The organism is Streptomyces sp. AP-93 (assembly GCF_022808175.1).
Taxonomy (GTDB): Bacteria; Actinomycetota; Actinomycetes; order Streptomycetales; family Streptomycetaceae; genus Streptomyces.
In genome coordinates, this window is sequence record NZ_JALGBX010000041.1 from 1 (window position 1) to 49,991 (window position 49,991).

Annotated in this window: 34 protein-coding genes and 2 pseudogenes; 25 read left to right on the forward strand and 11 right to left on the reverse strand. The window is 66.6% G+C overall.

Annotated features, from left to right (window positions below):
• Positions 1-540: 540 nt before the first annotated feature.
• The 12 genes and pseudogenes from MTF69_RS39890 to tyrS all read left to right on the forward strand — a co-directional run bounded on the left by MTF69_RS39890 (position 541) and on the right by tyrS (position 11,027).
• Positions 541-1,212, forward strand: a complete 672-nt coding sequence (locus MTF69_RS39890) for a hypothetical protein (RefSeq protein WP_243341700.1) — start codon at positions 541-543, stop codon at positions 1,210-1,212.
• A complete protein-coding gene (locus MTF69_RS39895; protein ID WP_243341701.1) occupies positions 1,212-1,883 on the forward strand; it encodes a thymidylate kinase in 672 nt (223 codons plus the stop codon). The genes MTF69_RS39890 and MTF69_RS39895 overlap by 1 nt, the downstream gene beginning before the upstream one ends.
• A 28-nt stretch (positions 1,884-1,911) precedes the next feature.
• Positions 1,912-2,742, forward strand: coding sequence for an isocitrate lyase/phosphoenolpyruvate mutase family protein (locus MTF69_RS39900; RefSeq protein WP_243341702.1), 831 nt, complete (start codon positions 1,912-1,914; stop codon positions 2,740-2,742).
• A complete protein-coding gene (locus MTF69_RS39905) occupies positions 2,733-3,203 on the forward strand; it encodes an NUDIX domain-containing protein (RefSeq protein WP_243341703.1) in 471 nt (156 codons plus the stop codon). Before MTF69_RS39900 ends, MTF69_RS39905 begins: the two co-directional genes overlap by 10 nt.
• A complete protein-coding gene (locus MTF69_RS39910) occupies positions 3,197-3,868 on the forward strand; it encodes a TylF/MycF/NovP-related O-methyltransferase (RefSeq protein ID WP_243341704.1) in 672 nt (223 codons plus the stop codon). Before MTF69_RS39905 ends, MTF69_RS39910 begins: the two co-directional genes overlap by 7 nt.
• Positions 3,865-4,797, forward strand: a complete 933-nt coding sequence (locus MTF69_RS39915; RefSeq protein WP_243341705.1) for a D-isomer specific 2-hydroxyacid dehydrogenase family protein — start codon at positions 3,865-3,867, stop codon at positions 4,795-4,797. The genes MTF69_RS39910 and MTF69_RS39915 overlap by 4 nt, the downstream gene beginning before the upstream one ends.
• Positions 4,794-5,669, forward strand: coding sequence for a hypothetical protein (locus MTF69_RS39920; protein WP_243341706.1), 876 nt, complete (start codon positions 4,794-4,796; stop codon positions 5,667-5,669). The genes MTF69_RS39915 and MTF69_RS39920 overlap by 4 nt, the downstream gene beginning before the upstream one ends.
• 37 nt (positions 5,670-5,706) lie before the next feature.
• Positions 5,707-7,575, forward strand: a complete 1,869-nt coding sequence (locus MTF69_RS39925; RefSeq protein WP_243341707.1) for a radical SAM/SPASM domain-containing protein — start codon at positions 5,707-5,709, stop codon at positions 7,573-7,575.
• A gap of 59 nt (positions 7,576-7,634) precedes the next feature.
• Entirely contained in the window at positions 7,635-8,288 is a 654-nt protein-coding gene (locus tag MTF69_RS39930; RefSeq protein WP_243341708.1) for a 2OG-Fe(II) oxygenase, read from the forward strand.
• A gap of 84 nt (positions 8,289-8,372) precedes the next feature.
• On the forward strand, positions 8,373-8,522 hold the full coding sequence (locus MTF69_RS39935) for a hypothetical protein (RefSeq protein ID WP_243341709.1): 150 nt from the start codon (positions 8,373-8,375) through the stop codon (positions 8,520-8,522).
• A gap of 60 nt (positions 8,523-8,582) precedes the next feature.
• A complete protein-coding gene (locus tag MTF69_RS39940; RefSeq protein WP_243341710.1) occupies positions 8,583-9,506 on the forward strand; it encodes an HEXXH motif-containing putative peptide modification protein in 924 nt (307 codons plus the stop codon).
• 119 nt (positions 9,507-9,625) lie between these two features.
• A pseudogene (gene tyrS, locus MTF69_RS39945) lies at positions 9,626-11,027 on the forward strand (tyrosine--tRNA ligase).
• A gap of 164 nt (positions 11,028-11,191) precedes the next feature.
• On the opposite strand, the gene MTF69_RS39950 reads toward tyrS, so the two are convergent.
• The 7 genes from MTF69_RS39950 to MTF69_RS39980 all read right to left on the reverse strand — a co-directional run bounded on the left by MTF69_RS39950 (position 11,192) and on the right by MTF69_RS39980 (position 29,596).
• Positions 11,192-11,761 carry a hypothetical protein gene (locus MTF69_RS39950; RefSeq protein WP_243341711.1) on the reverse strand — a complete coding sequence of 190 codons (570 nt, stop codon included), beginning with the start codon at positions 11,759-11,761 and terminating at the stop codon, positions 11,192-11,194.
• 120 nt (positions 11,762-11,881) lie between these two features.
• Entirely contained in the window at positions 11,882-17,632 is a 5,751-nt protein-coding gene (locus MTF69_RS39955) for a hypothetical protein (protein ID WP_243341712.1), read from the reverse strand.
• The gene (locus MTF69_RS39960; RefSeq protein WP_243341713.1) at positions 17,629-19,287 is read right to left on the reverse strand and encodes a hypothetical protein; all 1,659 of its coding nucleotides are present in this window, start codon (positions 19,285-19,287) and stop codon (positions 17,629-17,631) included. Before MTF69_RS39960 ends, MTF69_RS39955 begins: the two co-directional genes overlap by 4 nt.
• On the reverse strand, positions 19,278-23,630 hold the full coding sequence (locus tag MTF69_RS39965; protein ID WP_243341714.1) for a serine/threonine protein kinase: 4,353 nt from the start codon (positions 23,628-23,630) through the stop codon (positions 19,278-19,280). Before MTF69_RS39965 ends, MTF69_RS39960 begins: the two co-directional genes overlap by 10 nt.
• Positions 23,630-25,054, reverse strand: coding sequence for a restriction endonuclease subunit S (locus MTF69_RS39970; protein WP_243341715.1), 1,425 nt, complete (start codon positions 25,052-25,054; stop codon positions 23,630-23,632). Before MTF69_RS39970 ends, MTF69_RS39965 begins: the two co-directional genes overlap by 1 nt.
• Positions 25,051-27,192 (reverse strand): N-6 DNA methylase, encoded by a 2,142-nt coding sequence (locus MTF69_RS39975; RefSeq protein WP_243341716.1) that lies wholly within the window; start codon positions 27,190-27,192, stop codon positions 25,051-25,053. The genes MTF69_RS39970 and MTF69_RS39975 overlap by 4 nt, the downstream gene beginning before the upstream one ends.
• 283 nt (positions 27,193-27,475) lie before the next feature.
• Positions 27,476-29,596 (reverse strand): AIPR family protein, encoded by a 2,121-nt coding sequence (locus MTF69_RS39980; RefSeq protein ID WP_243341717.1) that lies wholly within the window; start codon positions 29,594-29,596, stop codon positions 27,476-27,478.
• A gap of 248 nt (positions 29,597-29,844) precedes the next feature.
• Here MTF69_RS39980 and MTF69_RS39985 point away from each other — a divergent pair, with 248 nt between their 5' ends.
• Complete coding sequence (locus MTF69_RS39985; protein ID WP_243341718.1) at positions 29,845-30,150, forward strand: transposase; 306 nt, start codon at positions 29,845-29,847, stop codon at positions 30,148-30,150.
• Between the two features lie 170 nt (positions 30,151-30,320).
• On the forward strand, positions 30,321-30,566 hold the full coding sequence (locus MTF69_RS39990; RefSeq protein WP_279346836.1) for an IS3 family transposase: 246 nt from the start codon (positions 30,321-30,323) through the stop codon (positions 30,564-30,566).
• 156 nt (positions 30,567-30,722) lie between these two features.
• Here MTF69_RS39990 and MTF69_RS39995 read toward each other — a convergent pair whose 3' ends face one another.
• From MTF69_RS39995 to MTF69_RS40010, 4 genes are all read right to left on the reverse strand, one after another.
• Complete coding sequence (locus tag MTF69_RS39995) at positions 30,723-31,856, reverse strand: acetyl-CoA carboxylase biotin carboxylase subunit family protein (protein ID WP_243341720.1); 1,134 nt, start codon at positions 31,854-31,856, stop codon at positions 30,723-30,725.
• Between the two features lie 422 nt (positions 31,857-32,278).
• The gene (locus MTF69_RS40000; RefSeq protein ID WP_243341721.1) at positions 32,279-33,532 is read right to left on the reverse strand and encodes an ATP-grasp domain-containing protein; all 1,254 of its coding nucleotides are present in this window, start codon (positions 33,530-33,532) and stop codon (positions 32,279-32,281) included.
• Between the two features lie 507 nt (positions 33,533-34,039).
• Positions 34,040-35,506, reverse strand: a complete 1,467-nt coding sequence (locus MTF69_RS40005; RefSeq protein ID WP_243341722.1) for an NAD(P)/FAD-dependent oxidoreductase — start codon at positions 35,504-35,506, stop codon at positions 34,040-34,042.
• Positions 35,507-36,081: 575 nt separating this feature from the next.
• Positions 36,082-37,377, reverse strand: coding sequence for a cation:proton antiporter (locus MTF69_RS40010; RefSeq protein WP_243341723.1), 1,296 nt, complete (start codon positions 37,375-37,377; stop codon positions 36,082-36,084).
• 1,401 nt (positions 37,378-38,778) lie between these two features.
• Here MTF69_RS40010 and MTF69_RS40015 point away from each other — a divergent pair.
• The 11 genes and pseudogenes from MTF69_RS40015 to MTF69_RS43990 form a co-directional block, all read left to right on the forward strand.
• The gene (locus tag MTF69_RS40015) at positions 38,779-39,960 is read left to right on the forward strand and encodes a pyridoxal phosphate-dependent aminotransferase (RefSeq protein ID WP_243341724.1); all 1,182 of its coding nucleotides are present in this window, start codon (positions 38,779-38,781) and stop codon (positions 39,958-39,960) included.
• A 69-nt stretch (positions 39,961-40,029) separates the two neighbouring features.
• A complete protein-coding gene (locus MTF69_RS40020) occupies positions 40,030-41,205 on the forward strand; it encodes a LeuA family protein (RefSeq protein ID WP_243341725.1) in 1,176 nt (391 codons plus the stop codon).
• Between the two features lie 13 nt (positions 41,206-41,218).
• Positions 41,219-41,491: a prephenate dehydratase domain-containing protein gene (locus MTF69_RS43985; protein WP_374325501.1), complete on the forward strand. Its 273-nt coding sequence runs from the start codon at positions 41,219-41,221 to the stop codon at positions 41,489-41,491.
• Positions 41,400-41,693 carry a prephenate dehydratase domain-containing protein gene (locus tag MTF69_RS40025; protein ID WP_308401515.1) on the forward strand — a complete coding sequence of 98 codons (294 nt, stop codon included), beginning with the start codon at positions 41,400-41,402 and terminating at the stop codon, positions 41,691-41,693. Before MTF69_RS43985 ends, MTF69_RS40025 begins: the two co-directional genes overlap by 92 nt.
• Before the next feature lie 120 nt (positions 41,694-41,813).
• Positions 41,814-43,742: an FAD/NAD(P)-binding protein gene (locus tag MTF69_RS40030; protein WP_243341726.1), complete on the forward strand. Its 1,929-nt coding sequence runs from the start codon at positions 41,814-41,816 to the stop codon at positions 43,740-43,742.
• Positions 43,743-43,784: 42 nt separating this feature from the next.
• Positions 43,785-44,999 carry a cytochrome P450 gene (locus tag MTF69_RS40035; protein WP_243341727.1) on the forward strand — a complete coding sequence of 405 codons (1,215 nt, stop codon included), beginning with the start codon at positions 43,785-43,787 and terminating at the stop codon, positions 44,997-44,999.
• A gap of 46 nt (positions 45,000-45,045) precedes the next feature.
• Complete coding sequence (locus tag MTF69_RS40040; protein ID WP_243341728.1) at positions 45,046-46,107, forward strand: iron-containing alcohol dehydrogenase family protein; 1,062 nt, start codon at positions 45,046-45,048, stop codon at positions 46,105-46,107.
• Positions 46,108-46,165: 58 nt separating this feature from the next.
• Positions 46,166-47,173: a taurine catabolism dioxygenase TauD gene (locus MTF69_RS40045; protein WP_243341729.1), complete on the forward strand. Its 1,008-nt coding sequence runs from the start codon at positions 46,166-46,168 to the stop codon at positions 47,171-47,173.
• A gap of 94 nt (positions 47,174-47,267) precedes the next feature.
• A complete protein-coding gene (gene leuC, locus MTF69_RS40050) occupies positions 47,268-48,668 on the forward strand; it encodes a 3-isopropylmalate dehydratase large subunit (RefSeq protein ID WP_243341730.1) in 1,401 nt (466 codons plus the stop codon).
• A 14-nt stretch (positions 48,669-48,682) separates the two neighbouring features.
• Positions 48,683-49,285 carry a 3-isopropylmalate dehydratase small subunit gene (gene leuD, locus MTF69_RS40055; protein WP_243341731.1) on the forward strand — a complete coding sequence of 201 codons (603 nt, stop codon included), beginning with the start codon at positions 48,683-48,685 and terminating at the stop codon, positions 49,283-49,285.
• A 241-nt stretch (positions 49,286-49,526) separates the two neighbouring features.
• Positions 49,527-49,858: pseudogene (locus MTF69_RS43990) on the forward strand (transposase family protein); the annotation flags it as partial.
• Positions 49,859-49,991: the final 133 nt, after the last annotated feature.

Genomic DNA, 49,991 nt, shown 5'->3' on the forward strand with positions numbered 1-49,991 from the left:
ACCGACACCCAAACCCGTGAATTGGTGCGGAAAACGACTCACGTGGTGCCGGAACAACTCACAACCAGATCACTAGGCGGGCGACGGCTGCCTGGGACAACCCCGTGTGCTTCCGGAAGAGGCGTACCACGACACCGAAGTCCCACTCGGCTGCCGCAGTTCGTACCACGGGATCGGCCCAGAAGGCAGGGTCCAGACGTCGGATCGGGTCGCGCTGGCAGGGGGCGCAGTGCGTACCAGCGTTGGACCGGCTCAGGACCGTGCCGCACTGCGGGCATCGTCGTCTGTCGGGGCTCCCCATGACCGGCATTCTCCCGCTCAACACGACGTCATGTGACGAGACTTCCGCGATCACGCATAAACGCTCATCACCCGGCGCCGATGTCCCTGGGATCGTGAACCGTACCCAGTCGTGAGGCCCTGCTGTCGGCCTCTCGTACGACGAAGGAGACGCCCCCAGTGACACCACAGGCTGTTTCACCACCCCTAGCGGGAACACCCCCGCTATCCCTGGCCTGGCAGACCCTGGCCGACGGACTGATGACCCAGCGGCTGTACCTGCACCTCGACGAGTGGCGCTCGGGCGTCGCCGCGGGTGGCCGGCTCGCCGACATCGAGGACATCGGTCCCGCGCACCTGGCCGGCCGTCCCGGTCTGCAGCCCTCCACCGAGGCACGGGAGCTGCTGAGCTCCAGTGGCCTGGGCTACTGGTACGACCTTCCACGGCAGCACGGCGCCGAGTGCACCGGGCCCGGGAGCCCCCTTCAGGCGGAGGCGCACCGCACGGCCTGGCGTATCTCCGCTGAGGGCTCTGCCGCACCGTGGCGCGAGGCCGTGGCCGTAGCCTGCGAAGCAGCCGCCTGGTGGGTCGGCTTCTTCGCCGTCATCCGCCACCGCGGGGTCCATCACCTCACCCTTGAGCCGCACCCGAGCCCCCTGCATGCACAGGCCCTGGTGCCGGCTGTGCGCGCCGTCGCGGTGGGCATGGCCACCAGGGTCCTCGAGGCCGCGCTGCGGACGGCGGAGCCCTCTGATCTCCGGTCCGCCTATTGCCGTGCGATCGAGTTCGGAATCGAGGCTGAGCTGGAGCTTCCCGAGCTGCTTGACGAGCTTGGCGAGCTCCGGCTCGTGGACCTGGTCTCCACGAGTGCCCGGTGGCGGGGCCGGTTCACGAAGTACACGGGCGGCACCGGAGCGGGGCAGGTGGAGTAATGGGTCACCCCTTCATCGTCATCGAGGGCCTCGACGGCACCGGCAAGACGACCCTCCGCAAGGGCCTGTTCCGCCTCTGGGAGGGCCTGTACGGCATGACGCCGCTGTGCACCCTCACCACCAACTTCCTCGCGCCGGCGGCCGCGCCGGACATCATCGCGGGCAAGTACCAGCCGACCTCGGCGAACAGGGACGCCTATCTCGCCGCCATCGTGGCGGACAAGGGCGCCACCCTGGAGCGGCTCGTACTGCCGCAGCTCGCGGAACGCCCGGTCATCTCGGATCGGTGGCTCCTCAGTGAGCTCGCGTTCTTCCAGGTCAAGCACGGCATGAAGCCGGCCGAGACCTATCGGCTGCTCGCCCCGTCCGTCGCTCACGCTCCGCACCTGACCTTCGTACTCGATCTCAGCCCGATCGATTCCCTGCAACGTGCGCACGCCCGCTCAGGGGACGCTGTCCGTGCCGACTGGGATGTGGAAGACGTCCAGAGCCGGGTCCGCGAGGTCTACACGGCCGTGCTCTCCGACGCCGGCGCCTTCCCGCTGCTCGGGGAAGTGGTGCGCCTCGATGCGGCCCGGCCTCGGGCTGAGGTCCTTCTCAGCGCCTGGGACGCGCTGCGCGAACGGGGTCTCCTGCCGGTTATCAAGAGAGGTGGGGGCGAAGATGCCTGAGCAATCCGCTGATGCCCTTCGGCTGGCCATGCGTACCAGGGAGAGGGGTCGCCCTCTTCTCGCCGTCGGCGCGGTCAACGCGATCGCCGCCCGGCTGGCGGCCGAGGGCGGCTTCGACGCCCTGTGGGTGAGCGGCCTGGAGGTCTCGGCCGCGGCCGGCCTGCCGGACGCGAACGTTCTGGGTCCCCGCGATCTCGCGGATGTGGTCACGTCTGTCTCGCGGGTGACCGCGCTTCCGGTGATCGTGGACGTCGACAACGCGGGCGGCGCCGTCACGACCGCGGAACGCACGTCGGCGGACCTGCTGCGGGCGGGTGCCACGGCGGTATGCGTGGAGGACAGCAGTTATCCGAAGTGCAACAGCTTCTCCGCCCACACCTCCCAGGGTCTCGCCTCGCGCGACCTGCTCTGTCGGCAGCTGCAGACGATCCGGAAGTCGGTCGGCGACGAGCTCGTTCTGATTGCGCGTACCGAGGCACTGATCGCCGGTGCCGGACTCGAAACCGCGAGGGACCGCGCTAAGGCGTACGCGGAGGCCGGGGCCGACGCGGTCCTCATTCACTCCAAGGACACCACCGGCCAGGAGGCGTTGGCTGTCGCCCGCGCCTGGGACATCGACCTTCCGCTCGTGAGCGTGCCGACGGCCTTCCCTGGCGTCACGGCCCAGGAGCTCGGTGCGGCCGGGTACGGCCTGTGCATCTACGCCAACCAGCTCAGCCGTGCCGCGCTGGCGGGGATGCGTGGGGCGATCCGCCGCTTCAGCACCGCCGGGACGTTCACGTCGTCCCTCGGGGCTCCGCTGGCGAGCGTCGGGGATCTGTTGGCCATAGGGGAGCCGGAGGCTGTGTCATGCCTCTGACGGCACCACTGCCCCGGATCAGTGTCTCGGTGAAGGCCGCGGTGATCCGGGAAGGGGCGGTCCTGCTGCTGTCGTACGACGACCACTCGGGGTTCCACTACAACCTTCCCGGCGGCAAGGCGCGAACCGGCGAGCGCTTACGCGAGGCCGTCCGCCGCAAGGTTGCCGAGGAGACCGGGCTGGACGTCGTCGCCCGCCGTCTCCTGGGCGTCGTCGAGTACGTCCCTTCCTCTTGGAACGGGGAGTTCGGGGACGTGCAGAAGGTGCAGTTCAACTTCCTGGCCGAGTCTCTCGACCACGCCGAACCGAGGATGTCAGACCCCCCGGACCCGATCCAGGTCGGTTTCGAGTGGCTTCCGGTGGACCGGCTCCCCGAGGTGTATCTGCTGCCGAGAATCAATCAGCCCTTGCTCAGCGCCCTGCGGGGAGAGCTGGACGACCCCTTCATGGACACATGGTGATCATCGTGGATTCCCGTCTCCAGAAACTGCGCGACTGGCTGCTGCGCCAGCATTCCGGCACGGTCTGCGCGGACCGGCTCCGCGTGATCGCGGCGGAACTGGTCAGGATCACCGAGCAGAAGGTGCCCGGCGCTGTCGTGGAACTTGGCACCTACCGCGGAGCCACGGCTTTGTGGATGAGGGCGGTCCTCGACTCGCTCGGTGGCCATGACCGAACGATCTACGTCTACGACTCCTTCCAGGGGCTGCCGTCACCGGGCGTGGAGGACTCCGAGCACCTTGCGGAAGGCGAGCTTCTCTCCTCACCGGCCGAGGTCCATTCGCTCCACACGTCATGGGGAGCCCGACCCCCGGTGATCCACCCCGGCTCGTTCTACGAGTCCCTCCCGAGATCGCTTCCGGACGAGGTCGCCTTCGCCTACCTGGACGGTGACTTCTACGCCTCTACCCTCACCGGCCTGGAGAACTGCGTCCCCCGGCTCGTAACCGGCGGCGTGCTCATGGTGGACGACTACGCGGACACGGAGGTCAATCCGCGGGCGTGGGACGGCCTTCCTGGCGTGAAGCGGGCCTGCGACGCCTACTTCGGTGTCCCCTCCCCCATGACCGTGATAGTCGGTGAAGGTGATCTCGCCTTCGGCCGGTACGAGAGGAAGACGGCATGACGGCCGGTGTGCTGGTCCTCGGCGGGGCCATGGATGCCGCGAGCCTACGCACAGCCGTCAGCGAAGTCGGCCTGTTGGAGGCCGAGGAGGTGCCTTCCGCCTGTGCCTCGGATTCCGTCTCGATCCTGATCCTGCGCTCCGGAGTACGGCTCGGTGAATCCGAGCTGCGGCGGCTGCCCCGACTGCGGCACGTCGTGCGGTGTGGCTCCGGTACGGACCATATCGATCTCGAGGCACTGGCCCGCCGTGGTATCGGGCTGCACCGCAACGCCTCCGCCAGCGCGCCGGCCGTCGCTGAGTGGGCCCTCGCAGCCGCCTTGGCGCTGACCCGTCGCATGCCGCTGGGGCACAACGCTCTCCTGGCCGGCGTGCACGACAAGCACGCCTGCATGTCCGTACCGCTGGCCGACATGACCATCGGCATCTGGGGTGCCGGGCCCGTCGGGCTCGCCGTCGGCCGCGCCCTGGCGCCCCATGCCAGCAGCGTCTCGTACTCCTGGTGGCCGTCGAACCCGCTCGACGTGACGGAGCTGTCCGCCGAGGCGCTGATGGAACGGGCGGCGATCCACGTGGTCGCCCTCCCCCTGCGCGCCAGCACCAGGGAGTTCATCGGCCTGAAGTTCCTTCGTCGTACGGAGAACATCCGCCCGCACGTGATCTGCGTGGGCCGGGTTGAAACTCTGGATCTCCCGGCCTGCATGGCTGCTCTCGCCGAGGGGCGCCTTTCCGGACTCGCTGTCGACGCGATCGAGCGCGAGCACGTGGACGAGCTCCAGGGCATCACAGAGCCCATGAACCTGCTCGTCTCCCCCCATATCGGAGCACAACGATCTGACGTCCGGGCCGGGCTGGACTCCTGGGCGGTGGAGCTCGTGCGCCGCCTCGTCACCGACGAACAGCCGGCCTTCCCCGAAGGAGGGACGGGATGAGCCTGTCGGTCCATCGACGCCAGAAGATCGCTGAAGACGTCGCGGAGTCCCTCCTGGAGGCCGGGCAGGCCGAGGAGGTGTGGCTGGAGGGCGCTCTGGCATGCGGTCTCGCCCACGCGACCAGCGATGTGGATCTCCGGGTCATCGTGAGCGGCGCGTCCGAGCGCTGGGAGTCGAAGATCGTCGACGGTGTGCGGGTCGACTTCCAGGCTTCGTCTCGCAATGAGGTGGAGCGCCTCAGGGCGCTGCTAACAGCCTTCGACGTACGCCGCGATCACCTCGACACCTTCCGTCGCGTGCGGGGAGCGAGAGGCGAACTGCTGCGTCTGCGCACCGCCTTGGCCTACGACGGTGGCGCGTGGCACCCCGTCCTGACCGAGGATGAGTGCGCCGGCTACCGGCGCTGGGCCCTGGCCGACCAGGCGGAAGTCGCCGCAAGCCTCGCGGAGGACTTGGTCGGTCTGCTGCTCGACCGGCTGACCGCGCCGATCCAGGTGACCGTCCAGAAGTTCGAGCTTTGCCTGCTCGCACTGCACTGCGCCGCGTCCGGCCAGCCGGTGCTCGGTGATAAGTGGCTCCCGCTGGTCGCAACACTCTCCGAGACCTCGCTGCCTTCTCCCGCGCTCGCACCCAGCACCCGGGACTGGGCCTGGTTCCGTCCTGCCCAGCGGATTCTCACCGAGGCGCTCCTCTCCTGCTGGCCCGTCCACTGCGCACCCGGCACGCCGCCGGACCTGGGCGATCCGTTCGCCGGCTGGCTTCCCCAGCGCTACGCCGACGGCTGGTTTCTGCGCCGTGGTGACGTCCACGTGCCCGTGACGGAACCCGCGCTGCTCGGCTGGTGCGCCGCCATCGACGCCGCCGACTCCTGACCGTCCCCATCCCTCATCGTGCCCTTGGAGGCTTGCGATGCACGCCCGCACGATCGAATCGCTGTACGCATCGCTGCCCGAGACCGGGATGGACACCGCCGTGTCCGTGATCCTGAAGCTCCGGGGCGAGACGTGCGACATCGACTGCCTGTACTGCTTCGAAAAGCGCAAGGAAGCACCGGGCGGCGCCCGGATCAGCGCCGACCAGGTGGACCGGCTGGCCAAACTGTTCGGAGCCCGCCCAGTCTGCGTCGAGCTGCACGGCGGCGAACCGCTGACCGTCGGCCGGGAACGCATGGCTGAGATCCTGGACGCGCTGGCCGCCCAGCCCAACGTCAAGCAGGTTTCGCTCCAGACGAACGGCGCCCTGCTGGACGAAGGCTGGCTCGACTTGTTCGAGGCGCACTATCCCGACATCCGGTTCGGTATCTCCCTGGACGGCGATGCTCTGGGGAACTCCTGGCGGGTCGACTACGAGGGCCGTCCCACCTACCCGCAGGTCGCCAAGGCGCTGACCCTGCTCGGCAGGCGGGGCCTACGGGCGGGGGTGATCAGTGCCGTCACCCCGAACGTACTCGGGCGAGCGGACGAGGTCATCGATCACCTGGCCTCGTTCGACGCGGTCACCACGGTCAGTCTGGTGCCCTGCTTCGACGCCGCTGTCACCCGCTCCACCATGGCGGCGGGACGAAGGACGACACCCAGCAGGCAGCTGCAGAACGCTGCCATCGGCCCGGCCGGACCGGCGTGGGCGGTCACGCCACTGCAGTACGCGGACTTCGTCCTCGAAGCCACAGCCCACTGGGCCACTTCGGGAGCCTTCCGCCGGTTCAAGCTCGAACCGGTCGTCTCAACCATTCGCCGGCTCAAGGGAGGCCAGACGGCGTCCTGCCACTTCTCCGACCTGAAATGCGACCACGTCTTCACGGCCTACCCGGACGGCCGGCTCGGCACCTGCGACGAACTGCCCTGGCCTGAGGCGAAGCTGGCCCAGCTCGCGGACATCGGCTCCGAGGCCGAGGTCGCAGCAGCGCAGGCTCGCCTTCCTCTCCTCCAGGAGTCTCGGTCCCTCGTCGCGAAGTGCGTGAGCTGCACGTACCGCACGACGTGTGGGGCCGGCTGTCTCGCGGTCCGTCGGCGCTTCGCTCAGGCTGATGCGGACGACGAGTACTGCGCGCACCGCATGCGCCTGATCGACGGCGTCGCGGCCCTGCTCGCCCAACCCGACCACCCAGAAGGCGTTCTCTGCCGACACTGGCGCTGGCGCCCGCGGCACCCGAACGCGATGCACCACGTGTCTGCCTTCCTCACCCGCTGGGACGACCCGGTCGCCCCGCGTACGCCCGCACGCCTGAGCACCAGCCCGTACGGCAACATCAACACCGTCGGCTTGCCAGGAATCCACGAGGCCGACGACCTCGATCCCAATCACCCCCAGTGGCAGGAAGGCATCGAGCCCCGGGTCCGTCCCATCGTCGAAGCCCTCACCAGCGGCTGGGGCGCAATCACCTACGACAGCTGCGGCGGCCACTCCTACACCGGACTGCCGGACGCCGAGCCCCGCCTCCTGAATGTCGGCCTCCTGCCCCGCGACAGGGAGGAGTACGCGGAACTCGCGTCCAGGCTCTGCCGCATCACGGCGCGAGCGACAGCCGTCCTCCCCGGCTCCTCAGTACTCGAACTCCACCGCGGCCACCTCACCTGCCAGACCACAGGGACCACATACTCCGTCCTCGACCTGCAGCTCGCGCCCGCCCCAGGAAGCAATCACCACCAGTACTACCTGGAACTCGACGAGGCGGCCAGCCGCCTCGGTGACGTGCTGACAGCACCTGGACCCGGCAGCGCCGAGGTCAGGTGCGCGTGCGCTGGAACGAGCATGCCCGAAGGGATGGCCAGACCTTGATCCACATCGCCGAGACGCTTGGAGTCCACAGCTTCGAGGGTTTCCTCACCCCAGCCGCTATGAACGATCTGCTACAGATCATGGACCGAACCCTCGCGGACCGCGGCCGGCAGCACTTCGACGCCGAACGCCGCTCATCTATCCACGAAATCCCCGGTCACACTGCGGCCGAAGCCCAGGCCGTGTACGAACCGGCCGGCCGCGTCGAAGTGACCAGCATCCCGGGCGAAGCCGCCGCCCTGCTGGACCATGGGCTCGCCGCGGTGTTCCCGCGTATCCGCCAGGCGCTGCCCTCGGTCAGCGGGCACCGCCCGTGGATGTATCTCGAGTACGGCCCCGGCCAGCACATCACCCCGCACGCGGACGGCATCGCCCCCGACCCGCACACCCGGCCCCGGCAGATCGCCGCCGCCACGGTCACCCTCGACACGCCGCACGCCGGAGGCGCCTTCTACGTCGAGACCACCGGGAGCACGGCCCTGTGGTCCTCGACCGCGCCGACACCTGCCACGGGATACCAGTCGTCCATGCGCTTCATCCACGACGGCGCCGACAACTCCTCCCCGTGGTTTCGCATTATGCCCCGCACACGCTGGACGGCCAACCCCGCTCCGGGAACCCTCACCGCCTTCGGAAGCCAGCTCATTCACGGCACCGAACCCGTCGAGACCGGCCGCATCCGCAAGTTCCTGACGCTACTGGTCTCGGAGTGAGCCGGTGCTCCCGGCGATCAGGGCGCCACCCCGCTCTGCGCAACCAGCAGCCCCAGCAAACCCATGACGTCGAAGGAGCAGCACGTGACCGAACGGCAGAACTTCGCGGAGTTTCTCGCCTCTGTGGAGGCCGTCCGCGAGGACGACCCGATCCGCATGACCGCCCACACGTCCAACGCGGCCACCGAGGACTGGCCCCCGACCGCGGCCACCGAGCCCGAGCAGCAGTCCTGACCCAGCACCCCGGAGGCCGACAGACTCGTCGGCCTCCGGGGCCCGCCGTAAGGAGCCGACATGTACCCCGTCACCACGGAGAGCTTGTTCACCCTCGACGGACTCTCCGACCACCGCCGCCATCGCATCAACCGCATCACAGCTGTCCTCGGCGCGCCGCTGAGCCCGGACACCCGCGGCTACGCGCTCGCCCATCATCTCCTCGAAGGCGCTGAACAGGCTGCCCGAGCCGAGCACGACGGCCTCCTCACCTGGTACCGCACCGCGAGCCACGACCAGCTCGGCCACCTCGCCGAAGGTGACCACCTGATCCTCACAGCGAACCCGGAGAACCGGCTCCGATCCAGCCTCTCCGACACCGAGTACTACCTGATCACTCCCAACAGCGCGCCGGCACCGCAGGACGTCCGCAACCTCGTACGAGCGGCGCTCGCCTCGGCGACCCAGCACGGTTTCGGTCCGCTCCTCGGCGAGCACGCCCCGATCATCTGTCTTCTCGACCACCGCGGCCTGTACGACACCCTGCACAGCTGGACCCTGTCCCGCCTCCCCGGCACCGTCTACACGGACTACACCGACCACCCCGAGACCCTGGCCCGCGACCTCATCCACGAAGCCGCCCACAACTGGCTCAACGACGCCCTCGCCCTCCACGAGATCAAGCTCCCGGACGACGTCACCTACTACTCCCCCTGGCGCGCCATGCACCGCCCGGTCTACGGCTTCCTCCACGCGTGCTGGGCCTTCTCCCTGGCGTCCCTCTACTCCAAGCAGGCACTCGCCACCGCCCCCCAGCCCGCGGCTTCAGCCCTCGAGGCCTTCTTGGAGCAGCAACTGCACCATCTCGACGCCGCTCATCAGCACGTCGACGCTGCGGCGGCCAGCCTCCCCAGCACCGAACTCCGTGCACGCATCCGGGAAGCGACCGTTCGGGCTCGAGCGCTCCTGAATGGCAGCGCGCGGACGCCGAATCTCGGCGAATAGGGACTGGAAACCGCGGGCCCCATATTTGAATGCGCCAGCAGGACCGATCGCGGTAACTTCGCCCTTTCCATTCCGCGCCGATCAACCCAGCCAAAAGATCATGGGAGTGTCTCGGCATCATGAGCCGCTTGAGCGAGTCCGTCACCCGCGTCATGCAGATCCTCGAGGGATCGGACCTGGGCGCGGACTATACGGTCGCTCAGGTCCTGGACGAGACAACAGCCCGGCGCTCCCTCGACCTTTCCGACCTCTCGCCCCAGGAGCAGGCCGCCCTGGTCGAAGGGCGTGCGATCAACATGATCCCCTCGGCCGCAGCGCTCGCCGAGAAGATCACCGCGGCCCAGGCAGCCCGCCGTCCCTTCGTTGTCAAGTACGGCATCGACCCGACCTCGCCGGACGTGCACCTCGGCCACGCGGTGCCGATCATCATCGCGAGCCGGTTCCAGCGCATGGGCCACCATGTCGTCTTTATCATCGGCGACGTCACGGCGAAGATCGGTGACCCTTCCGGCCGTTCCTCGGAACGGCCCGCCCTCACCGACGGGGACATCGCCCGGAACCTCAGCACCTACCAGCAGCAGGTCACGCCGTTCATCGACTTCGAGCGGGCCGATCTCCGCTTCAACGGCGAGTGGCTGAACAAGGTGAGCCTGCCGCAGCTCGTGGAGATCCTGGCCCGCGTGCCTGTCTCCATGTCCCTACAGCGCGAGGACTTCCGAACCCGGCTCGCCGAGGGGCAGGGCCTGTCCGTCGCCGAGTTCGTCTACTCCGTCGTCATGGCCATGGACTCGGTGGCCATCACCGCAGACGTCGAGCTGGGCGGCGTGGACCAACTCCTCAACCTCCAGATGTGCCGCAAGGTCATGGCGATCTCGGACCAGAAGCCGGAAATCGTCATCACCACCCCGCTCATTGAGGGCACCGACGGCACCGGCGCCAAGATGAGCAAGAGCAAGGGCAACTACGTCGGCCTCACCGCCTCCCCGGACGACGTCTACGGCCGCATGATGTCCATCCCCGACCACCTCACCGATCCTTACCTGAAGCTGCTCACAGAGTGGACGGACGAGGAGATCGAGGTGATCACCAGGCGCCTGGCCGAGGGCACCGCGCACCCCATGGCGGTCAAGCACATCCTCGCCGGCGACGTGGTAGCCGCCCTCCACGGCCTGGGCCGCCCAGGCCGCCCGAGCTGAATTCAGCGCCCGCTTCTCCAAGCGCTCCTTCGGCGACACCCAGAACCTGCCGGTCGTTTCCCTGAAGGAACACGCCGAGACCCCTCTCGGCACCCTGCTGAGCCAGACCCTGGGATTCGCACCCAGCCTCTCGGCGGTCCGCCGCATCGCCCAGCAGAACGGCCTCCGCCTGATCAGTGAATCCAACGGCGAACAGCACACTGTCCAGCTCACAGCGCTCTCCGTGCAACAGACGCTGGCCGTGGTCCTGACTGAGGCCGGCGCAGCCGACGGCGCCGACCTCTACCTCAAGACTGGCCGCAAGATCGCCCGCATCAACGCCTGACAACGACCCCGGGTGCGCCTCACCGGCGCGGTGAGGCGCACCCGTCCAGCACCCAAATACATAGCCTGACTCTGGGGTGCGTATGGATACAGCTCGGGGCCACCGCTTCTGCCGTTTGCGCCCCGCGCTCGCGAGACATTCCCGGCCGACACCACGTCGATCGATCAGTTCTCGAACGCGGGGATCAGCTGTCCGGCGGTGGCCTCTGTCAGGAGGCTCTGCGTGCTGGGGTGCCGCTCGTAGACAGCATTGATCTCCCGGGATGCGGCCGTGTCGTCGTAGGGCAGCGCGAGCTGTCGGGCAACAGCGTCTCTGAGCGCGTCGGCCAGGCCTTCGTCCAAGTCGGCGAAACGTAGTCCCTCGACGATGCCCGTCCCCGAATCGACGAGCACCATGTATACGGGGAAGGGCTCTCCTGCTCGACCCGGCACCCCGAGAATGCGGTCACGCTGTCTGTGCGCCTCCCAGGGAGAGTCTCCCCAGCCGAGAGACTCGGGCCGGAATCCCGGCCTCGTCGGCGCTTCGAAGCGGTAGCACCACATGAGATGCCTGTCGCCGGGGACGAGGGCGAACGCTGCCGCCCCCGTGCCGAACGCGGCCCGCTCACCGGGCGTGAGACCGTCGAACGCATAGATGATCTCTACGTACGCCTCGCTGAGTACGAGATTGGCTGCGGACTTCGGCCAGTTGACCTGCTTCGGGTATGGAGCGCCTACCTCCAGTGAATACCCCATGAGCTGTCCCCTCCCCAGTCTGTAGCCCCAGACCGGCTGATCGATTCTGTTATGGTGCCGAGTCTCCGTACGACGGAGGCCCGTGGTCATCCGTGCTTCGGGCGGCGGTTGACCGGGCTACTACCCGCCGGATGCGGTCTTGGTTCCTCCGCCGTGTTTGGTCACCCGGGGGCGGCACCGGATACGGACGGCGCCGTAGGTGAATGCCGGGTCGGTGGCCTTGCTCGACCAGACGTACGCCTCGCCGGGGCCGAGCTGGGCCAGCTGCTCGGCGGTGAGTCCGGACAGGGCCGCGTTCGCCTTCTGCAAGTGCTTCAGCCATGCCGGGGAGGTGGACTTGTGCAGGATCACGTGGTTGGACAGCTCGATGAGCTGGACGGGCACGGAGGGAGGGTCCTGGCTCGCCACAAGGACGCTCATGCCCTTGTGCCGCATTTCTCGGACTGTCTCGACGAGACCGGCCACGAGGTCGGGACTGTCGATGTACTTGTGTGCCTCGTCGAAAACGACCAGCTTGTTGAAGCGGCGATCGCCGTCCCGGGCGTCGGCGAAGAGCTGCATGAGGACGACGAACAGGCCGAGAGCGTCGTCCTTCTCGATGAGATCGTCGCGGAGGTCGACGATGACGAGCCGGCCGGGACGGATCTGGCTGGTGAGCCGGACGCTGTCGTCGATGTACTCCTCGGCGAGGTCAAGCCGGTCTTCGGCGAGGTCCTTGATGTGGTCGGGCATCCGCGAGTCGGCCAGCTCCTGACGGATCGCGTCGAGACTCAGGTCGCTGCGCCGCTTACGGATGGCCTTGGCGATCTGCTTGATGTAGGTGGACCGGTTCCCGACGGCGCCGAGGAGAAATTTCCAGTGCTCCGCCTTGAGCTCAGCCGAGGAGAAGGCCAGTGGCTGCACCTCAATCCCGGGGTACTCCGCGCGGCGCTCATCCACCTGGGCCTCAGGCGCAAGAAGCAGGACGTCGGTCAGCGCCCGCGGTTCTGCCCCGTAGCGTTCCTTGAGGACGGCGAGTTGGGCGCTGTCGTCGTTGGGATGCACCATAGAAGTGAACTCGGGCGCGTAGTCCTGGGTCTTGCTGTAGTGGAAGACCACAGTGGCCAGCGGGTGCGGGAGGTTGTTGACCGGCGGGGCAGACAGGGAGGCCCCCTCGATGATGCTGCCCAGGGTGTAGCTCTTGCCTCCTCCCTGGACTCCGAAGAGGCTGATCGTATGGGTCTCGTCGAGATCGAGAGCTACCGTGCGGCCGGCTACCTCGCCCAGCACGCCGTGCTGGGGTGAGGGGCGGGTGACTCCGAGGAAGACGTCGGGCTGCGGGGTTCCAGTGACGAGCGGGCGCACGGGTGGTGCGGCGGGGCCCGGGGCGTCGATGGTGGGCGCGTGGTGGAAGCTCCGCGGGTCGAGCACTGTGGCAGAACGGGCGGGCCGATCGGCGGATTCGAGCGTCGGGTCGGCCAGCCTGCCGGGAGAGGGCTCCTCTCGTTCGTTCCTGTCTGCCATCGGGTGTACCGGCTCCGATGCTGCGGCGGCGTCCGGCGCGGAAGCGCTGGGCTGTTCCGGCTCCGACTCCGGCTGGCCCTCCGCCGGCGGTGCGTGACGCGCTCCCGAGAGGCGTGGGGCGTCGGCCTCGGCGGCCTGGGCCGGTCCGTCAGCCGCGCCGCTCGCGGGCTCTGCGGCTGCCCGGCCCTCTTCCCTTCCCTCCTCCTCGTCCGTCACCGCAGGGTCCTCCGCACGGAAGCCCGCGTCGGCGAGACGCGGGACGGACAGCCGCAGCAGGGCCAGGGTGGGTGCGGTGGCCGCTCCGTCCAGATCCGGTGCCGCGTCGTCTTCCTCCGCCGAGGACCCGCCATTACCGCCGGTGCCGCCGGATCCTGCGTCCGGGAAGGCCCGCGCGCCGGGTCGCACCGTGGGGATCGCCCGGACCAGTTCGTCGATCAGATCACTGCCGATCCGGTGAAATTCGACACCGTCGTCGGTCTCCCGGTCGGTTCCGGTCCGGGCGAGGTCGAAGATCAGGCCGCTCCGGGTGAACCGTAGCCGGTAGCCGTCGTCGAGGCTGTCGAGCAGCTGGTGTGCGGCCGTACGGGCGCTCAGGTTCATGCTGCCGTGGCGGGCGGCCCTCTCTAGGTAGAAGCGGAGCATGGAGCCGAGTGCGAGGTTCTTGACCGGGCGGTCGACGCGGTCGGGTGCGCTGTGGGCGGGGTCGAAGGATTCGGCGAGGACGGACCGGCTCCGCTCCAACTGTTGGCCGACTTTGGCCTTGAGGCGCTGGTAGGCGCTGATGTCGTCGAGCGCGGTATAGCACTTCACTTCGACGAGGCGGCAGGTGATGGTCCGTTCCTGTGCATCGAGGTGGAAGAGGGCGAGGTCGCTGCGCTGGAAGGAGAGGGCGTCGCCGAGTTCGCGGGCCTGGCGGCGGGCTTCGGCATACAGCTCAGGGTGGGCGTCGAGGGGAACGACGATCTGGTTGTGCAGGACGTCCTGGTAGTCGAGGTAAAGGCGGGCCAGGGACAGTCCGAGGACCTCGGTGCGCTGGTTGGGTGCGGTGGAGGCCAGCTTGAAGGCGAGATTGCCGGATAGCAGCCGGAGCTGGTCAAAGAAGGAGTGGAGGTGACGTTCCTCGACGTCGAGGCCGTGTTGCCGGGCCGTGGGACCGAGCAGGGTGCGCAGCTCGTCGATCGAGTTGGAGCTCACCATGATCTGGTGCCCGAGTCCGTTGCCCGGAGAGGGCGCGTAGTCGATGACGTACTCGGGCCTGCCGTGCTGTCCGGCGTGGTCGAAGTATTCCAGGCCGAGGGTCCGGTCGATGGTGACGACCCAGTCGCCGGTCTGGTGGGCCTGGTAGAGGAGGGCCCGATCGGCGGTGTCGAGGGAGAGGACGGTGCACGGGACGTTCCGCGGCGCCTGCCCCGCGGTGGCCACGCAGGCGGCCGCGGTGGCGAGCAGCGCGGGCAAGCGGCTCATCAGGGTGGCGAGGTCCTCGACGTCCTCCATGGCCGGGGCCGTGCCGTGCCGGGGGGCGGTGCGCCAGACGATCTGCTGGTCGCTGTCCTCGTAGGTGGAGGCAGTCGTCTGCACCAAGCCGTGTACGGGGGCGTGGGCGATGTCCAGGCGCGGGGTTGAGGAGTGCTGTTCGCCGCCGAAGGCGTCGATGAGGACGGTGAGGTGGGCGTCGAACTCGGCGGGCTGCCGGATGAACTCCTCCACAGCCCTTACCGAGTGGACGAGCTTCGCCGTACGGGCCGCACCGGTCGTGTGCAGGAACGCCTCGGCCTCGGCGGAGGCGATCTGGCTCTGGGCGCTCTGCAGTTCCGTCAAGGCTGCCCCGGTCTCCGGGGCCTCCGGGTCGGTCACGCACAGGCGGATGTCGTACGTGAGGTCGCGGGTCCGAGCGCGGCGCTGCAGTTCGAGGAGGGCGTCGGCGACGATCTCCGCACGGCCCGCGTTGACGACGTTCAGGACGAGGGTACGGACGTACGGGTGCAGACGAACATACCGTTCGATCCGGTCGGCCAGGGCTGTTCCGGACAGCGCGCTGGTGCCGTTGGCGGAGCGTGCACCCCCGGCCGGGAGGCGCAGTGCGGCGGCCAGTCGGCCCAGGAGTCCGCGTGGGTCGGAGGTCTCGCTGGGCAGGTAGGCGCCCCAGTACGGGGTGAGGTTGTCGGCAGCTGCCATCAGGCGGCCGTCCTGGCGCGGGACGGCGAACGGAAAGCCGAGCGGTGCCAGGGATTCCAGGAGTGAGTCCTTGGCGGCGAGGACGGCCCGCTTGTCCCCGGTGTCGAGCCGCCCGGTCCAGTCCATGCCAAGGGCGGACCAGGTCGCCAGCCACAGTGCCCGCAGCGGATGGGTGGGCGAGACGAGCAGGACGGTGTCCCGCCGTCCGAGGCCGTCCGTGACGGTCGCCGCGACGCAGTCGATCTGTTGGATTCGGGCCAGGGCAACCAAGGCTCTGCCCCGACTGATGTCGGTGGTCCGCTCGACGTGGAGCGACTGGGCGTCGATCAGCTCGGCGTATGCCTCGACGTAGGCGGCGAGTTCGTCCCGTACGCGTTCGAAGTCAACGGCCTCACTGACCAAGAGATCCTCTGGGTGGTCCGCCTGGCCGCTCTGCTCCTCGCTGCGGCTGCTGATCACGGTGAAGTAGGCGCGCCGTGCCGCGAGGAAGGCGTCGTAGGCCTCAGCGGCCCGTCCGGTCAGGGCGTGCTTCAGGTCCTCGTCATTGCCGGTGGCCGTCTCGGCGGTGCCGTCGGGATGCAGGAGCAGGCGGCGCAGCGTGGTGTCGCCAGGCCGCACCAGGAGGTCCTGCTGGGCCTGTACGAGCAGGGGGGAAAGCCTGATCTCGGCGCTTCCCGCAGGGCGGATCCTCACGGTGAGGGTCCTGTGCGAGCTGCGCGCCGTGACCGTCCTCCAGCGGATGTCGGTGGTGCCGACCCTTGCCGGGTCCTCGCCGGCGGCCAGCGCGTCGAGTTGCAGGGACCTCAGTGCCTGGGTGACCCCGGCGAAGCGTCCGACGCTGCGCTCCGGGGGGTCCTCGATCTCGCCGTCGGGGATGACGTAGAAGCGTTCACTCTCGCCGCCGGGCAGGTCATGGGCGGCGGGGGCGACGTCGAGGGGCTCGTCCGCCTTGTCGAGCGGGACGACGCGGACGAAGTGCCACCCCTCCTCCCAGTCGATCTTGTTGAGGCGGGGCAGCGACCTCTTGTACTCGGCCTTCGTTACCTTCCCCTTGGGAACGTGTATGACCCGTCCGATCGGGCCGCTGCTCTCGGAGACGATCTCCACGCGGAACCGTTCGAGCTCGTCCACCCTGCGAGGCACCGGGTGTACCACGAAACGGGCGGTGATCTCGCGTACCCCCTTCTCGCCGGCGAGCAGATAGGGCTGGCCCGTGATGGCCGACAGCGCCGGATGGGCACGGGCGTCCTCGGTGTTGTCGCCTGCCGCGGGGAGACCTAGTTCGCGTACCTCGATGGAGACGGTGACGCGCTGCCGCTCGTCGATGCGCCAGTTGCCGAAGGACAGCCCCCAGTTCTCCCGGTCGACGACGATGCGACGGGTCCAGGCCGACGGGTCCTCCAAACCGCAGCGGGTCACGAAGCCAGCGAGGCGGGCGGCGAAGTCACCATCGCTCAGGCCGAGATCCAGGACACGCTGCCGCTCTGACCGGGGCGAGGTGGTCAGCTTCTCCACCATGCCGTGGTTCTTCTCGACGCGCTCGCGGACGGTGGAGGGGTCGGCGAACAGGTCGAAGTCCGGCACGAGCCCGAAGTGGTACACCGCCGCCCCGGCGACCTGGTCGCGGTAGGCGTTGGCCTGGAGAGTGAGGAGGTACTGAGCGACGGCACGGTCGCCTGCCCGGGCTCCCGGGCGGTCCCGGAGGGCGGCGAGCAGTTCGTCGACGCCTGGGCGCAGCCGCTGTGGCACCTGGTCGAGGAGGTGATCGGCGAGGCGCGCGTAGGCGTCGCCGAGCGGTACCTCTTCGAAGGTCGCGATGCCGAAGGAGTCCTCGGCGCTCACCCTGGTGCCGGGCGGGACGAAGACGAGCAGCGGTCCGGGCAGGATGCCCTCGCCCTCGGTGCGGTTGCGAAGTTCGACCAGCTTCGTGCTGCTGACACCCACGTCGTGGAACGGCCGGTCCGGGGCGAGGCCGTCGGCGGTGGCGAGCAGGCAGACGGTGGCATCGGGGCCGAGCGCTCCCCGCAGGCGGCGCACCAGCGACGCCGCCAGTTCTGCCTCCACCTCGGTGATCCGCATGCAATGGCCGACGCTCCGCTCGCCGACGAGCTTGGCGAGCCGGGGCACGAGGACCCCTTCAAGCGCCTCGCGGAGGTCCTTGGGAGTGGCCTCCGTCATTCCGGTGGTGCTCATCGGGGAAGCTCTCCCGTTCGTGCTGCGGTGCCGATGGCGTACCGGGGGGTGATGGTCTGCGTCAGATAGGCGTCGGACATGTCCTGGTAGTAGCCGATCTCGCGGAGCCGGTTCAGGAGTGCGGCGGAGTTGGCGCGCAGCGCCGCCTGGTCGTCGAGGTGGGCGCCGGTGAAGCCGTCGCCGTCGGGGAGGCGGTCGATGTAGAGCCCGTAGCGGTCCCGAAGCAGGGCGAGGAACGCGTCCACCCGCATCGGCGAGGTCGCGAGGTTCCCGGACCCGTCGTCGCCCTCCCGAAGCAGCGACACCTGGAGGAGCACTTCGAGGAGGCGTGCGTCCAGGACGAACCGGCGGACGGAGGCGTCACCGCCGCCGCGGGGCTGGGCGAGCAGGGCGCCGGGCCGGTGCTTCAGCAGCATCGAGTCGAGGCACTTCACGAACTGACCCCGGTTGTAGCGGCCCTTGTAGTACATCAGCATCTCGGTGTACTCATCGAACGGGTCGAGTCCGAGCTGGGTGACCCGTTTGAGCTCGGCAGGAAGTTCGTCTTCTTCGTCCCGTACCTGGTTGACCCGCATCAAGAAGAAGGCGTCGCGGTCCTTGCGGTACGACTTGCCGAGCAGCCGCAGTGCTTCTTCCGGGGTGAAGTAGCTCCTTCCGCTGGGGCGGCTCAGTGTGCCCACCTTGTCAGCCAGGTGTTCCGCGAAGTCGTCGAGCTTCTTCACCTGGTACGTCGCTTGGACGAAGCGCGGGATGCGCCGGTACCAGATGTCCGCGCTGCGTTCGGCCAGGGCGGCAGCCGGGGTGCCCGGAGTCCCCTCCGTGTCGAGGAAGAGCCGCACCCGGTACGGGCAGCGGTCGGCCTCGGCCTTGCCCGGGTGCCCCTTGCGGCAAGATGCCGGCACCGTGCCGGACTCGACGGCCGCGGGCAGTAGCTTCGCCATGCGCAGGTGGTAGAGCGACAGGTGGAAGGCGAACAGCACCTTCAGGTAGTCGACCAGCACGGTGCGCGGCATGTGGTCCTGGTGGTAGAGCAGCCGCATGACGTCCTGGCAGAGCAGCAGTGCCGGTTCGGCGCAGAGCCGCGGGTACGGGGTGCGGGGCTTCCCCGTGTCCGCCCGGTCCTGCATCTGGCCTCCGGCCAGTTCCACCAGGTGCAGCAGCGCCTGTGTCTCGACGTCGGCGCCCGCGCCGGGGGTGATCGAGCCGGTGGCGCGGTCCACGTCGGAGAAGAAAAATTCGCGGAGTCCCTTGAGGGCTCCCTCGTCCGCGGTGAGCATCTCGTACAGCTGCTCGTCGGCTCCGTATGGGCGGGACTTGCGGCTGTTGCGGAACCGGTAGGTGAATCCGTGCAACGGCCGGGGGCCCGCCACGGCCTCGTCGGCCTTGGCGCGGTTGACCAGGTCCAGGAGGTGGGTGGCGGTCCAGCGGGTGGTGGTCTCCCGGTCGAAGCCGTCGAACACCCCGGGGTTCTCCAGGAACAGCTTGACGAACACTTCGACGTCGAGCGTCCTGGACCGGCTGATCTTGCTGGGCATGCCGCGATGCCATAGCCGCGCGAGCAGCGCGGTAAGGACCCGGTCCATGTCGAGGGGCTTGTAGTCGACCCGGCTGACGCCGGGGTGGTGGAAGGTACCGAGCGATCCGGTCAGCGCCATGCCTTCTCCTCCGCCCCGTCGGTGACTGCTTCCGCGTGGTGCTGGTGTTCGGTGTCTGGGACCGGCGGTTCGTCGTCGGCCGGTGCGGCCGTCAGGTCTTCCATGTGCAGGACGGAGTCCTCGGTGCGGTGGATCCGGCGCAGGTCGTATCCGTGGATGGTGAGGAGCACCTCCTGGTACGGAACGGCGGCCAGCCGGTTCTTGAACACGGCGAGGGCCAGCTGTTGCCCTTGAAGGTCGGCGACCGAGGGTCGGTAGCCCTGCTCGAACCGTTGCAGCAGCTCGAAGAGGTCGAGCCGGATGTCCAGTTCGGCCGTGCCTCCCTGGCTGCCGGCGGGGTCCTGGTAGCTGAGGCGCAGCGCGGTGCGGCCGGATTCGATATACGGGGATGCGGGTGCCGCTCCGGGTTCGAGGCGGAACCCTTCGGCGGGGAAGCGGCGGAAGCTGCGGATGGTGCCGCCCGCCACGTCACGGACCTTCAGGGCGAGTGCGTCCCCGATGCGCTCCGGTGCCATTAGCCCTTCGCCCCGGTTGAGGGCGCGCAGGACGGTGTCGCGCTCCTGGGCGACAGAGGCGTCAGTGGTCAGGAGTTCCATAAAGCGCAGCACTGAGGGGTAGGGCAGCATCCGCTGGGCCCGGTCCTCGTCGTGGAGTTCGAAGTAGAGCAGGCGACGGGCGGCGTCCAGGTAACGGCGGTGTTCCGCCGCCTGGGCTCCATGAGCGGCGCCCGCGCGGCCGAGCTCTTCGAACTGCCGACCGAGCAGGATGCGGTCGCGGATTCCGCGCCCATCCACGGTGACCAGGGCGCCATGCTCCAGGAGGCCGGTGTAGTCCAGACGGCGGTCGAGTCGGGGCCGGGGCGCGGTGGCGACGTCGGCTTCGCGGAGCAGCGAGAGCAGCCGGTCGTGCTCCTGCGGAGTCCCGTCGTCGGCCGGAGGAGTGCCCAGGTGTGCAGAGAAGTAGAAGCTGTCGAGGGTCTGCTGGGCGTCCCCTGCCGCATACAGCTGGTGGATCTCGGTGCAGTCGCGGCCCGAGGTGAGGGTGAAGGCAAGTGCCGAGCGCAGGTCGCGCAGGGTGATGTGCAGCTTGCCGCGCAGCTGGGTGAGTTCGTAGATCCGGCGCAGCCGTCGTTTGGCCTGCGGGCCGGCAGACGGGTGCTGGAAGGTCTGTGCATTGTGCCGGGCATAGCAGGTGTCGGCGAGGTCGCAGCCGGCGCAGTCCTCCCAGAACCGTTCGTGCGTCATGCGGTCAACCATCCGCTCAAGGAGCGACTCGCCGTCCTGGGGGGTGCCGTCGGTCCCGACCGGTCGGGAGGTCACATCGCGTGCGTTGAGGTTGACGACGGCGACGGCCTGTCCGGTGTTCCGGCCGGAGAGTCCCAGATTGACGAGCTTGGCGAGGTGGGGGTAGCGGTCGTGGCGATGGCTGAGGAAGTCGATCAAGCGGCCCTCATTGACGGCGATCAGCCAGGTCTCGCCCTGAGTGTGCTGCCATTCCGTTTCGGCGGTGCCGGAGAAGGGTGCGAAGAACTTCTCTAGGACCTCGTCCCCGTCGGTATCCCCTTCGTCCTGACTGCCGTCGTGGTTGGTGCGGAAGCGGTGGCCCTCCAGGGTGAAGTCGCTGCCGTTGGGCCGCCTCGGGCCGAAGTCGGCGCCTAGTTTGCCGGCCTGGCGCTCGAAGCTCTCCAGGAAGGCGGTCTTGCCGTCGCCCGCGTTGCCGGTGACCACGACGAGCGCGTGGCGTCCCTGACGGAGGGCAGGGACGAGCTCACGGTCCAGGGCAGTCTCGACGTACACCGACATGGTGTGCGGGTCGAGGCCGCGGGTGCCGCGGTTGCTGCGGCGGCTCTGGCTGTACAGCGTCTGGAGGTGCGCGACGAACGGGTTGCTGTTCGGCTCAGGGAGCGCGGCTTTGTCACCCGCGCCGCCGGCAGGTGGGGCCGGGGGCAGCTCGGAGTGCTCGGGCAGCAGCGGCGTCAGGGGGGCGGACCGGGCGGAGTCCAGGGCCTCCAGAGCTCGCAGCAGTTCCTCGGCCGTACCGAACCGCTCGCCCCGGTACGGAGAGATGGCCCGCAGCATGATCTCGGCGAAACCCGGCGCGAGGTCTCCGAAACCGCTGTACGCGGTCCGCGGGTCGATCGGCGCGACCCCGGGGAGGGGCCAGTTGGCGTCCCACGGATACTGTCCGCCGGTAAGTGCCTCGAACAGGGTGACGCCGAGCCCGAACAAGTCACGGTCGGTGTACCCGCTGGCGTCGGCCGGCACTTGGTCCAGGTCGGGCGGGGTGTAGCGCGGACTGGTGTACGTATGGCCCTCGGAGGAGTCCGAGGTCTTGGCGATCCCGAAGTCAATGAGCTTGACGCCGTCGTCGGTCCACAGCAGGTTGCTCGGCTTGATGTCGCAGTGCCACACCCCGAGGTCGTGGATGTGCCGCAGTCCGCGGGCGGTGTCGATCGCGAGACGCAGCACGTCCGCCGCACCCATCCGCCCGCCACGGATCACCTCGGCGACGTCCTTGCCGTCGACGAACTCGAAGACAAGGTAAGGGTATTCGTCCGGTGATGGCAGTCGGTCGGCGTCCACCATCGACACCACGTTGGGGTGTGGCGCGCTCTGGAGCCGCTGCAATACGTCGGCCTCGCGGCGCAGCCGCTCCAAGACGGACTCCCGGTCCCGCAGGACCAGCTTCACCGCCCGGTCGACACTCCGTATTGTGTCGTACACCCTGTAGGCCACGCCGAACGCCCCGGGGCGGCCCAGCTTCCGCCGTACCAGATACTTCGTGCCGAGCTGGAAGTCGGCCGGCAGGTCCCGGTAGAACTCCGGTCCGCGCGGCCCGTCCTGACTGTTCGAGCCGTACGCGACGGCGGCGGGCTCCTCCGCCGACCTGGCGGCGGAGGAGCCGATACGCCTGGCCGGGGTCTTCCGGACACCCATGGCCAGGTCGAGCCGCCGCAGCGCCTCGACAGCGGAGGGCCGGGCGGCCGGGTCCGTCACACACAGCGTCTGGAGCCAGTGCGCCAGCTCCACCCGCACTCCGGCGCTCTCCAGGCCGGAGGCGGGCAGCCGCCCGGCCGCTCCGGCCTGCTCGGTGGCCGAGGTGAACGGCAACTCCCCTGTGAGCAACTGGTAGCCGATGACCCCGACCGAGTAGATGTCCGAGGGCATGCCCATGGCAGCGGGGTCGGCGTGGCACTCGGGTGCCAGATAGGCGGGGTCGGCGACCTGACGTGCCTCGTGCATGACGGTGTGGCCGCGGGTTTGCGCAGTCTTGGCGTACTCGAAGCCGGTCAGCATGGCCCGGCCGTTCTGCGCGATCAGAACGGTCGAAGGGTTCAGCTCGCGGTGAGCAATACGGCGGCTGTGAGCGTGGGCGAGCCCCTGCAGGACGTCCCGGACCGTCCGCAGCTTAGAGTCGGCGGTGAGCGGGTCTGCGGCCCCGGTCAGGTGCAGCTTCAGCGCGTGGCCGGGCACGTCGTCGAAGACGGTGACATAGATGTCCCGGTCCTCGTCGGCGAAGAAGTCCCGCACCCCGACGATGTTCGGGTGCGAGGGCAGCTTGCCGAGCGCCTCGTAGGCGATGCCGATCCGCTTCTGCTGCATCAGCCGGTCGGCCTCGGCGGCATACGGGTCTGCCTTGCGGACCTGCAGACGGACCGTCCCCGAACCCTGCACGGCCAGCGCGTTCTTCGCCCGGTACTCGTCGAGCACGTCGACGCCCTCGGCGTGCTGGGACTCACTGAGCCGCTCGATCACCTCCCAGCTGCCGAACCTCAGCGGCCCGGACGGCGCACGCGACGAGCCCCGGACCGTGCGCACGATCGCCTCGTGATGCGCAGAGATGTCGGTGTCGAACCGCCCGGAGGACACCGGTACGCGGCCCACATCGGCCAGCCGCCCGATCAGGTCGGCAAGGGGGACGGTGGCCTTCGCATCGCGCTGCTGGGGCGTGCCGTCCACAAGCACGGCGTCCGCCGCCGAGAGCACCACTAAGGCGTCGGTCCAGAGCCGGGACAGCGGCCGGTGCGCGGTCTCCAGGATCGTCTTGAGCTGTCGGGCGTGGCTCTGGAGCTTGGGCACCGGGCTGCGGAATGGAGCCCGCCGCGACGGATGCCAGCGGCTGCCGTCGGCCTCGATCCGGCCATGAGTGCCTTTCACGTCGATGACGGACACCGCATGCCCGGTGACCACGACGAGATCAACCTCGAACAGCCGGTCCCGTTGCGGGAACTCGACGGAGTGCAGGACCGTCCAATCGTCGGGGGCGTGATCACGCAGGTGCGCGATCACCCTCCGCTCGGCATCGTTGACGGCCTCCCCAACTGCAACGATCCTGGCACCCATCAGCCGGCGGCCTCCTCGATGGCAGCGGTGAGCAGCGCGAGCGCCTTGTCCTCTAGGACGTCGGCACGGTCGCGGCATTGGTAGGCATAGCGGACCGTGGCGGCGATGCGGGCACGGTCGGCGGGGGGTGCAAGCGGGATCGGGATCTCGGAGCGAAGGGTCTCGTGGATATCCTGCTGCTTGCCACCGGCACTCAGGGAACGCAGCAGACGGAAGGCCACCTCGGAGCGGAAGAAGGCGAAGAGGTAGGCGCCGGGGACTTCCGGGTCACCGCTGACGACGCGGAGAAAGTGCTCCGAATACGCGTACCGCAGCCAGGACCCGGTAGCCAGTGTCGGACGACAGTAGACCTCATTCTCTCCGAGAGTGCCCTGCGCCGCGATCAGGATCGTCTCGTCGGCCGCGAACACTTCTGCGGGTGTCGATGATGCCCCAATCCAACGGCCTTCAGGACGGAGCCAGAAGGCCTGCCGCTGCCCGACCAGCTGCACTCCGTGCTCGGGATCGCTGTCGACTCGCTTGAAACGGACACCGCGGCTGAGCTGGCCTCCAGAGCAAATCGAGCCGAGAGTCTCTCCGGGCACGACAGCCAGCTTCTCCATCAGCACCCGCGCGCGGGGGGCGAAGTTCAGCGCACGAAGGGAGGTAGGCCCCACGCTTTCGACCTCGAACCCGAGGTCTCGCTCCTGCTGGTGCCAGCGGACGTCGTTCAGGTCCGAAAGCCCGTTGCTGTCGAAGAAGTCCTTCGTCGCGGCGACCAGATCCGCCTGGCATCGCGCCCGCAATCTCGCACTGTGCTCCACCAGCCGATGGATGCGCTCTTCCCGTGCCGCGCCCAGCCGTGGCACGGGAAGACCCACAAGGTGCTGCGGCTCGATGTGCTTCACGGCCGACCCGTAGACCGACCCTCTAACGAGCGCCTCACCAAACCGGCTGAGCAGGAAGGCATACAGGTACCCCGACTGGATCTTCTCCGTATCCGGTTCGACCTTGAGCGTGTGCTGCGAAGACCAGCAGCCGCCCATGTCGGGGCGGACGTACGCCCTCCTGCCAGCGTAGAACCCCGAACACGAGATCAGGGTCATGCCGGGCTTGATTTGGAGGTAGGACAGGGCCGCCGAGAAGGCATCGGACTTCCGCAGCCGGGGCAGACCAGCGAGGTCGGCCGCCATCATGTCTCTCGAACCGAGGAACGGCACACTGTGCTCGGGGTCGGTGAGGTAGACCCGCCGGAACATGGGCCCGTTGAAGAGCCCGCCGTTGTGTCCGGAGGTCACGCTCGCCAGCGGCACCGTGTCCGGCAGCCGCTCCAGCATCTTCTTCGCTTCCAGCGCACCCGAGATGTACGGCTTCGCGTCGAGCCGGAAGCCCTGCTCCGCGAGCCAGTCCGACATCACTGGGTTGGAAGGGCTTGCGACCTTCATGCGCCTGCCTCCGCACCCTTGCGCGGCTCAACGCCGGGCACCGGATGCTTGGCCCGGAACTCGCGGTACTTCTCCGCGATCACGGGCAGGTCGTTGTCGATGACTGGCCTGCTGCGCGTCAGCGGCCGGGTCACCTCCTTACCCCGGATGCGGAGCCGCTCCATCTCGACCGTGGTCTCCACCACGATGTCCCCGTTGGGCTCGCGTTTGTAGAGGTCGGCTCCCCGTCGGTCGAAGCCGACCTTCTCGGCGACCGCCATGAAGACCGGATACGGGTTCTCCGTCCCCAGTCGGTGGTTGCGCACTTCCTGATCGGTCTTCCGCTTCAGGAAAAGGAGCGTCGTGAGGATGTTGACGTTAGCGTCGACGATGAACGTCTCCACCGGCAGCTCGACGCTGGCAAGGACCCAGCAGTGCTCCAAGATGTACCGCCGGATCGCCTCATCGGTGGGGCCCGGGTTCGAGAGGATACCGTTCGGCAAGACGATGCCCATGCGGCCGCCGGGCTTGACCCACTCGATGGCGCGCTGGATGAACAACTGCTCGGGCGCCATGCTGCCCGGCTGGCTAGTGACGCTCGCCTCGAGCTCGCCAGTCTCCTTGTTTCGCCCCCAAGACCTGGCGATGCCCTCACGGAACGAGCCGAGCACCGACTCATCGCTGACGGGGATGTCCGCGCCAAAAGGGGGGTTGCTCAGGAGCACGTCCACGGCCTTGCCGAGCGGGATCGCCTTCCTCGCCGGCTCGACGCCCGGCAGGTGGCCTCGCGGGAAGGCGAGCGAGTCCATGTGGAAGACGTTTCCGGTGGTCTCCGCGAGCGTCATGATGTTCATGGTGGTGGCTCGGACCAGCGATGGGTCGAAGTCTGAGCCGAAGAGGTGCTTCTCCGCGTAATCCTTCAGTCGGTCCCGGAAGCGCTCGCGCTGCTCGTCGGTGTCCGGGAAGCCGTAAGTGCCCTCTGTCTTCTGCCAGGTGTGGTGCAGGTGGTTGAGGGTTGCTTGGAGGAATCCGCCGGTGCCGCAGGTGGGGTCGAGTACGGTCTCGTCCTCCTGCGGGTCGAGGATCTCCACCATCAGGTTCACCGCGCCGCGCGGCGTGAAGTACTGGCCCCGATCGCCGCGCAGGTTGGTGCCGACCAGCTCCTGGTAGGCGATGCCCTTGGCGTCGATGTCGGTGCCACTGAGGTCGTACGGGGCAAGTTCGCTGACGATGAAGGCGAGCGCCCGGTCGGAGAGGGTGATCTCGTCCGTGGGCTTGAAGACGCCCCCGTACTCGCGCTTGACGTCTTCGAAGAGTTCCTTGACGCGCGCGCTGATGGCGGCCCGCCCGCCCTCCTCGAACATCTCCTTCAAACCCGTGCGGAACCGGCCGCGCCCGGTACCGCGGCTGACCCGCTCGTCGTACGTCTTGGCGAAGAGGAGGTAGAGGAACTGCCAGAAGGCGGCATCCTTCGACATGCCCTCGTTGCCGTGGATGTAGTTGTGGCAACGGCGGAACGAGGTCTTGAGCATCTCCGGCTCGGCCCGGCGCAGCCGCTGGTGCGAGGCGACGGTCCGGCTGCCGACGGTGCCATCGGCAACCTCCCAGTCGCTGCGGTCCTCGAAGGTAGCGCCGAAGCCGCCGATCACCTTCTTGAGGAAGAAGAAGTCGACGCCGTCCGTCCACATGCCGTCCGCGCACGAAGGGCGGTCCTCGTTGCCCAGCAGCTCCTTGAGGTCGTCGAGGTCCTTCTGTGCGTCCTCGGGTTCACGGAGCTTAACGACGTTCTTGCCGCGCTTGGGCTCAGGCTTGCAGACCACTACGCGTCGAAGGTTCACCGTGGTGTGCGGGGCTCCGGACTCGAAGACCGCGATGTCCGCCTTCTTCGTCCGCTTGCGCGGAGCGTCCTCGGCACTGACGGTGACAGGGAAGTCACGCGCCATGTCATGGGGGTCGATCCCATGCTCGTGGACGAGAGCCCGGGCGATGCGCTGGCGGACTTTCTCCTTCGGAGTCTCCTTGATCGCCTTACCGGTGATGTAGTCGACGACCTGGCCCTCTTCCAGGGCAGTGACCTGAGGCTGGGTGTCCTCCGCTGCCGGGCCGACCTCGCCCCCGGGCTGCTGCGGGATGTCCAGGTCCAAGGTCAGTTCCTCCATCAGCGTGCCGCTTCTTCCCTGTGCTCGGTGGTGCAGGGCGGCACTCACCGCCCGGTGCGCGCCGTACCCGCCCCGTCACGGCCGCCACCTGCGATCCTACGGCCACGGCAGCAGGCCGGGCGGCGATTCCCGAGAGGCCGGATCATGACCGGCCGCCATGCGGCGCGAGCCTACCGGCGGGCACTGACAATCCCCCCGGGGTTCCGGCCGAGCCAGGCAGGCTCGGCACGCCTGGCGAGGCCGATGCCAAAAAACTCTCTGGGAACCGCCGCCGGCATCCCCTTCAGCCGCCCGCCGGCCCGTCCTGCACATCAATTCCTTCGCTTTGCCGCACCTCGTACGCGAGGTCGTCGAGGGACCCCTGGCCAGCTACGAACCATCGGACGGTGCCCTGCGCCGCAGTGTCCACCCCAGATGCCTCGCACCGCATCTTCCGGGCCAATCCGCTGGGCGAGTACCACTCCCCGTCCGCCTCCCATCGCAGGGGGTTGCGGCCGTTGTCGTTGTTCCAGGTCGCGCGGGACCGCTCAGGGTTCTCGGCGAGCCAGTCCGTCATCTCGCGCCGTTCCGGCTTAGTGAACGGTCGGAACTCCAGAACCGTGCCGTCCGGGATCCGACGTGCGACGGTCAGGGTAGTTACGGCATTGACCTGTCGGCCGCGCTGCTCGGTCGCTGTGACCTGGTACCCCTCCCCGAGCGCGGGTGCGAGACTCTCGGAGTCCAAGCCTCTCAGTGCAGCCCGCACCACGCGTTCAATACGCTCGGCGTTCCGGACAGCGGCGATGATGTGGCTTTTCTTCCCGTACTCCTCGTCGATAGCCCGCAGCACCCACGCGAGAGTGTCCTGCACCAGCTCGGGCACCTTGGCAAGCTCTGCCGCCCAGGCGAAGTCGGGGTCCTCTATGGCGGTGGTACCCAGGCGGCGGAAGACGATGTGGGTGACGAGGAGGTCTCCGTGGGAGGCGGCCGCGTCCGCGCGCCAGAGCAGGCCTTCGCGGAGCGTCTGCAGCTCGGCGCGGACCGCGCGGAGAAGCTCCACGGAGCGCCAGACCCGGTACACATTCGGTGACGGGCCGAAGATCTCCTGGTAGACGTCGTCCTCCCAGAGACCTGCGAGGTTCTGGTCGCGCTTGGCCACGGCCGCGAGCTGCGCGTTCGGACTGACGGCGGCCAGCGCCTCGGCCGCCTCCATGATCGAGCAGCCGTGCGCCGGGGCCGGCGTTCGCTCGCCGCGCTTGATGACATAGCTGCGGTGCAGCAGCAGGGCGAAGTCGTCGCGCAGCTGGACCTGGCCTTGGTCGAGGGACTTGAAGTCGCGCTCCTCGATCGGGTTCTGGGTGTTCGTGGTGGTGGTCACCTGGTCGCCGAACCCGGGCGGGCAGTCCTCCAGGGAAATCAGCCGGACCATGACACGGCCGATCTGCGCGGTGTCGGGGTCCTTGGTGAACGCCCGGTGGATAGCACTTACGGTCTGCGCGCCGTTGACGACGCTGGCGCCGGTGAGCTTGAAGTCGCCGACCTTGCCAGGGACGGCCCGCCCGACCGGCTTGATCGTCTCGCAGAGCATGGTGATGCCGTTGCTGAAGTACCAGAAGTGCTCAGGCTGTTCCAGGAGGGTGTTCTGGATTTTGACGTTGACGTCGGTCAGGTCGAGAGAGTCCCGGATGTTCCGGGCGAACAGTCCGCGCCGGTGCTCGCCGTACAGGTCGGCGAGGTCGGGCGCGGTCATGGTGCCGTAGAGGGCCTTGTACGGCGTCGACTCCTGCACGAAGCCGTCGAGCCGGACCGTGGTGTCGATCTTCGGGGCCGCGGCGTCGCCCAAGATGGCCCGGTGGAAGTCGCGGAGGTCGAGGACCTTGACCTCGACGACATCGGAGACTCGATTCTGCTCATCGACTTTCTCCGTCAGCAGCGCGTGCACGTTTGGGTCGAGAGGTGTAGTCCGCATCAGAGCCAGCACCAGCGTCACCTTCGGGATGCCGATCTCGAACGCTTGCTGGAGCTCGGGGACCAAGTGCTGGAATCGGCTGTTGAACCGCGAGTAGGCACGGTCGAAGAGTAGGTCGAGGCCGCGGAACATCTTGTGTACGGCCTCTTCGTCGAAGCCGCCCTTGGCCTTATCGCTCCACTTGGCTTGTACCAGGCAGATCCGGGACTGAGGCGTGCCGACCTCCACCGACATCGCGTCCAGGCCCCGGTCGTCCTGGCCATCGAAGACGCGGACGGCCGCGGTGCGGGCAGTGACCTGGTGCTCGATCTGCACGGCGAGCGCGGCAAGACCCCTGCTCAGGAACGCCTGCTGGCGCTGGTCTTCAGCGAACTTCGCCTGGTCCGCCATGTCGATCAGGCCCGTGAAACGGTCTTCGATGGCCTTGCGGACATACTCTACGTGCAGCTTGCTCATGCCCCACTCCCGTCAATGCTCCCCAGGGTCAACACCCTATCGGGCTAAGATCACTCGGGCCCGCTCTTCTTCAGCGCCAGCTCAACGCAGGCAGCCTCGGAGGGGCGGCGCGTCGGGAGTATCCGGCTTGGGACGGTGCTGGTTGATTTCAGTCCTCGTCCGGGGTCAGCCGAAGCGATGAAGTTCCCCCTCTGAGCTGGACAGCCTGATACTGGGACGGACAGTCCCGGAGGAAGCAGTCCCAGGTAGTGAGCAAGAAGAGCAATACGAGCAAGCGGTACACGGCCGAGTTCAAGCGCGACGCCGTGGCCCTGGTGCACTCGTCGGGCAAGACGGTCACCGAGGTCGCCCGGGAGATCGGCGTCAGCCCCGAGGGACTACGGAACTGGGTCAACCAGGACAAGACCGACCGCGGCCAGGGGCCGGCGGGCGCGCTGACCACGGCCGAGCGCGAGGAACTGGCGCGCCTGCGCCGCAAGGTCCGCGAGATGGAACAGACCATCGAGGTGCTGGGAAAAGCGACCGCCTTCTTCGCGAACCACAAGACGAAGTAGACGCAGCCACGCGCTACGCGTTCGTCGACGCGGAGAAGGCCGGCCCCGACCGCCCGGACGGCTACAGCGTCTCGCTGCTGTGCCGGGCCCTGAAGATCTCCCGCTCCGGCTACTACGCCTACCTCGCCGCCCGTCCGGCCGCCGCCGTCACAGCGCGCGAGGAGGACGAGCTGGTGGCCGAGATCCGGCAGATCCACGAGGAATCCCGCCGCGCCTACGGCGCCCCGAGGATCACCGCGGCCCTGCGCCGAAAGGGCCGGAGGATCAACCGGAAGAAGGTCGAGCGGCTGATGCGCGAGCACGACATCCGCGGGATCACCCGCCGCAAGCGCCGAAACCTCACCAAGGCAGACCGCAAGGCGGCACCCTCCCCGGACCTGGTCGGGCGAACCCAAACCAAAACGATCAGTAATTGATCGGCAGCTCCCTGCCCTCGCACCACAGGCAAAACCCTCACGTTGATTCTTTACGGGCCCTTAGCGGACCCGCGAGTTGTACGGCCAAGAGCGTGACACGTGAGTTCCACACCAAACGAGACGACGCCTAATTCGGCGACAATCAGAAAGGACGTGTCAGTTCGACCACTTGGTGTTGTCATAGAACCACTGCGTGGCCTGCACGAGATTCTGCTGAACATCCTTTTCGTTCTCGCCGCCTACAATGATCGTGGCGACTTCGCCATTCGTGCCACGCATTGCTGAGTAGCGCCTGCCTGCCGGGCTGGCCTGGTAGTCAAGAACCCAGTCGAAGGGGCACTCATGCGGGATTTCCTCGAGGAATCCCAGCTGAGGAGAGAAGACGACATGGCCAACAAACTGCTGCTGCAGCTCTTCGGTTACCGGCCACTGTGGAACCCCGCGACCGCAGAAGGCCCGTACCGCAGCCATCTTGAAGTCAACACCAAATCCCAAGCGGCTCTCTTCATACACCGAGAGGCCGCCGATGCGTGCTCCGACCTCTCCCATGACCAACGTGCCGTCTGTGCTCTCAAAGATCTCAACGTAGAACATGCCATCGGGACCGAAAGGGAGCGCTTTTTCCAGAAGGTTCCGACTGAACGCGACGATCTTTCGCGAGAGCTCACTCTTTGCGTCCAGCAGGACGCTCGCCAAGTGTCGACCGTGGAGGAAATCGAGGTGAGTGCCAACATAGCGCCCCACATTCATGAAGTGACACTGTCCGTCAGCATAGAATCCATTGATGTGGTATTGCTCACCGTGAACGAACTCTTCGAGCAACAGTTCGCGCATCATGTCGACGGCGGAGTTCGAGAAGCATCCCCCCTCTAGGATCCGGTCGAGCTCTTGCTCTGATTCGATTACGTGTGTGTTCATGGACCCCGCGCCGCAGAAAGGTTTCAGCACGACTGGGTAGCCAACCTGGTCAATAAAGTCGGCGATCTCCAGTGCATTGGTGACCTTTCGGTCGCGAGGCACTGGGATTCCGTTCTCAGCGGCACGCTCCTTCATGAGCGACTTGTCTCGCATGTAGACGGCGTCATTCGGCAGCAAGCCGGGTATACCGTGACGTTCACGGAGTGCGGCGGCACGCATCACATCCGATTCGGTCATGGCCACGATCCGACTGAAAGAGCCGGCAGTGAGCAAGGCGTCAGCAGCCTTCAATACCTTGTCGTTGGCCGAGTATTTGGGGAACCCGTGAATAGCGGCAAATGCGGCGCCGTAGCGTTCGGTTAGCCACGTCATGTCATGATCTTGATCAACTCCTGTCACAAGGGTTGCGGAGCCTCCAGTGGCTTCCAGCCACTCCTGAGGCGTGTTCCGCGTAAGCACTTTAAGGTTGCAGAGAATAAGAGTCGACATAGTCTTTTTCTGGTCGGTCTTGATGGGGTGTTTATGTTGAATGCCGCGCGGCCAGTGACCACGCGCTATGGTCTCGCTCGGCGGACGTGGCAGCGGAAAAGGGCCTCTGGTGTCGGGCCGCGCCTATTAAAATTGGACCTCTGCCACGAAGGTCACGTAGGTCTTGCCGAAGGTTAGTTCGCGCACAGCCAACTGCTGGATCCGTTGACTGCAACCTCACCCCATTTGGTGTGACATTCGAGCATAAACCGCAATCAATAGTGGCGATTTGAACCAGGTACCCTCTCGGCAACGCGCCGCTGGAGCTACGGCGTCTGCGGTTGGACCTCGAATTCCAGTGCGTCTACGCCGGCCTGTGCGCGAGTGGCCGCTTCTTCGGGAGACCATCCGAGCGCCCAGACGAAGGCGGCACGAGATCCTGAACCGGTGAGCTGCGTCAGTATCGATCCGGATTCCTTCAACACCGTGACCTCCTGGACTCCGGGTAGCATCCGGGCCGTATCGACACCGTTCACCGCCGTCACCCGGCCGATGGTGGACGGCACGGCGTAGCGGATGGCTGCGCACTGCTTGTCGACTGCTGCTTCGTAGGCATCGACCGCGCGGATGGCCTCGGCCAGCACCTGCTGGCCGAGGTAACGACGTGCCGCCGCCTCCGGCATGTCGACGTCCTTAACGGCGGCCACCATATTGGTGATCCGATCGCCACCACATCGCAGGTGCGTCTCCACGATGCGTACGTCGTCCGCGGTCACGATGATCTCTGTGTGTGTCGCGGTGTCCTGTACTCCCAATGCGTTGAGCATGCGGGTTACAGTGTCCGCGATACGGTCCGCGGCTTCCGGCGCCAGCGGAGCTGGCACTATGTGACCGAGCTCGATGAAGTGTTCACGGTCCACGGACTTCTCCGTGATGGAAACGACGAGGTGGTGGCCATCCTCGCTGAGGCATTCGACGCTGTACTCGTCGCCCATGTGGAAGCGCTCGACGATGAGGTCGGTCGAGTCCAGGTCGTGGGTCCCTGAGGAGCTCCAGGCGAAGGCACCGTCGAGATCGTCCGGGCCGGTCAGGCGGCTGATGCCCTGGCTCGAGATGCCGCGGCGGGGCTTGCAAATCAATGGGTATCCCAGCCGCCCTGCTGCTGCGCGCAAGTCTTCGGGTGACTTCACGAGTTCGCAAGGGGTGTCGTCGACGCCGGCGGCCTGAAGGCTACGTCGCATCTGGAATTTGTCCCCCACAGTCAGGACAGACTCGAGGCTGTGCCAACGTATACCGAGGTCCGCGGCGATGATCGCGGCCTTGTCCAGATCCTTCTCGGTGAAGTTGGCTACGGCGTCGATCGGGTCCAGGGCGTGGATCGTGCGGGCCAGAGCCAGCCATTCGTCGTCGCCTGTGTCATCGGGAAGCACGATGACACGGGCGAACTTTTCCATGTCCCATACCCTTTGCCACATTTCCTGCCGGGTGATGAGGCTGATCCGCAGGCCTGGGGATACGCTTCGCGCCCGGTCGGGCTGGTCTTTCGCACCGGTGACAATGAGAAGGTGCTGACTGCGCACGGATTCGGTCTCCTCTTCTTGGCGAATGTGCGGGGGACCCGCAGGGCTGCTTTTTCGATCCAAACGGTGTGTTATGGGACCTCTGCGCGGCTTCCGGTAAGCGCTTCTCAACGTCCTCCTCACTGGATCCAGCCACCAGCGACAAGGAGACATCGTGGTTGGATCCGCGCATCAGTGAGCATCTCTGTCATACCGGCTTGCACTCGTAGTCCAGCACCACGCGAAGGGCGCAACGCAGGAATCTCTGAACTACCATTTCGCATCCGCGCAGAAGCCGTCGATCCGGTACTGCTGCCAGCGGATGAACTCCTCGGACAGCAGTACCGGCATCTTATGGACGATGAACCCCGAGAGCGTGGCCAGCAGCGAGGACCTTGTCCAATTCCTGCTCCGACTCGATGACGTACGCGTGCATATGGGCTGGATGGGAGGGTCAGCCGCAGCACGGTCGTCCGTGGCACTGGACCTGCCGTCCGGCGGCCGTCCGCTCCCGCGGCCTGTGCGCGGTCAGGCGTTGAGGCCCGCCTTCCCTATGCCCAGCCGGGGCTCCATGACCAGGTAGAAACCATTGTCCACGTCGTACAGGTCGTTCGTGTCGATGGCCGTGTCGGGCGTCAGGCGTTCGTGCGGGTCGGCCGCCAGGCGAGCGCGCTCCTGGGCCTCCGCCGCGGCGTCGAGCAGTTCCTGCACAGGTGACTTCCGCTGCTTCTGGTCCGTGATCACCTTGTCAATGGACTCGCTGGCCTTGCCGCTTGTGTCCGCGGCCTCGCGCAGGTCGGTGGTACCGGAGATGATTTCGCCGAAGGCTACGTCGGGGGTGTTCTCCGACACCTCCTCGTCCCTGGCCAGGGAGTTGGCGAGAGCGAAGTATCGGTCCTTGCCGGCGTGCTTCTGGTAAAAGCCGGATACCAGAGTGAAGAGCCGGACATAGGCGTTACGGAAGAGCGTCTCGTAGAAGGACTGGGCTTCGGTCTCCGTGACGTCGCCGTGGCTGAGGGCCGAGATGGAGGCGGCGGCCAGCAGGCCGCTGTACATGGCCAAGTGGACGCCGGTGGACAGCAGCGGGTCGAGGAAGCAGGCCGCGTCGCCCATGAGGAAGTAGCCATCGCCGCAGAACCGGTCAGCCACGTAGGAGAAGTCCTGCTCCACACGTGCCTGGCCCTGGAAGGTGCCCTGCGCCATGAGGCCCTCGACGGTGGGGGATTCGGCGATCACGGCCAGGAGCATGTCCTCGGTAGAGGTGAACTCCTTGCGTCGCTCGACGAAGTTGGTCTTGTGGGTGACGAAGCCCACGCTGAAGCGCTTTCCGCTGAGCGGAATCACCCAGTACCAGCCGTCGTCGGAGGAGACGACATTGATCCCGCCAGCGGGGCTGTTGGGAAGCAGCTCGCCGCCGTCCCAGTAACCCCAGATCGCGACATTGCGGAAGATCTCGTGAGGCTGGCGGTTGTTCAAGTGCTGCGCCCCGATCAGCCCGGCGCGGCCCGACGCGTCGAGGACGAAGTCTGCGCGGGTGGTGAGGGTTTCGCCACTCTGAGGGTCGACCCACTCCACGCCGGTGGCGCGGTCATCCTCGAAGACGACCTTCTTGACGCGGGCTCCCTCGACGACGTCAACACCGCTCTCCCGGGCGTGCTCGAGGAGAACCTGGTCAAAGTCGGCGCGCTCGACCTGCCAGGAGCGCATGTCGGGGCCGAACTGCTGGGTCCAGTCAATGACCCAGTCGTCTTCCTTGCCCCAGCGCAGCAGCGCGCCCGACTTGGAGGTGTAGCCGCGAGAGTTGACCTTCTCCAGGGCTCCGAGGTAGTCGAGGATTCCGCGACAAGAGGTCGTGATCGACTCACCGATGTGGTAGCGCGGGAATACTGCACGCTCGAGGAGCTTCACGGACATGCCCGCCCTGGCGAGAAGTGCACCGGCCGTTGATCCAGCGGGCCCTCCGCCGATGATGAGAACTTCAAGTTTCTTGCTCACAAAACCTACTCTCTTGATGTGTGGTCGTGTCCAGTCTCAGCAGGGTTCACGCCTCTGCGAGAAGACGCCCGTCTGGTACGGAACGCGGGTCTGACCAATCTTCTTGATCGCCGTTGGTCACTGATTCAGGCAAGTGACGAGAACTGCTCGCGAAGGCGCAGAGATATGGCGCATGGCTTGCCGGGCGGGATTTGATTGGGGCAGCGTGCAACTGCCGATACGTGGCGAAGATCGCGCAATTGGTCACTGATTCGGCAGGAAAGGCCGGACCTTCGTCTGCGTGAACTCGATGACGTGCGTTCAGAGTTGATCCTGCACATTGGGAATGTCGGATGTCAAACCGAAAGGGATCACGTCTGCACCCGCAGCAGACTTCGAAGGGCTTCAATATGGGCTGGCGAAGGAATCTCACGGAGTCTTTTGTGCGACGAAGGCGTAGCTGATGGCTCTTGAAGCTGCGGCAGGGAATGGGCGCAAGTCTGCCCTGAAGCCGGCGGGGACGCCGCAGAAGGCGTGCGAGGGCCGTGGACGGCTGTGCCCGCGTTGGGGGTGGTGTGGTGGTGCGCAGTCTGTTCTCAGACCCGGGCGTCCGGTGTCTGCTCGACCGGCTTCCAGTCGAGCATTGACCGGTCCTGCTGCCGAAGCTGCTCTTCGGCCGTGCATTCGATGCGGCGCATGCTCCAGCGCAGGATGGGCGGCGCCATGAGCGACGTGGCAATGGCGACGAGAACGATGAGTGTGTACGACGTCGCGTTCAGTACGCCGATCCGCAGTCCCACAGTCGCGATGACGAGCTGGATGACACCACGGGCGTTCAGCGCCCCACCCAGCGCGATGGACTCCCATGCGCTCATGCCCACGGCCCTGGCACCTGCGAAGGCGCCCGCGACCTTGCCGAGCACGGCGACCAGCAGCAGCGCTGCCGCAGCCGCCAGCGCAGTGGGATTCGCGAGGGCGCCAAGTTCGATGCGCAGGCCGGCGGTGGCGAAGAAGAGGGGGGCGAACACCGCCAGGACTACGGTGCGCAGGGGGGCGAGTCGCGCACGCACGCCTCGGGGGCCCGAGCCAATGAGCATCCCCGCGAGAAAGGCACCGAACATGGCCTCTAGGCCCAGCGCATGCGTGGCGGCCGCCGACAGGAGCACGAAAGCGGTCGCACCACCCACGACAGTTGCGGTGTCGGAGGTGCGCTCGGCGGCGTTCATCACCCGGCTGACGAGAGGCCTGAGGATGAAGAACGTGACGGCCAGTACCAGGGCCGTGGCGAGCAGCGGAGCGACGATGCTGTCCTGACCGGTTCCGCCGATGGCCATCGCCGACACCACGGACAGCAGGATCCAGCCGATGACGTCGTCCACCATTCCAGCGGCCAAGGTGATCTGGCCGACGTTGCGGTGGATGAGGTTCATGTCGGTGAGTATCTTGGCGATCACCGGCAGAGCGCTGACGCACAGCGCGACGGCGAGGAAGAGCGCGAACACGAGGCGGTCGGTGCCGTCGGGCACGAGGCTGGCAGGAGCCACCCAACCGGCGGCGAAGCCGAGGCCGAAAGGCAGTACCAGACCGCCGAGGCCCACGCTGAGGGCGGTGGTTCCGCGACGGCGCACCAGCGAGGCGTCCATCTCCATGCCCGTGATGCCGACCAGCAGGAGGATGCCGACCTGGCCGAGCGCATCGAGCAGGTGGAACTGTCCGGCATCGCGGGGCAGGAGCCACTCCGCAGCGGATGGCGCGATGTTACCCAGCACGGTGGGCCCGAGCAGGATGCCGACACATAGCTCTCCCGCCACGGCCGGCATCCGAAGCCGGATCGCGAGCCGTCCGCAGAGCACGGCGAACAGTACGAGTACTCCGGCCTGGAGTAGGAACACGAGTAGTTGATGGGCCGGGAGCGGTGGGACCGGGGGAGCGGCAAAGGGCATGGGTTCAATCTCCGGGTGCGGTGCGCAGTGTGCGGCGGAGAATGCCGCAGGCGGTGTTCTGGACACGTGGTCGTACGAGTCGCTTGGGTGAGTCCGACGCCGCCACCCGGCGTCGTGGACTAGACGGCGGGGGCCTATTTGTCACCGGTACTGATGGTGATGTGGGAATGGCGGCCGCGGCCGTATCGGCGGTGAGGCTGTGGGAACCCACCGCCAGGACGAATCTCTGTCGCCCGAGCCACCTGCTACACAGAGAGGGGAACGGCATTCGCCTTCGTGGACCGAGGCGCTGGCTTGCATGATGGAGGGCACAGTCCGGGCCGCGTCGGATCCGGTGATGCGACTGACCCTGCCGGAAGCGAAGGAACGTGATCGCGGCGCCCTGACGCGCCCGCACGAGAGGTTGGGGCGTGTCTCCCGCGAGTAGGCTCCGGGCCGTCCACACGAGGCTGAATCTGTGGGCCCCGCTGATCAGTTCGCAGACGTTGTCCCTGGGAGCACGCGCTCCTCCGGCGCAGCTCGCTCTTCGGCCGGCATGCGGAATCCGCGCCTCAGGTCTCCCTTCACGGAACGGGGGCCGGTGGCACGGTGGCGACGTGAGGAACAGAGCGGCACGAGGACGGCGTTATGGATCCGCTTCCGAAACGGCCTGACTTGCCTGCGTCCATCCGATGGACGAGGCTGCCGCGAACGTCCCAGGCATGCAGTCGACTCGTGGCTACGGCAGGGGCGTCGGCCCGCCACGGCTCGTGCACGGAGTCAGCGGACGCGCCGTAACAGCCTACGGGCGCGGCAGACTTTCGCGAACCGGGCGAGATGTCTTCGCTGAAGCATAAATAGTTCCTCGTACCACTGTCTGGCGGGTCGCTGACAGGGGCAGAATTCGTGAGCCGCCTCGGCATTTGTAATTACCCTCACGGCGGCATCATTTTATTTTCTTTTGGACTTTTTTAAGATCATTCCACACTCAAGAAAACGACGCAACGGGGTGTGATGCACTCCACAGTTTCGATCGAGATGTTGAATGGGGGGCGCTTTTGTCCGGATGTAAGGGGCCCGTGCGGATGTCAGGGCTGCCGATAGCGCACCCCACGGATCACCAAAAATAGGTCAACGAAAGGTAAAGGTAGGCGTAGAAAGATGGACATATGGTGGACATCTGGGGTGAACGGATTGTTTCGCAGAGGTTGACAGGTGGCTGCAGGGGTGATCATGATTCGATACGTCACCGAGTAGCTGATGTCATAGGAATTGGCGTGCTCATATCGGGACGTTGCGGGTGAGGCTGAGGCCCCTGCATTCTACGGCGACTGACTGCCGTTCTCATGAGAAATCTCGAAAGGCGCCCCTGTGGAACATCGCATTGCGCGAAAGCTCGCCCGCATCGAGCGATCCGCGACGATGGCGCTGGCCGACCAGGCCCGCTCGCTGAAGGAGAGCGGACGAAAGGTAGTGAACCTGGCCGGCGGCGACCCGTACTTCACGACACCGGGGCACATCATGGACGCGGCCCGGGGTGCGCTCAACGAGGGGTTCACGCACTACACGTCGAGCCGTGGCTTGCCTGAGCTGCGTGTTGCCGTGGCCGATCATCTCCGGCATCGATTCGGGGTCACACGTGATCCAGCTCATGAGATCGTCATCACGCCATCGGCCAAGCATGCGGTCTTCGTGTCCCTCATGGCGGTGCTTGATCCCGGCGACGAGGTGTTGATTCCCACGCCGAGCTGGGTGAGCTACGGGCAGATGGTGCGCCTTGCCGGAGCCGAACCCGTTTCTGTCCCGCTGCGCGCCGATGATGGGTTCACGCTCTCGCGGGAACTCTTGGAAGCGAAACTGACGAGAAAAACGACAGCGATCGTGCTTAACTCGCCGACCAATCCGACCGGCAGAGTGCTAAACGCATCCGAACTGCGTGATGTTGCCGACTTCTCAGCGGCTCACGATCTGGTCATCATCTCTGATGAAATCTATGAACAAATCGTCTTCGACGAGAACAGGCATCACTCTCCGTCCGAATATCTCGAATGTGCGGAACGCACGCTAACTGTCAGTGGATTTTCGAAGAGCTACGCCATGACGGGTTGGCGACTTGGATATGTTTCCGGCCCGCAGAGTCTCATGAATGCCGTACTTAAAGTCCAGGAGCACTCGGTCGGAGAAGCTGGATCCTTCATTCAGCGGGGAGGCGTGGCTGCGCTGACGGGCGACCAGTCACCGGTACGGCGCATGGTAGAGCAGTACAACCGCCACAGGGAATGGGCGCACGCAGCTCTGCGTCAGGTGCCTGGCGTTGAATGCGCTCTTCCCGAAGGGGCCTTCTATATCTTTCCCGACGTGTCTGGGCTCGGCTTTGGCGACTCCTACTCCTGCGCTCAATGGCTCATCGAGGAAGCCGGAGTCGTCGTCACCCCTGGTTCCGCCTTCGGACCTGGCGGCGAAGGACACATTCGGCTGTCGCTCGCGGCGTCCACAGCCACGCTGAAAGCCGGAGTCAGCCAGCTGTGCGGCGCCCTTTCCACGTTCAACTGAGCACCTGACTCCGTATCCACTTGCACGGGAGGAAACATGCAGCATCAGTCGACGTCCAAGAGGATCCGCGTGTTCGACACGACCCTGCGCGATGGGGAGCAGGCACCGGCGAACGGCATGACACCGGACCAGAAGCTGGAGATGGCTCTGCGTATCCAGGCATTGGGGGTCGACTGCGTGGAGGCGGGCTTTCCCGCCTCCTCCCCCAGCGACTTCGAGGCCACGCGCAAGATCTCTCGCGCCCTCACCAACTGCCGGTTCGCCACGTTTTCCCGGACCCGCCGCGAGGACATCGACCTCGCGGTCGAGGCTGGCGGCACCGAGAACCATGAAGTGCAGATGGTGGCGACCGGCAGCGACATCCACCTGAAGTACAAGCGCGGTATCAGCCGCGCCGAAGCCGTCGCGGAAGTCTCCACGGCTGTTGCGCATGCGGCCGCACTTGGAATTACTCATATATCCGTGGGGATCGAGGACGCCAGTCGCAGCAACGACCGACTTCTCAAGGAACTCACGGAGACAGCGGTCTCGTCCGGGGCTACCTGCATCATCCTTGCGGACACCACCGGCTGCATGGTCCCGCAGGAGTATGGCGAACTCATCGGCAAGATCCGCAGCTGGGTACCGGACACCATCCGTGTCTCCACCCACTGCCACGACGACTTCGGGCTCTCCCTCGCCAACGCCCTAGCTGGACTCGAGGCCGGCGCGGACGAAGTGCAGGTCACGCTCGGGGGAATCGGGGAGCGCGCAGGCAACACTCCTCTGGAAGAACTCGCGGCGGTTCTTTCCTACAAGAGCAACTTCTACGGGATGCACACCGACATTCACCTAGCCGGCATGTACGAGGCGTACACTGCGCTACGCAAGACGATTGCCTTGACGGAACCCCGGAACAAGCCCATCTTCGGGGCCTACGCTTTCGGCACGGTCGCTGGCATTCACCAGCAAGGGATCCTCAGCAACCCGGCAACCTACGAGTACGTGGAGCCGTCCGTGTTCGGTCGCGCGCGATCCCTCCTGGTCGGTCGCCACTCCGGCCGTAGCATTCTGCGTCACTTGCTGGACGACTTGGGCGTGCGTCTCGCCGAGACCGACATCGACGACCTGTACCGCAGGCACATCGCCGAGCGCCGGGGCAGTGACTGCGAGGACCTGGGCATTCTGCGACAGAGGCTCGCCCTTGAGCTCGGCCGTCGTGAGGTGCACCTGGTGCCCATGCTCAAGCCCGAGCTGGCCGGGTGACGAGCGTCGGCACATGAAGTACGCCTCTCTGGGCCCACGCGCAACCTTCACGGAGGCGGCGCTGCGAAGCCTGCCCGATGCGTCGAGGAAGCGGGCGATACCCCACGTGACTGTGCCGGACGCACCCTCAGCGGCACGTTCCGGTGCGAGCGAGTGTGCGGTCGTCCCTCTGGAGAACCTCCGCCACGGCAGTCGTGCCCGCCACTCTGAAGGAGCTCGTAGTCGGATACGGTCTCTGGCACATGCAGGCAGGGGTGCAGCTGCCCGTAACGCTTCATCTCGTTGACGCGGGCGAGCAGGCGCGCGGAGTCATCACTACGGTGCTGAGCCACCCACACGCGCATGCCCAGTGTCGCAAGTGGCTGGACCTGCACATGCCTGATGTCGACACGGCCTTCTCGATCACCACCGCCGATGCGGCACGGATGGTCGCAGATGGCCGTGACCTGAACGCGGCGGCCAGTGGGCCGCCCGGTCCGGGAGCCTGACGCCACAGATGGCCGCCGTGTGCGCCAGCGACCCCGCCTCCCGGTGCCATAGATCCGGCATCGACATTTCTTGCACGAACACCTCCACAGAACTGGCGACACGCACCGATGAGCACATCTTTGGCTACGCACCACACACTGCCGGGTGACGATCCGTGGACCGTCGCCGTCATCGGCAGTGGCCCGCGCGGCCTCGGTGTCCTGGAACGCATGGTGCTGCGCCTCGCCCAGTCGCCGCCGTCGGTCCCGGTGGTCATCCATCTCGTCGACGAGGTCGAGGTGGGCTGTGGGCGTGTCTGGCGAACCGACCAGCCGGCGTACCTACTCATGAACACTGTGGCCGACGAGATCTCCATGTTCTCCGGCTCGCCTGAGCCCGGAGAACGGAGCAGACCGGGGGCGGGGCCTTCGCTCGCACAGTGGTGGCAGCACCACGCCACGGGCTTTCCGGGGCCTAACTCCTATGCCCCGCGCGCCCTGTACGGGCGCTATCTCCACTTTGTGCTCGACAGCATCGAGGCGTCACTGCCGGATCGGGTCACGCTGATACGGCGACAGCAGAGGGTCACCCGGCTGCGGGGTGGCGGTGCCAAGGGCTATCGGCTCGAGCTGGGGGATGGATCTTGCCTGGCCGCACACCGCGTGGTCCTTGCCACCGGTCATGCCCAGCCGAGTCTTACGGGACAGTCTCTGGACCTCCGGGAGTTCGCCTCGCGCCGCCCGCATCTGCGATACGTACCGGCCGGCCCGGCCGCAGAAATGCCCTTGGACGAGCTACCGGGTGGCTCCGCGGTGGGGATCATAGGGCTGGGGCTGACCTTTTACGACGTGATGGCCGCCCTCACGGTAGGCCGGGGTGGCCAGTTCACCGAGACAACGGACGGAGAGCTGCGCTACAGGCCTTCCGGGGACGAGCCACGCATGTTCGCCGGGTCGCGCAGCAGCCTGCTGATGCCCGGCCGAGGAGCAAATCACAAGCCGTTGGACCAGGTATATTGCCCGGTCATCTTCACCGAGCAGCGCGTCGAGCTGTTGAAGGCGGGCCCGAGACTGGACTTCGTCCGCGACATCTTTCCCTGGCTGCGCGCGGAGATGGATCTCGTCTCCACCCTCGCGCACAACCGGTTGGACGTGGGGTTGGCACAGCGGAAGCGATTCGTCTGTGCGGCCGCCATCGAGGCCAAACATACTTGCCCCGACATCGCCGTTCTAGCCGAGCTGCACGGGCTGGTCCCCATGCCCGCCCCCGACCTCGACACCCTGGCACAACCCTTCGGACGGCGCACTTTCGCGGATCAGGAGGACTTCCATCGCTCGCTCCGGGAGGTGATCGAAGCCGACCTACGCGAAGCCAACCTCGGCAACGTCGCCTCCCCTCGCAAGGCGGCCCTAGACGTGTTGCGGGACGTGCGCTGGCTCATTTGCGCGCTCGTCGACTTTGCCACGCTCACCCCCTCATCGCACGAGCGGGACTTCCTGGGCTGGTACGCGCAGCGCAGCGCCTTCCTCGTGTCCGGTCCGCCGCGGATCCGGCTGCGCCAGGCGATCGCACTGATCGACAGCGGCCTGCTGACCGTGCTTGGACCGGACACCCGCTTCACCACGGACGCGACGCGTGACAGCTTCGTCGGACGCTCGGACTCCGTCGAAGGCGCAAGGGTGCTCGTGGAGACGGTGATAGATGCCCGAGTGCCGCCCACCGACGTCCGCCTGGACGGTTCGCCGATGATGGCGGACCTGTACGTCCGAGGGGTCATCCAGCCGCACCGCAACATCTGGAAGCCACCCAACGGTCCGGAGGAAGGGTTCGAGACCGGGGGTGTGGCGGTCACGCACGCGCCATACCATCCTTTGTCCGCCACGGGGGAAGCGGACTGGGGAATCTGCGTCCTGGGCATTCCCACCGAGCACACTCGCTGGTTCATGACCGTGGGCGGGCGTCGTCCCGGTTTCTGGTCGCAGTTCGACCAGGACGCGGACGACGTCGCCAAGAGCGTTCTCGTCCGCACCCGGGTCACCGATCCGGTGCCTGCCCACGCCGGGCAATGAATCAGAGGACCTCGCTGTGCCGGGGAGACGAGAGAAGGATTGATGAGTACCAACATCCAGCAGGGAAAGACGTTTCCGCCGACACGGACCTGTCCGTTCAGCCCTCCCCAGGAGTACGCGCAGATGCGCAGGGAGGAGCCAGTACGCCAGTTCACCCTCTGGAGCGGACAGCGGATCTGGGCAGTGAGCCGGTACCAGGACGTCCGCACGGTCCTCACCGACGATCGGTTCAGCGCGGACATCACGCGTGAGGGATTTCCCCTCATGCGTCCTTCGGTGGGGCTCGCCTTCCGCTCTGTCGGGCGCCGGAACTTCATGCGCATGGATGGTCCTGAGCACAGCAGACTGCGCAGGATGGTCGCGCAGGACTTCACTGCGAAGGCGGTCGAGCGCTGGCGGTCCGAGATCGAAACCCTGACGGATGGCATCATCGACAGGCTTCTGGCCTCCGGGAAACCGTTCGACCTGGTCGCCGAGATCGCCGAGGAGATACCCACTCGGGTCATCTGCTGGATGCTCGGCATCCCTGAGCAGGACCGCGTGTACTTCCGCGACCTCACCCAGCGCTATATGTCGACCCAGTCGACGCCTGACGAGACCAGGCACGTGGTGGAGAGCCTGATCGCCTATCTGGACCGCCTTATCGATGACAAGCGTGAGCGGCCCGAGGACGACATGCTCAGCCGACTCGTCCACGAGCATCTACTCCCCGGTGACCTCGACCGTGAGGACCTCAACGCGACTGCGCGGCTGATGCTCGTCGCCGGCCACGAGAGCAGCGTGAGCATGATCAGCATGGGCACACTGGCCCTTCTGCAGAACCCAGACAAGTGGGAGGCTCTCCGTGCCGATCCGAGTCAGTTGCCGTCCGCGGTAGAGGAGCTTCTGCGGTACTTGACCGTCGTGCACCAGACAGCCGTACGCGTGACCGCGGAAGAGGTCGAGATCGGCGGGGTGGTGATACCACCGGGCCAAGGGTTGATCGCTCTGACCTCGTCCGCCGACCGTGACGCAGACTTCTTCGCCAACCCGGACACCATCGACTGGAACCGCGGGAAGTTGCGTCAGCACTTCGCATTCGGCTACGGGCCGCACCACTGTCTGGGGCATCTGCTGGCCAAGGTCGAACTCCAAGTAGTCTTCACTGCTTTGCTACGCAGGATGCCGACTCTGAGGCTTGCCATACCCTTCGCGGACCTTGAGTTCAAGGACGACCAGTCGATCACCGGGGTCACCCGACTGCCCGTCACCTGGTGACCGGTCGGCGCCTCCACGACCAGTCCGCAAGAAGGAAGAAGAGCCAATGCCGGTCATAGCCCGCATGATTCCCTCGCCCGTCTCAGTAATCGTCGAACACGGTGCGCTGGACGGCCTCCCAGACATCCTGTCCGACCACCGCATCTCGACCACAGGGCAGGTGGCTATCGTCGTCAGTGCCGGATCAGGCGAGGCCCTCCGAGCCCGCTTCTCTCCTCTGCTGCCCGACGCGGACTGGTACACCGTGGCAGACGGCACGATGGCGTCGGCCGTGCGCCTGAGCAGCGAGCTGAAGGGCGGCCGTTACGACGCCGTCGTCGCACTGGGGGGAGGGAAGGTCATCGACGCGGCCAAGTACGCCGCCGGGCGCATCGGACTACCGACTGTCGCGTGCGCCACCAACCTCGCTCATGACGGCATCTGCTCCCCGGTGTCCATCCTCGATGATGAATCCGGTCGCCAGTCTGTTGGTGTGTCTTGTCCAATCGTCGCCGTCGTCGACTTGGACGTGGTTCGTGAGGCACCGTCCCGTTTCGTCGCTTCTGGCGTGGGCGAAGTGCTCTCCAACCTGTCGGCGGTGGCCGACTGGGAGCTTTCCCATGTCCAGACCGGTGAGGTAACCGACGGGCTCGCCACGGCCATGGCCCGCAGCGCGGGACTCGTGATGCTGCGGCACACAGGCGGCATCCACCAGTCCGGATTCGCTGCGCAGCTTGCCGAGTCCCTCGTTATCTCGGGCATCGCCATGAACATCGCCGGCAGCACGAGGCCGTCCAGCGGTGCGTGCCACGAGATCTCCCACGCCTTCGACATCCTCTACCCAACCCGACGCGCCCCGCACGGAGAACAGGTCGGGCTGGGCGCGGCATTCGCTTCCTACCTCAGGGGAGACAAGGAACTCGCGGGCGAACTAGCGCACACGCTGAGGCGCCATGGGCTGCCCGCGACTGCGGCACAAATCCACTTTTCCGCCGAGGAGTTCGCACGAGCAGCCCACTACGCGCCGCAAACTCGTCCAGGCCGCTTCACGATCCTTGAGCACGTCAACCTCAGTGAGGCCGACCTGCGGGCGGCCTACGAGGAGTACCTCGCGCACGTCGGTCTCTGATCCGTCGCGTCCAAGCCATCACGCACCACCCCATTGCTCATCAAAGGAGAGCACCACCGTGCAACCCACCTATATCCTCACCGACTCTGAGCGCGACGAGCTCTTCGCCGCTCTTCAGACTGTCACCGAGAACCCGTACGCGGATTACAGCACCTTCTCCAAGGCGGTCACTGTCCTGCGCGAAGGTCCGCTAGTGCCCTCCGCCTTCGTGGACGCCTGTCACACGATCCGGAGCGAGAGGGAAAACGGTGTCTCGGATGCGCATGCCCTGCGCAACTGCCCCCTGGACGCGGATATCCCGCTTCTGGACCACGATGATCCCCTCTCCGACAAGTATGCGAAGAAGAAGACCTTCGTTGGTGAGACGCTGATGGAGCTGTTCGCTCAGCTCACCGGCACTCCCCTGCTCGCCTACGCCTCCCGGTTCAACGGCGACTTCTTCACCGACGTGGTAGCCATCAACCGCTACAGCGGCAAGCAGACGGGCTTCAGCGACGGCGAGCTCGTCTATCACAATGACAGGACCGCCCACCGCGTCCGTGCCGACTTCATCACCCTGCTCGGCATGCGCTGCCCGAGCGAGGAACTGGTGTATACGGGATTCATCGAAGGACGGGCGCTGCTTGCGCACCTGAGCACGGAAGAGCAGCAGGCCCTGCGTAATCCCTGGTTCGTCACCCCGTTCGACGTCTTTTCCAAGGACAACAACAACAACCTGACCGTTTCGGATGCGCACCCGATCCTGGAGAATAGCCACAGCTTCCGCTATTTGGACAGCCACACCACTGTTGCGCCAGACAGTCCTGTCGATGCGAAAGACGCTCTGCTCTCCCTCAAGAACGCGCTTGCGCGCGCGGAGAAGAAGCGACACCGCATTCTCGTCGGTGACCTCTTCTCCTTCGCAAACCAGGACGGCCTGCACAACCGCGAGAAGATCGACGTGCAGGACGCACAGCGTGCCAAGAGCCGCTGGCTTCTGAAGACGTACGCGTTCCGAGCCGAGAGCAAGGCCCAGCAACACGAGGGGACATGGGTCAACGGCGTCCGCGGCCTAGTCGCTGACTAGGGGAAAGCGATCCGGGACGAACACTCACGGACGCTGTGCGGAGTGCCCGAATACACCCCGTGCCCGTGCCGAGCACACACTCGAAGGAACCACCATGGGCCAGACCCTTGCCCAAAAGATCTGGGACACGCACGTTGTGCGGTCCGTCGACGAGCACACCGACCTCCTGTACGTCGACATGCAACTGCTGCACGAGGTCAACACGCCACAGGCCTTCAGCGACTTGCGTGCGGCCGGCCGGACTGTCCGTCGGCCCGAACTCAACTTGGGAACCGAAGACCACAACACCCCCACCGTCGCCCTCGACAAGACGATTCAGGACCCGGCCGGTCGACGGCAGACCACCTTGATGCGCAGCAACTGCGAGCAGTTCGGCATCCCGCTGCACCGTCTCGGCGACTCCAGTCAGGGGATCGTCCACGTGATCGGTCCCGAACTCGGTCTGAGCCGACCAGGCATGACCGTCGTATGCTGTGACTCGCACACCACCACCATGGGCGCCTTCGGCGCGCTGGCGTTCGGCATCGGCACGGCGCAGGTCGAGCATGTACTGGCTACGCAGACGCTCCTAGGGCGGCGTCCCGGGGACATGCTCGTTACCGTCACCGGTCGGCTGAACCCGGGCGTAACCGCAAAGGACCTCGTTCTGGCCCTCATCGCGCAGATCGGCACGGGCGGCGGGCAGGGCCACATCATCGAGTATCAGGGCGAGGCCCTACGCCACTTGTCCATGGAATCCCGGATGACCTTGTGCAACATGTCCGTCGAGGCGGGGTCGAAGGCCGGACTCATCGCCCCGGACGACGTGACGTTCGACTATCTGGCGGCCTGCCCCGGAATGCTGAGGGGGGCCGAATGGGATCACGAGGTCGCGTATTGGCGTACTCTGCGCTCCGACGACGACGCGGTCTTCGACCGGCATGTCACCATCGACGCCAGCTCCGTGGCCCCCCAAGTTTCCTGGGGTACGAACCCGGCTCAGTGCGTGCCCCTGGACGGAAGCGTTCCCGGCCCCGCGGACTTCCCCGACGAGGCCGATCGGCTCGCAGCCGAACGTGCTCTCGCCTACATGGGTCTCACCCCGGGCACGGCCATGCGGGACATCTCCATCGACACCGCGTTCATCGGTTCCTGCACCAACGGGCGCATCGAAGATCTGCGGTCCGCAGCAGACGTATTGCGCGGCAGGCAGGTCCACCCCGGAGTGCACCTGCTCATCGTGCCCGGCTCGGCCCGGGTCCGCGCGCAGGCGGAAGCCGAGGGACTGGACGAGGTTTTCCACCGTGCTGGAGCAGACTTCCGGCCAGCGGCCGGCTGTTCAATGTGCGCCGCACTCAACGAGGACCGGTTGCGTCCGGGCCAACGCGCCGCTTCGACCAGCAACCGCAACTTCGAGGGACGCCAAGGGAAGGGTTCGCGTACCCATCTCGTCTCACCCGCCGTCGCGGCCGCCACCGCTGTCGCCGGACATCTCGCGCAGCCTGCCGATCTCTGAGCACCAGGAACGCCATGGACCCCTTCGTCACGCACACCGGCACGGGCATGCCGCTACGCCGCAGCAACATCGACACCGACCAGATCATTCCGGCGCGCTACGTGCCGTACTTCAGCTGGCACGGCCACACCAACGCGCTCTTCGCCGACTGGCGCGACGATCCCTCGTTCGTCCTCAACCTTCCGCAGTACCAGGGTGCAACCGTCCTGGTCTCCGGGAACGACTTCGGCACCGGATCCTCTCGCGAGTCGGCCGTCTGGGCCCTGCAGCGGGCAGGGTTCGCCGCGGTGATAGCTCCTCGATTCGGTGACATCTTCTCTGGTAATGCTCTGATGAGAGGTCTCGTCACAGCCACCGTTCCCGAAGACGTGGTTGTGCGCCTGTGGGAGCAGCTCGAGCAGGATCCCTCCACACCCGTCACTGTCGACGTCCAGGGCCAGGAGGTGCGGTGTGCCGGCATCACACAGCCCTTTGCCCTCGACCCCGGTGCCCGGCGCCACCTACTATCCGGGCAGGACGCCGTGGCCGAGACCCTGAAGCACGCCGACGAAATAGAGGCGTACGAACGTCTCCGGCGTCCGCTACTTCCAATGACCCATTTCACGAGAGCAGAGTGACATGAGCGAAGCCCCTGCCGTCGGTGTGGTGATTCCACTCATCACACCAACGGCAGGGGCTTCGTTGGCCCTGGTATTCAGCGGAGTAGGGCGGCCTGACGGATCAACAGCGAAGGGTGCCGCCTGGCCTGATTGATCGGCACGCGGGTGCGGTGCTCCTGCGACGGCTGGCAGGCGGTATGGGGCTGACGCCGCCCTCGCGGGGGTGTTGGCGGCCGGCACTGGAACGGGCCGACGGGACGTTCTGGCTCTGTCCCACCTACGCAAGTACGAGACGTGCGCGCAGTTCGGAGCTGACTTCGGAGCGTCGCAGGCAGCGGCCTGGCGGCTACTTCGACGAAGCCCTCGAGGCGCTCGCCGCATGGGCTGCCCGCACTGCACGAGCCTCGTCGGCCTGGGTGAAGGCGACTTCGTGGCCGTCGCCAGGACGCTGAACCGGCCACCCGAATCCACGTGGACAAGCTGTACCACTCGCAAAGGCACAAGCGGCTCGCGAGTTAAGGTTCAGGTCATCGCCCACCCGGACGGCACACCCTTTGATTCTCCAGAGCTCTTCCGGGTGGCACACCCGACTCGGCACCAAACACCCTAAGATCCCCGACGGAGTCAAGCTTAGCTTGTTTTTTATCTATTGATCCGAAACGGTTTGGGTTCTGGGTCGTTGGTGGTGTGTGAGCGATCTGGTGGGGGACGCGCGGCATCTGTC

What these genes read in the sequence shown, in the direction of transcription:
- MTF69_RS39890 (WP_243341700.1), top strand. Translation starts at nt 541, where the DNA reads ATGACCCAGCGGCTGTACCTGCACCTCGACGAGTGGCGCTCGGGCGTC.
- MTF69_RS39895 (WP_243341701.1), top strand. Translation starts at nt 1,212, where the DNA reads ATGGGTCACCCCTTCATCGTCATCGAGGGCCTCGACGGCACCGGCAAG.
- MTF69_RS39900 (WP_243341702.1), top strand. Translation starts at nt 1,912, where the DNA reads ATGCGTACCAGGGAGAGGGGTCGCCCTCTTCTCGCCGTCGGCGCGGTC.
- MTF69_RS39905 (WP_243341703.1), top strand. Translation starts at nt 2,733, where the DNA reads ATGCCTCTGACGGCACCACTGCCCCGGATCAGTGTCTCGGTGAAGGCC.
- MTF69_RS39910 (WP_243341704.1), top strand. Translation starts at nt 3,197, where the DNA reads ATGGTGATCATCGTGGATTCCCGTCTCCAGAAACTGCGCGACTGGCTG.
- MTF69_RS39915 (WP_243341705.1), top strand. Translation starts at nt 3,865, where the DNA reads ATGACGGCCGGTGTGCTGGTCCTCGGCGGGGCCATGGATGCCGCGAGC.
- MTF69_RS39920 (WP_243341706.1), top strand. Translation starts at nt 4,794, where the DNA reads ATGAGCCTGTCGGTCCATCGACGCCAGAAGATCGCTGAAGACGTCGCG.
- MTF69_RS39925 (WP_243341707.1), top strand. Translation starts at nt 5,707, where the DNA reads ATGCACGCCCGCACGATCGAATCGCTGTACGCATCGCTGCCCGAGACC.
- MTF69_RS39930 (WP_243341708.1), top strand. Translation starts at nt 7,635, where the DNA reads ATGAACGATCTGCTACAGATCATGGACCGAACCCTCGCGGACCGCGGC.
- MTF69_RS39940 (WP_243341710.1), top strand. Translation starts at nt 8,583, where the DNA reads ATGTACCCCGTCACCACGGAGAGCTTGTTCACCCTCGACGGACTCTCC.
- MTF69_RS39950 (WP_243341711.1), bottom strand. Translation starts at nt 11,761, where the DNA reads ATGGGGTATTCACTGGAGGTAGGCGCTCCATACCCGAAGCAGGTCAAC.
- MTF69_RS39955 (WP_243341712.1), bottom strand. Translation starts at nt 17,632, where the DNA reads ATGAGCACCACCGGAATGACGGAGGCCACTCCCAAGGACCTCCGCGAG.
- MTF69_RS39960 (WP_243341713.1), bottom strand. Translation starts at nt 19,287, where the DNA reads ATGGCGCTGACCGGATCGCTCGGTACCTTCCACCACCCCGGCGTCAGC.
- MTF69_RS39965 (WP_243341714.1), bottom strand. Translation starts at nt 23,630, where the DNA reads ATGGGTGCCAGGATCGTTGCAGTTGGGGAGGCCGTCAACGATGCCGAG.
- MTF69_RS39970 (WP_243341715.1), bottom strand. Translation starts at nt 25,054, where the DNA reads ATGAAGGTCGCAAGCCCTTCCAACCCAGTGATGTCGGACTGGCTCGCG.
- MTF69_RS39975 (WP_243341716.1), bottom strand. Translation starts at nt 27,192, where the DNA reads ATGGAGGAACTGACCTTGGACCTGGACATCCCGCAGCAGCCCGGGGGC.
- MTF69_RS39980 (WP_243341717.1), bottom strand. Translation starts at nt 29,596, where the DNA reads ATGAGCAAGCTGCACGTAGAGTATGTCCGCAAGGCCATCGAAGACCGT.
- MTF69_RS39995 (WP_243341720.1), bottom strand. Translation starts at nt 31,856, where the DNA reads ATGACGTGGCTAACCGAACGCTACGGCGCCGCATTTGCCGCTATTCAC.
- MTF69_RS43985 (WP_374325501.1), top strand. Translation starts at nt 41,219, where the DNA reads ATGAAGTACGCCTCTCTGGGCCCACGCGCAACCTTCACGGAGGCGGCG.
- MTF69_RS40035 (WP_243341727.1), top strand. Translation starts at nt 43,785, where the DNA reads ATGAGTACCAACATCCAGCAGGGAAAGACGTTTCCGCCGACACGGACC.
- MTF69_RS40040 (WP_243341728.1), top strand. Translation starts at nt 45,046, where the DNA reads ATGCCGGTCATAGCCCGCATGATTCCCTCGCCCGTCTCAGTAATCGTC.
- leuC (WP_243341730.1), top strand. Translation starts at nt 47,268, where the DNA reads ATGGGCCAGACCCTTGCCCAAAAGATCTGGGACACGCACGTTGTGCGG.
- leuD (WP_243341731.1), top strand. Translation starts at nt 48,683, where the DNA reads ATGGACCCCTTCGTCACGCACACCGGCACGGGCATGCCGCTACGCCGC.